We start from the raw sequence: 54,223 nt of genomic DNA, 5'->3' as shown, positions 1-54,223 counted from the left end.
GACGATAGCCAAGTGGTCACACCCGTTCCCATGCCGAACACGGAAGTTAAGCACTTGAACGCCGAAAGTAGTTGGGGGCTTCCCCCTGTGAGGATAGGACGTTGCCAGGCAAGTAAGAGACTGATCTGCATTTTGCAGGTCGGTCTTTTTGTGTACCCAAAATAAAAGCTAAATGTTTGCATTTCACTTTTAAGATGATTACTATTAAATCAAACAATAGTCAAAGATGGTCAGAGAGGTGGTGCCCATGCAAAACATCACAGATATCATCGAAGCCTATTTAAAGCAGATTTTACATGATGAGAAAAAAATTGAAATCAAACGCCAGGAAATTGCAGAACGTTTTGATTGTGTACCCTCACAAATCAATTATGTCATCAACACGCGTTTCACGATTGAGAAAGGTTACTTTGTTGAGAGTAAACGTGGTGGCGGTGGGTATATCCGCATTCAAAAGATTGTTATTTTAGATAGTCACGATCTGTTAGATGAAATGAGTCGGTGGGTTGGAAACGATTTGACCGAACAAGCTGCAGAAGACTATCTGGTTCGCTTAATCAATGAACAGCTTTTAACACGACGGGAAGCGATTTTGATTCAATCATTGTTGCAGAAGGAAAGTTTACCAATGGCACTTGAAGATCAACGTCGGATGCGGGCTCATTTGATGCAAACCGTCTTGCAAACCATTAAACGATTGTGACACGGGAGGAATTTGTATGCGTTGTCAGCGGTGTGGTGAACGAGAAGCTGTCGTCCGTGTCAAACTTCCACAAGATCAAGAAGGAACCGAACAAATTCTATGTTCGGTTTGTGTAAAAGAATTGGCAAAAGCCTATCAGGAAACCGCTTGTCCTTCATGTGGGATGACACGTCAACAACTTTTACATTTACGAAAAGTTGGTTGTGCAACATGCTATTCGTTTTTCAAAGAAGAAGTCGACGGGATGATTCGTCAATTTCAACACGGTCATACGAAACATTATGGTTCACGTCCTGAAGAAGAGTCGGTTGAAAAACGTTTGGCTCAACAGTTGAGTCGACTCAAGGAACAGTTGAACCGGAAAATCTTATCGGAAGACTATGAAGAAGCAGAAATCATCAAACAACAAATTGTAAATGTGGAGGAGGATTTGCGCCATGTTTGAAGAACTCTTGACGCAACCTCTCAGTCAAAAAATGGATCAGCAAGCACCTTACGACGATATTGTCGTTTCAACCAGAATTCGATTAGCACGTAATGTGGCACACTATCCATTTTCGACAAAAATGACAGAAGATCAGGCAAATGCGTTAATCAATGAAACCGAGCGTCAATTATCGGGATTAAAAGGTTTTCAATTTGGGCGTGTTGATCAAGTCGATGCTTTAACCCGGACTGCTTTAGTAGAAAAACATTTAATCAGTCCTGCACTGGCGACACATCCACGAACCGGACTTTTTATAAGTGAAGATGAACAGATCAGTGTCATGGTCAATGAAGAAGATCATTTTCGTATTCAAACGCTTTTACCGGGGTTACAGCTGGAGGAAGCATTTCGGGTTGCGAAGCAGGTCGATCGTTTAATCAGTGAACGCTTTAAGATTGCTTTTGATGATACGCTTGGTTATTTGACGACCTGTCCGAGCAACGTCGGTACAGGTCTACGGGCTTCCGTTATGTTGCATTTACCGGGACTCGTCCTGACGAATCAAATCCAAGGGTATATTAAACACCTGCGGCAGCTCGGTTTTGCGATTCGCGGGCGTTACGGTGAAGGGAGCGATGCTTCCGGCAGGATGTTCCAATTGTCGAATCAACGGACGCTTGGTGCCAGTGAAGATATGTTGATTACGGATTATCAATTTGCCGTTGAAGCATTAATTGAAGCAGAACAAGCAGCAAGAAAAGGATTATTGGAGACGTATCAAGAAGAACTAGAAGACCGGCTTTACCGGTCATCCGGAATTTTACGATCTGCCCGACTGATTACGGCCCGGGAAGCAACGGAACGTTTATCCGATGTCCGGTTAGCGGACAGTCTCGGTTTGGAGGTCGAACTTCCACCGAACTTGTTCCATCATTTGCTTGTATCGCTACAAACAGGTTTTCTACAAAAGCATTTCGGGAAACAATTAACATCAAGAGAACGGGACATCGAGCGAGCGAGCATCATTCGTCAGATGTTAACCGAACAGGCAAACAGGGATCACACACAAGGAGGTTTTGCGTAATGATGTTTGGACGATTCACAGAACGTGCTCAACGCGTACTCGCACTTGCTCAAGAAGAAGCGGTACGTCTTGGTCACCATAATATCGGGACAGAACACATTTTACTCGGACTTGTACGTGAAGGAGACGGGATTGCGGCGAAAGCCTTAACAGCACTCGGACTCAGTTCAGATAAGATTCAAATGGAAGTTGAAGCTTTAATCGGTCGCGGCCAAGACGGTGCGACAACGATTCACTATACACCACGCGCCAAAAAAGTCATCGAGCTTTCGATGGATGAGGCCCGTAAGCTCGGTCATTCGTATGTCGGAACAGAACACCTTCTACTTGGTTTGATTCGTGAAGGAGAAGGCGTGGCAGCACGTGTCTTAAACAACCTTGGCATCAGCCTCTCGAAAGCACGTCAGCAAGTACTTCAATTGCTCGGCAACAGCGAAACGACAGCGAATGCGTCACAAGCAGGCTCTGGTGTCGCTACACCGACACTTGACGGTCTGGCACGCGATTTAACGCAACAAGCACGGGAAACACGTCTTGATCCGGTCATCGGCCGTTCAAAAGAAATCCAACGTGTCATTGAAGTCTTAAGCCGCCGGACGAAAAACAACCCAGTCTTAATCGGGGAACCCGGTGTTGGTAAAACAGCCGTCGTCGAAGGTCTTGCCCAACAAATCATCAATAATGAAGTGCCGGAGACGTTACGGAATAAACGTGTCATGGTTCTCGATATGGGGACACTTGTCGCCGGAACAAAATACCGTGGTGAGTTCGAAGACCGTTTGAAAAAAGTCATGGATGAGATTCGTCAGGCCGGAAACATCATTCTCTTCATCGATGAATTGCACACATTGATTGGTGCCGGTGGAGCAGAAGGTGCAATCGATGCTTCGAATATCTTGAAGCCGTCACTTGCCCGCGGTGAACTCCAGTGTATCGGAGCAACAACACTCGATGAGTACCGGAAGTACATCGAAAAAGATGCGGCACTCGAACGTCGTTTTCAACCGATTCAAGTAGCTGAACCGACAACGGATGAAGCGACACAAATCTTGTTTGGTCTGCGTGACCGTTATGAAGCGCACCACCGTGTGACAATCACGGATGAAGCGATCCAGGAAGCCGTTACACTCTCGGACCGTTACATTTCAGATCGTTTCCTACCGGATAAAGCAATCGACTTGATTGACGAAGCGGCTTCAAAAGTCCGTTTACGTTCTTATACAGCACCACCGAACTTAAAAGAAGTCGAAGCGAAGCTTGAAGGTATTCGTAAAGACAAAGACGAAGCTGTTCAAAGTCAGGAATTCGAAAAAGCAGCCAGTCTCCGTGATACGGAACAAAAATTACGGGATGAATTGGAACGCTTAAAAGAAGAATGGCAGAACAAGCAAGGCAACGAAAAATTAGAAGTGACGAAAGACGATATTGCACAAGTCGTCGCCAACTGGACAGGTGTTCCGGTTACGAAGATTGCAGAAGAAGAGACGGATCGTCTGCTTCGCCTCGAAGAAATTCTTCATGGACGTGTCATCGGTCAAAACGAAGCCGTAAAATCGATTTCAAAAGCCATCCGTCGTGCACGTGCCGGCTTAAAAGATCCAAAACGTCCGATTGGTTCATTCATCTTCCTCGGACCAACAGGTGTCGGTAAAACGGAACTTGCCCGGGCTGTCGCGGAAGCGATGTTCGGTGACGAAGATGCGATCATCCGGATCGATATGTCCGAGTACATGGAGAAACATGCGACAAGTCGTCTTGTCGGTTCTCCTCCGGGATATGTCGGATATGAAGAAGGCGGTCAGTTAACAGAGAAAGTACGCCGGAAACCATACTCCGTCATCCTGCTTGATGAAATCGAGAAAGCACACCCTGAAGTCTTCAACATCTTACTTCAAGTGCTTGACGACGGTCGCTTAACGGATTCAAAAGGTCGGACTGTCGACTTCCGTAATACGATCATCGTCATGACGTCAAACGTCGGAGCAAGCGCTCTTAAACGCAATAAATATGTTGGTTTTGCGGTCTCCGATGATACGGATCGTGAGTATAAAGACATGAAAGGTAAAGTCATGGAAGAGTTGAAACGTGCCTTCCGTCCTGAATTCTTGAACCGGATTGACGAAACAATCGTCTTCCACTCACTTGAGAAGAAACACATCGAAGAAATCGTAAAACTCATGGCGAAAACGCTTGAGAAACGCCTTGCAGAACAACAGGTTCATTTCGAGTTGACGCCGGCTGCGCTCTCGAAAATCGCGGATATCGGATATGATCCGGAATACGGAGCCCGTCCAATCCGTCGTGCCCTTCAACGGGAAGCAGAAGACCGCTTGTCAGAAGCATTGCTCGCAGGCGATATTCAAAAAGGTGAGCGGGTGGCACTTGATGTCGAAGATGGTGAATTCATCGTCCGCCGCCATCAAGCTGAACCAGCAACGACCGAATAATTGATCAACAGGGTCCAGCTTTCGCAAGTATGTGGCGAAAGCTGGATTTTTTTCTTGATAAAAAGAAAGGATGAATCGCTTGGCTAAAATAAAGACGAAATTTGTCTGCCAGAGTTGTGGTACGGAATCTCCCAAATGGATGGGACGCTGTTCCGGCTGTGGCGAATGGAACACGATGATCGAAGAAGTCGTTGAAGAGAAAAAAGCACGGCGCGGTTCTGCCTTCGTGCATACGACAACCAAACAATTAAAACCGGAACGCTTATCAAATATCTTGTCACAGGAAGAAAGCCGTGTCTTTACAGGCAGCGGTGAATTTGACCGGGTCCTCGGTGGTGGAATCGTACCGGGCTCGATGGTTCTTGTCGGCGGCGATCCCGGAATCGGGAAGTCGACGATCTTGCTTCAAACCAGTGCGCGTCTTGCGGCGCGTGGAGAAAAAGTTTTGTACATTTCAGGGGAAGAATCGCTGAAACAAACGAAACTGCGGGCGGAACGCCTCGGATTGCCGACACAGGACCTGTTTGTCTTGAGTGAGACAGACATGAACATGATCGAACGGGTCGTCGATGAAGAAAATCCTGGATTTTTGATCATTGACTCCATTCAAACCGTGTATATCGATGAAATTCAATCGGCTCCGGGCAGCGTCACGCAAGTCCGGGAATGTACAGCGATGCTGATGAAAATCGCGAAGAGTCGCGGAATTGCCATCTTTATCGTCGGTCACGTAACCAAACAAGGATCGATTGCCGGACCACGTTTACTTGAGCATATGGTAGATGCTGTCCTGTACTTTGAAGGGGAACGCCACCACACGTTCCGGATTTTACGGGCGGTTAAAAACCGGTTCGGTTCGACGAATGAAATCGGTATTTTTGAAATGCGTGAATCAGGTCTTGAGGAAGTCTTGAATCCATCGGAGATTTTTCTCGAAGAACGGACATCCGGTGTATCCGGTTCGACCATCGTCGCCTCGATGGAGGGAACTCGGACAGTTCTTGTAGAACTGCAAGCATTGATTTCTCCGACATCGTTCGGTAATCCACGCCGTATGGCGACTGGGATTGATCAGAATAAAGTCGCTTTGCTGATGGCTGTTTTAGAAAAACGGTCGGGCTTGTTGCTCCAGACGCAAGATGCGTATCTCAAGGCAGCGGGTGGAGTCAAACTCGATGAACCGGCCATCGATTTAGCAATTTGTGTCGCGGTCGCATCCAGTTTCCGTGATAAGCCGACCCGACCGACAGATGTCGTCATTGGCGAAGTCGGTTTGACGGGCGAAGTCAGACGGGTGTCACGGATTGAACAACGTGTCGCGGAAGCAGCAAAGCTTGGTTTCACCCGTGCCATCATTCCGAAGAACAATCTCGGGGGCTGGACGTATCCGCCCGGCATCACGGTAATCGGAGTCGAAAGCGTGGATGAAGCATTACGCGAAACAATTCCGTTTTAAGCGGTTTCAACTACGGCAAAAGATGGGGAAGATGTAAAAGACCTGTAAACAGTTTCCCCATCCTAAGGCGTAGGTGATTCAAATAAACACATGTTACAATGAACTTAAAATAATAAAAGGAGGTGGGAAGATTGAAAATCGTCATCAGGATCTTTTTTGCGTTACTAGGTCTTGCGCTCGGTATCTTGTTGCTTCCTCAATTGTTTCAGCTGATTGAAGCAGCGACGAAGATGGCTTTCCCGGAATGGTTGATGACCACATACGTAACAGGAACGATTGGTGCACTCATATTTTTATTAATTGGATTATTCATTACGGATTCTGTGATTCGACTTCTCCGGTTTTTAGAAGAAAAGTTAGTGAAAGCACCTGTCGCCGATCTATTTTTCGGCACATTCGGCTTATTGGTCGGTCTCGTCATGGCTTTTCTTGTCAGCATGCTGATTGAACTTGTCGGTATTCCTTTACTCAGTAATGTGTTAACCATGATTGTCGCAGTGCTGTTCGGTTACCTCGGATTTACGGTCGGCTACCGGAAGCGTCACGAACTGACGAAAGTCTTCTTGCGCAACAGTAACAATCAGACTGAGAAAAAAGCGGCTGAGCCTGTTGTTGTCGCAAAATCAAACAGTAAAGTCCTCGATACGAGCGTCATCATCGATGGACGGATTACGGATATCGCAAAAACAGGATTTGTCGAAGGCAAACTGATTGTTCCACAATTTGTCATCGGCGAGTTGCAGTATATTGCGGATTCATCAGATACACTGAAGCGAAACCGCGGACGTCGCGGGCTCGATGTGTTGAAGGAATTGCAATCGATTCCCGGCATGGAAGTTGAAATTTACGATGGAGACTTTGAGGATGTTCCGGAAGTCGACATCAAGTTGATTAAGTTGGCCGAACTGATCAAAGGGATTGTCGTCACAAACGACTACAACTTAAATAAGGTCTGTGAAGTGCGGAACGTACCGGTCCTGAACATTAATGATTTGGCGAATGCCGTCAAACAAGTGGTGATTCCCGGCGAAGAGATGACGGTCCTTGTCATCAAAGAAGGAAAAGAGCAGAAACAGGGAATTGCCTATCTCGAGGACGGAACGATGGTCGTCGTGGAAGAGGGAAAACATTTGATTTCAAAAACGATTGGTGTTGTCGTGACCAGTGTTCTGCAGACGTCTGCCGGACGGATGATTTTTGCGAAACCCCAGGAAAAATAAACAGCAGACTGCCAAATCTCTTTTGGCAGTCTTTACTTATGGGAAAAGAGGGAACTAGATGAAAGAGCACACATACCGGATTGTCATTCCGGCCGCCGGAGCAGGGAAACGGATGGGAGCGGATCGAAACAAATTAATGCTGACGTTACGAGACCGGTCCATCATCGAATGGACACTTGATGTCTTTGAGCAGGACCCGGCTTGTCTTGAAATCATTTTGGCGATCAATCCGACGGAGCAACCGTGGTTTGAACGTATCACGGCACCATACAAGACGTCGATCCGTCTCGTCCCGGGTGGGCGTGAACGTCAGGAAAGCGTCCAGCGTGGATTAGAAGCGGTGACAGCACCGGGGATCGTCCTGATTCATGACGGAGCCCGACCATTCGTGACCATCGAATCGATTCAGCAGGTCGTCCAAGCAGCTGAAAAGACCGGAGCTGCGATATTAGGTGTGCCGATTAAGGATACCGTCAAACGGATTGACGGCGACGCGATTGTCGAGACGGTCCCCCGGGATCAGCTGATGGCAGCACAAACGCCGCAAGCCTTTGAATTAGAGCGGATTCGAACTGTTCATGCGAAGGCAGCGACGGAATTTTTAGGTACGGATGACGCAAGTTTGATAGAATGGGACGGAGGAACGGTGACTTGGGTCACCGGACAATACGAGAACATTAAAGTGACGACACCGGACGATTTATTGTTCGGAGAAGCCATTCTAACGAAACGGGGGAAATGATGATGATTCGAATTGGACAAGGATTTGATGTACATGCCTTTGCAGAGGATCGCAAACTGATTTTAGGTGGAATCGAGATTCCGCATACGAAAGGGTTACTTGGTCACTCGGATGCTGACGTCCTGTTACATACGATTGCTGACGCAGCACTCGGTGCGATTGCGGCGGGCGATATCGGGAAACACTTCCCGGATACGGATCCGGATTTTAAAGATGCTGACTCAGCAAAATTGTTGCAGCACGTGTATGCACTGGTCAAAGCACAAGGCTATGAACTGGGTAATTTAGACGCGACCGTCATTGCGCAAGCGCCGAAGTTACGTCCATACATCGATACGATGCGGGCGCGAATCGCGGAACTGCTTGAAGCGGATATCGAACAAATCAACGTCAAGGCGACGACGACGGAATGGCTCGGTTTTACGGGGCGTGAAGAAGGAATCGCATGTCAGGCTGTGATTTTGCTGAAACGAATCGAAGAATAAGGTATACTAGGTAAGCGAATTTTAGACTAAAGGAGTGGATCGGTAATGGCAGAAGTACGTGTACGTTATGCACCAAGTCCAACGGGACACCTTCATATTGGAAATGCACGAACAGCATTGTTTAACTACCTGTTTGCACGACACGCAGGCGGTAAGATGATTTTACGGATTGAGGATACGGATCAGAAACGAAACATCGATGGTGGTGTGGAAAGTCAGATGAAGTACCTCGAATGGCTCGGCATCGACTGGGATGAAGGTCCGGGTCGCGGCGGCGACTATGGTCCTTACTTCCAAATGGAGCGACTCGATCTGTACAAAAAATACACAGACGAGTTACTTGAAAAAGGACTGGCTTACCGCTGTTACATGACATCGGAAGAGCTCGAAGCGGAACGGGAAGCGCAAATCGCACGTGGGGAAGCACCCCGTTATTCAGGTGCACACCGTAATCTGACGCAAGAACAAGAAGATGCATTTGTGGCAGAAGGCCGGACACCGTCGATTCGGATCCGTGTTCCGGAAAGCGTTACCTACACATGGAACGATATCGTTAAAGAAGATGTCTCGTTCGAATCAAAAGATTTCGGCGATTGGGTCATCGTCAAAAAAGACGGGATTCCGACGTACAACTTCGCTGTTGTTGTCGATGATCACTTGATGGCGATCAGCCACGTCCTGCGCGGGGACGACCATATCTCGAATACACCAAAGCAGATGATGATTTACGATGCGTTCGGTTGGGAGTATCCGACATTCGGACATATGACATTAATCGTCAACGAAGAACACAAAAAACTGTCAAAACGTGATCAGTCGATCATCCAATACATCGAGCAGTATAAAAATCTCGGTTACTTGCCGGAAGCGTTACTGAACTTCGTGACGTTACTCGGATGGTCGCCGGTCGGTGAACAGGAAATCTTCACGAAAGAAGAGTTCATCGAAATCTTTGATGCATCTCGTTTGTCGAAGAGTCCGGCTGTCTTTGATCAGCAAAAATTGGCTTGGATCAACGGTCAATACATGAAACACCAATCGTTCGAAGAAGTATTCGAAGCGAGTCTGCCATTCCTGCAGGACGCGGGACGTGTTGCAAGCGAACCGACGGAAGAAGAGCTTGTCTGGGCACAAAATCTGGTCGGATTATACCGGGAACAGATGACACACGGCGCAGAAATCGTCGAGCTTTCAGAGATGTTTTTTGAGGATGAACTGGTGTATGATGAAGAAGCAAACACTGTCTTAGCAGGAGAAACCGTTCCTGCAGTCTTGAGTGAATTCGCAAACCAGTTGCGGACGCTTGAAGAATGGACACCGGAAGCGATCAAAGGCGCAATCAAAGCGACTCAAAAAGCGACCGGACAAAAAGGGAAAAATCTGTTCATGCCAATCCGTGTCGCAACGACCGGACAGACACACGGACCGGAGCTCCCGAACACGATTCAACTATTAGGAAAAGACCGCGTACTTGCGCGTCTGGACGCATAAAATAAAGCGTAGATGAGGAAAGTAGGAACGATGTCCGTTGTACAGAGACGAGCTTGAGTGGTGAGAAAGCTTGAACGGCCGCGCTCTCGAAATGCCCCTCTGAGTGCTACCCGAAATCAGTGAGAGTAGGCGTAGACGTATCTCCGGCGTTAACGGACCGGAGAGGGATGATTCGTTCATCCAAACAGAGTGGGACCGCGCTGATTGGCGTCTCTGTGCAGCGATGCACGGAGGCGCTTTTTCTTATGGAGAGGAGAACAAACATGACACGGATGCGTGAAGATATCCGCAATGTATTTAAACAGGATCCGGCAGCCCGGAGTACGATAGAAGTCGTCTTAACTTACCCGGGGTTACACGCTGTCTGGATGCACCGGTTAGCCCACCGTATGTGGAAAATGAATCTGCATCTCGCCGCCCGGATGCTGTCGCAATTCAGTCGGTTCCTGACAGGAATCGAAATTCATCCCGGTGCGACGATCGGACGTCGTTTCTTCATCGATCACGGTATGGGCGTCGTCATTGGCGAAACAGCGATTATCGGCGACGATGTCACGTTGTTCCAAGGTGTGACACTCGGGGGAACAGGGAAAGAAACGGGCAAACGGCATCCGACACTCGGAAATGGTGTCCTCGTATCCGCCGGAGCACGCGTACTCGGTGATATCACGATTGGTGATTCGTCGAAGATTGGCGCAAGCTCCGTCGTTTTAAAAGACGTACCGTCCAATGCGACCGTTGTCGGTATTCCCGGACGTGTCGTGATACAGGACGGTATCAAGGTCGATGCACCGCTTGATCATCAATTACCCGATCCGGTTCGTGAATGCCAGGAACGGGTTGAACTGGAACTTGAACAATTAAAATATGAGATTGAACGAATAAAAGGAGGACACCGCCATGATACAACTGTACAACAGCATGACCGGAAAAAAGGAACCGTTTAAACCGCTTGAAGAAGGAAAGGTTAAGATGTACGTCTGTGGACCGACTGTCTATAACTACATCCATATCGGAAATGCCCGTCCGGCCATCGTCTTCGATACAGTCCGCCGCTACTTTACGTACCGGGGCTACGACGTCAAGTATGTCTCGAACTTCACGGATGTCGACGATAAAATCATCCGGACAGCAAATGAGCTCGGAGAAGATTACCACGCGTTGACGAAACGATTCATCGAAGCCTATCACGCGGATACAGGGGCGTTAAATGTCCAAAAAGCGGATATTCATCCGCTCGTCACAGAAACGATGGACGATATCATCGCCTTCATCGAAGTACTCGTTGAAAAAGGAAATGCTTACGCATCAAGCGGAGATGTGTACTTCCGGACACGCAGCTTTAAAGATTATGGTCAATTAAGCCAACAGTCGATTGACGAACTCCGTTCGGGTGCCCGGATCGAGGTTGGTGAGAAAAAAGAAGATCCGCTTGATTTCGTCTTATGGAAAGCGGCAAAACCGGGTGAACCGGCATGGACGAGTCCATGGGGAGAAGGACGTCCTGGCTGGCACATCGAGTGCTCGGCGATGGCGAAAAAGTATCTTGGCGATACAATCGATATTCATGCCGGCGGACAAGACCTTAAATTCCCGCACCATGAAAATGAGATTGCCCAATCGGAAGCCTGCAATTCGCAAAAGTTTGCGAACTACTGGATGCATAACGGATTCCTCAATATCGAAAATGAGAAGATGTCCAAATCCCTCGGTAACTTCCTGACGGTCCACGAAGCGATTCAAGCGGTCGATCCGATGGTCTTGCGGTTCTTCATGCTGTCGGTCCAGTACCGTCATCCGATCAACTACAGCCGTGACCTGATTGATCAGGCGGCAAACGGGTTGGCACGAATCCGCGAATCGGTCGCAAACGTTGAACATCGTTTGACGATGACAGCTGACCTCGGAACGGCAACAGAAAAATGGTTGAACCGGATTGAAGAAATCAAACAGCATTTCGTCACATCGATGGATGATGATTTCAATACGGCAAATGCCGTGACTGATCTGTTTGACCTGTCGAAGGAAGCGAACCTCTATCTTGGGGAAGATCAAGTTGCAAAAGAAGTTCTGGAACGTTTCTTGGCAGTCTTCCAGGAATTGTCGACGGTTCTCGGTGTGACCTTGACGATTGAAAAAGGGTTGCTCGACGAAGAAGTGGAACAGCTGATCCGTGATCGTGACACAGCACGAAAAGAACGCGACTTCGCCCGGGCGGATGCAATCCGTGATCAATTGCGCGACCAAGGTATCTTGCTTGAGGATACAGCACAAGGGATGCGGTGGAAGCGCGGATGAAGAACTACAAACAATTAAATGCACTGGCACTCGCTTACATGGGCGATGTCGTCTACGAAATGCGTGTCCGGGAACGGTTGCTTGAAAAGGGGTTCGTCAAACCGGGTGAGCTGCATCAGGCAGCCATCCGGTATGTCCGTGCCCAGGCCCAAGCATTCGTCGTGACCCACTGGTTAAATGAAAATATGTTAACAGAAGAAGAGCAAGCCGTCGTCCGGCGCGGGAAGAACGCCAAATCCGGTTCTGTCCCGAAAAGTACGGACGTTCATACGTACCGTTATGCTACGGCGTTTGAGGCATTGCTTGGATATATCTATCTTGCAGAAGGAGGGGATCGTCTTGAAGAACTCATCGGACAAGCGTTCGAATTACTCGAAGCCGAAGCAACGGACGGAAAATAAATCGTTCCAACCGGCACGAAAACAAAAAGACAAGCCGAATAGCGAAAAGCCGAAACAGAAGAAGGTTGAAGCCAAACAGGAAGAGGTCGTGATTGAACCGCTCGCGGAAGGACAAGACTTCCTGTACGGACGGAACCCTGTTCTCGAAGCATTGCGGTCAGGTCGGGAGATGAACAAGCTCTTCATTCAGGAAGGACAGCAGAAAGGACCACTTGCTGTCATCCATGCGATGGCTAAAGAGGCCGGAGTCCAGACACAGATCGTTCCACGTTCGAAATTACATGGTCTGACGGGAAGTGACAACCATCAGGGTGTCGTCGCGGCCGTCGCAGCATACGAGTATGCAGAACTCGATGATATTTTTGCTCTTGCAGAAAAGAAAGACGAGACGCCGTTGATGATTTTACTCGATGAACTCGAAGACCCGCATAATCTCGGATCGATTCTCCGGACGGCAGATGCTGTCGGTGCCCACGGAATCATCATTCCGAAACGCCGGTCCGTCGGATTGACGCAAGTCGTCGCGAAAGCTTCGACAGGGGCTATCGAGCACATCCCGGTCGTGCGTGTCACGAACCTGACGCGGACGATGGAAGATTTAAAGAAAAAAGGAATCTGGTTCGTCGGAACGGATGCCCGCGAGAGTGATGACTACCGGACGCTCGACGGAACGATGCCGCTTGGAATCGTCATCGGCAGTGAAGGAAAAGGCATGAGCCGGCTCGTCCGCGAAAAATGCGATTTCCTCGTTCATCTCCCGATGGCAGGACACGTCACGTCACTCAACGCATCCGTTGCCGCCTCGTTGTTGTTATATGAGGTCTACCGGACAAGAAAGCCGTATTCGCGATGAAATACGACCGTCTGATCGTTGATGGCTACAATATCATTGGCGCATGGCCGGAGTTCCGGACATTGCGGGAGCAGGATTTTGAATTAGCACGGGAACGATTGGTCGATGCGATGGCCGAGTACCAAGCCGTGACGGGAATCAGTGTGACGATCGTCTTTGATGCCTATCTGCAACCGGGACGGGAATCCCGAATCAAGAAAAGCGGTATTGAAGTCATTTATACACGGGAAAACGAAACGGCGGATGAATGGATTGAAAAAACAGCGGCGGAATGGCTACAGGATATCCGGGTCAAACTGACGGTCGCAACAAACGATTTCACCGAACAGTGGGTCATCTTCACACTCGGTGCCCTACGAATTTCAGCGCAGGAACTGCGCCGGGACTGGAAGGCGGCGGTCGCCGTGATCCGCGGACAGACCATTACGTCAAAAACGAGTCAAAAACCACGTTCGACAATCGATATGCCGGCCGATGTCATTGAACGGCTCGAAGAAATCCGGCGTCGCAAAAATTCAGATTCATAATGAAAACGGAAAAGCGGATTCACGATGCAGTCGTGGAATCCGTTTTTTTTTTGATTCGGGTGCGTGAGTCGTCCCGATCATTCCCGAAACAAAAAAGAGGTCATGCCAATTTTCATTGTCGTAAGACAGGAAATTATTGTATAATTAGAAACAATCGATTAGTTTGTTAGAGAAGCTTGGAGGGATGACGGATGAGTTTGGTTTCGTTCGACCAGTTTGAGTGCATGACCGATGAGGCGCTTGTGGAACAGGCGAAGGTATTTGACAACAGTGATGCGCTCGAATTTCTGATCGAGCGGTATCGGAACTTTGTGCGTGCAAAAGCACGGTCTTACTTTTTGATCGGAGCGGACCGCGAAGATATCATCCAAGAAGGCATGATCGGTCTGTATAAGGCAGTCCGGGATTATCGGACGGATAAGCTGGCTTCCTTCAAAGGGTTTGCCGAACTGTGTATTACCCGGCAGATGATTACGGCGATTAAAACCGCGACACGTCAAAAACATATCCCGCTTAATTCGTACATTTCGCTTGATAAACCGATTTACGATGATGAGTCGGAACGGACGTTGCTCGATATCATTACATCGACCGCCCCGTCGGATCCGCAAGTGCTGATCGTCAACCGGGAAGAGTATGCGGATATCGAAAGCAAGATGGATGAGATTCTCAGTGATCTAGAACGCAAGGTGCTTGCGCTTTATCTCGACGGAAGAACCTATCAAGAAATTTCCGACGATCTCGATCGTCATGTCAAGTCAATCGATAATGCCCTTCAACGTGTAAAGAAAAAGCTGGAACGGTATCTCGAAGCGCGAAAACTGACGGTCTGATCGAGAGGTGGATTGACCCCGGTATCCGGGTGTGCTACTGTATAAATAGCGCCTTACTAGCGAGACGCCGCTCATAGGCGTTTTTTTTTACGCTCTTTTTTGGAGAGAGGGTTCTCTTCTTGAAGAGAAGGAGTGGCAAAGAAGGAGGTCGTTTGAGATGGCGAAGAAAGTAGGCCTTGCTTGTGATATTTGCGGTGCCCGCGACTACACGACGATGAAAAAAGAGGATGTCAGCATCCGCTTGGAACTGAAAAAGTTCTGTCGCCGCTGTAACGCGCATACGATTCATAAAGAAGCGAAATAAGGCTTCATCTGTCCCCATTTACTACATCCTGGAGGGAAAGTACGATGAAATTTTTGCGTGACGTATGGAATGAACTGAAAAAGACGAGCTGGCCAAAACGAAAAGAACTGACGAAGTATACACTGACCGTAATCGGTATGGTCATTTTTATGGGTGTCTTCATCTTCGGTGTCGATTCAGGGCTCAGCGCATTCATGAGTTGGTTGATTAAGTAAAAAGAAGAGGTGACGTACCATGGATAAGCAGTGGTTTGTTGTCCAGACGTACTCTGGATTCGAAAATAACGTCAAGGCAAATCTTGAACGTCGGATTGAATCTATGAACATGGACGAGAAAATCTTCCGTGTACTCGTTCCAATCGAAACGGTACAGGAAGAAGTAACAAACAAAAAAGGTGAAACGAAAATCAAGGAACGTGAAATCAAGATCTTCCCGGGGTATGTCCTCGTCGAGATGGTCATGACGGATGATTCTTGGTATGTCGTCCGTAACACACCGAACGTCACGGGATTCCTCGGTTCGGTCGGCGGCGGTTCGAAACCGACACCACTTCTTCCTGAAGAAGCAGAAAACATTCTCGGATCAATGGGACTTGTCGACATGAAGAGTCGTTATGACTTTACAATGGGACAAATCGTACGGATCAAAGAAGGCGTCTTTGCGAACCTGGAAGGTACGATCGAAGAGCTTGAAACAGAAGCTGAAAAAATGAAAGTTTCTGTCGATATGTTCGGTCGTGAAACGAAAGTAGAGCTCGATTTCTCACAAGTTGAGAAGATTGACTAAGTTTCCTATTGCGAAACTTTTATTTTAATGGTACAATTTTTCCTGTTTGATGTTGTGCTTATTTCGGTAAATTACTCGTCGAATAGAATGAGTGGGAGGACGCGCAACGTCCAATTAAACCACATTAAAGAATTAAGGAGGTGTGTCTCGTGGCGAAGAAGGTTATGAAACTAGTTAAACTTCAAATTCCTGCGGGCAAAGCAAACCCAGCTCCACCAGTTGGACCGGCACTCGGTCAAGCAGGTGTGAACATCATGGGCTTCTGTAAAGAGTTCAACGCTCGTACACAAGACCAAGCCGGCTTGATTATTCCTGTAGTCATCACGGTTTTTGAAGATCGTTCATTTACGTTTATTACTAAAACTCCACCAGCAGCAGTTCTCTTGAAGAAAGCAGCTGGAATCGAGAGCGGTTCAGGCGAGCCTAACCGTAAGAAAGTAGCGACTGTCAAACGTGACAAAGTTCGCGAAATCGCTGAAACGAAAATGCCAGACCTCAACGCAGCATCTGTTGAAACAGCGATGTTGATGGTTGAAGGTACTGCACGTTCTATGGGTATCGTAATCGAAGACTGAGTCTTTTGATTGCAATGAACAACGATGAGGGTCGCAGGCGGATAGTTACTTGAAGCCTTGCTACCCTTTCATTATGTGGGAGGATTTTCCGCACAACCACAAAGGAGGAACCTAAAATGGGTAAGAAGTATAAAGAAGCTGCTAAACTTATCGATCGTACGGTTTCATACGAACTCGCTGAAGCTGTAGATTTGACTAAAAAGTCTGCAACTGCGAAATTCGATGAAACAATCGAACTTGCTGTTCGTCTCGGAGTCGATCCGAAGAAAGCAGATCAACAAATCCGTGGAGCAGTCGTATTGCCACACGGTACTGGTAAAACACAAAAAGTTCTCGTCTTTGCTAAAGGTGAGAAATTAAAAGAAGCGGAAGCTGCTGGAGCAGATTTCGCTGGTGATTCTGAGTACATCACTAAAATCCAACAAGGATGGTTCGACTTCGATGTTATCGTTGCGACACCTGACATGATGGGTGAAGTTGGTAAACTCGGCCGTGTTCTCGGACCTAAAGGCCTCATGCCTAACCCGAAAACAGGAACAGTTACATTTGACGTCACTAAAGCAATCAACGATATCAAAGCTGGTAAAGTTGAGTACCGTGTCGACAAATCTGGTAACATCCACGTTCCAGTCGGTAAAAAATCATTTGATGACGCTAAATTGGTTGAGAACATCAACACAGTCATCGAAACTCTCGTTAAAGTTAAACCAGCTACTGCTAAAGGTGTTTACCTTAAGAACATCGCGATCGCTTCTACAATGGGTCCTGGTGTAAAAGTATCTGCAGTTGACTTCGCGAAATAATTTCGTCTAAAACGAACTTGACAACGTTCTAAGAACGCTGTTACAGTATAAAACGTTGATATATTCGACATACCGTAGACAGAAGGTGCTCATCGATTGAGCATAAACCCTTCCGAGGTGTTCTTGCTCAGAGAGCCTGTTTGTTCAGGTATCCTTTTTGACGATTACGCCTCCTCTGCCTGGCAGACGGAGGCTTTTTATTTGAAATCGAGCAGCCCCTCGCGCCGGTACATTCCATTTACCAGGAGGTGCAACAGAAATGGCAAACGAAAAAGTTATCGCTGTCAAAGCGGATCTCGTATCTGAGATCGCTGAGAAAATGCAAGCGAGCGCTGGAACAATCGTCGTCGACTACCGTGGTCTCACAGTAGACGAAGTAACAGAACTTCGTAAACAACTCCGCGAAGCGGGTGTTGAATTCAAAGTTTACAAAAACGGTCTCCTCCGCCGTGCTGCAGTTCAAAGCAATCTTGAAGGTCTTGACGAAGTATTTACAGGTCCTACTGCGATCGCCTTCAGCAATGAAGACGTTATCGCTCCAGCTAAGATCTTAAACAACTTCTCGAAAGACCACAAAGCTCTTGAGCTTAAAGGTGGTATCATCGAAGGCAAAGTCACTTCAGTAGAAGATGTCAAAGCCCTTGCGGAACTTCCATCACGCGAAGGTCTCCTTTCGATGCTTCTCAGCGTGCTTCAAGCGCCAATCCGTGGTCTTGCGGTGGCAACGAACGCAATTGCAGAGCAAAAAGAAGAACAATCTGCTTAATGTCCGCTTAGCGGGATAGGCAAAAACACAATTTTTCACACCCCAACGTGGGTTAAATCAAAGGAGGAAAACCATAATGGCTTTCAACAAAGAGCAATTTATCGAAGACCTCAAGGGCATGACTGTTCTTGAACTTAACGAACTCGTAAAAACAATCGAAGAAGAATTCGGCGTATCAGCAGCAGCTCCAGTAGCAGCAGCAGGTGCAGGCGCAGCAGCAGCTGAAGAGCAAACTGAATTCGACGTAATCCTTACTAGCGCAGGTTCTGGTAAAATCAACGTCATCAAAGCAGTTCGCGAATTGACAGGCCTCGGTCTTAAAGAAGCGAAAGCACTCGTTGACGGAACTCCAGCTCCAGTTAAAGAAGGCGTTTCGAAAGAAGACGCTGACGCAATCAAAGCTAAGCTTGAAGAAGCTGGCGCAAGCGTAGAAGTTAAGTAATTTTCTTCTTCACGTAAAACAAAAGAAGCTCGCTTTGCGGGCTTCTTTTGTTTTCAACTTTAATATAGAGAGGGGAAGGAAACATGGCAGATCATTATTACACAAATGATCCCTCCTCGAAACGGGATCCAAAGTCGTGGGAATTCGTTTTACGTGGTGAAACGTTCCGCTTCACTTCGGATCATGGAGTGTTTTCAAAAGGCGGCGTTGATTTCGGTTCGCGTCTACTGATTGAAGCCTTCACAGAGCCGGATGTACCGGGTGCTATCCTGGATGTCGGATGCGGATACGGTCCGATGGGAATTTCGCTTGCGAAAACGACCGGACGGGAAGCAGTTTTAGTAGATGTAAACGAGCGGGCGCTTGAGCTTGCGGCTGACAATGCACGTGCGAATGGTGTTTCCGTGACGACCGGTGTAAGTGACGGATATGCTGGCGTGGTTGGACAGACGTTTGCAGCGATCGTGACGAATCCACCGATTCGGGCAGGGAAGACGGTTGTTCACCGGATTTTACGGGAAGCATATGATCATCTTGAAGTGGGCGGCGCTTTATGGGTCGTCATTCAAAAGAAACAAGGCGGACCATCCGCAAAGAAGTTGATGGAAGAAGTATTCGGTTCATGTGAAACTGTTACCCGCGATAAAGGGTATTCAATATTTAAATCAATTCGGTCTTGACAAATCGAGTGATTTGTCGTTGACCTTGTCTAATGTCTATGATAGTATTATAAAATGCCATTGGAGTGATTTTTGGATAAGCAGTTTGAAGCAGCTGGCGTTCTCGACTACAGATGATTGAGTAGACAAGACGTCGCTTTTTTGCGCTTATCGGTCAAAAAATGGCTTCAATGTTCGATATTACACCCGTCCTTCTCAAGAAGAAGAACTGGGTCTGAGAGGTGAATCAGTTGACTGGTCAACTTGTTCAGTACGGTCGTCACCGTCAGAGAAGAAGCTATGCACGTATCAGCGAAGTTCTAGAACTTCCAAACCTTATTGAGATTCAAACGAATTCATACGAATGGTTCCTACGGGAAGGTCTTCGTGAGATGTTTCATGATATCTCGCCGATTTCTGACTTTACGGGAAATCTCGTATTAGAATTCATCGACTACTCGCTCGGAGAGCCGAAGTATTCGATTGATGAATCAAAAGAGCGCGATGTGACCTATTCGGCACCACTACGCGTAAAAGTCCGTCTTCAAAACAAAGAGACGGGTGAATTGAAGGAACAAGAAGTATTTATGGGTGACTTCCCGCTTATGACGGAGTCGGGAACATTCATTATTAATGGTGCGGAACGAGTCATCGTTTCCCAGCTTGTTCGTTCGCCAAGTGTGTATTACAACAATAAGTTAGATAAAAACGGTAAACGTGGATTTTCGGCAACGGTCATCCCGAACCGTGGAGCATGGCTCGAACTTGAGACAGATGCGAAAGATATCGTATACGTCCGAATCGACCGCACGCGTAAGATTCCAGTAACGGTTCTTTTACGTGCTCTTGGTTTCGGTACGGATCAGGAAATCATCGATCTCCTTGGAGATGATGAGTACCTCCGTAACTCCCTTGAAAAAGATAATACAGAAACAACGGAAAAAGCCCTCATCGAGATTTATGAGCGTCTGCGTCCGGGAGAGCCACCGACTGTCGAAAATGCGAAAGCACTTCTCGTGTCACGGTTCTTTGACCCGAAACGCTATGATTTGGCAAACGTTGGTCGTTATAAAATCAATAAGAAGCTTCATCTGAAGAATCGTCTGTTCGGGCAAAAACTTGCGGAAACGCTTGTCGATCCGGAAACAGGCGAAGTAATCGCAGAAGAAGGAACAGTTCTTGACCGTCGTATGCTCGACAAAGTCTTGCCATTCCTTGAAGGATCTGTCGGTTACATCGAAGCGACGCCAACTGGCGGCGTAACGCAAGGCGAAGCCTTCAACTTACAATCGATCAAGGTGTTCGCACCGGACGATGCTGAAGGTGAACGCATCATCAATATCATCGGTAACGGTAACATCGATCGTGACATCAAGCACATCACGCCTGCTGACATGATTGCTGCCATCAACTATTTCTTCAACTTGTTGCATGAAGTAGGAACGACAGACGATATCGACCACCTCGGTAACCGTCGTCTCCGTTCAGTCGGTGAATTGCTCCAAAACCAGTTCCGGATCGGGCTTTCCCGTATGGAGCGTGTCGTCAAGGAGCGGATGTCGATTCAAGACCAGAATGCGATCACGCCACAGGCATTGATCAACATTCGTCCTGTTATCGCATCGATTAAAGAGTTCTTCGGTAGCTCGCAGTTATCACAGTTCATGGACCAAACGAACCCGCTTGCTGAGTTGACGCACAAACGTCGTCTCTCTGCACTTGGACCCGGTGGTCTCACACGTGAGCGTGCCGGCTTTGAAGTCCGAGATGTTCACTACTCGCACTATTCCCGTATGTGTCCGATCGAAACGCCGGAGGGTCCGAACATCGGGCTGATCAACTCACTGTCTTCGTTCGCGAAAGTCAATGAGTATGGTTTCATCGAAGCACCATACCGTCGTGTCGATCCGGAAACGGGTGTCGTCACAAATGAAATTCACTACATGACGGCCGACGAAGAAGATCTCTACGTCGTCGCACAGGCAAACATGTTGTTGACGGAAGAGAAGACGTTCCAGGATACACACGTCTTGTCACGTTTCCGTGGACAAAACTTGTCTGTCGAACCACCTCGTGTCGACTACATGGACGTTTCACCGAAACAGGTTGTTTCGGCAGCGACGGCATGTATCCCGTTCCTAGAGAACGATGACTCGAACCGTGCCCTCATGGGAGCGAACATGCAACGTCAGGCCGTACCTCTTCTTGATCCGGAATCACCGATTGTCGGTACCGGGATGGAGTACGTGTCTGCAAAAGACTCAGGGGCTGCTGTTGTTGCAAAACATTCAGGTATCGCTGAGCGTGTAACGGCACGTGAAATCCTTGTCCGTCGTACGACGGAAGTCGATGGCAACATCGTTCAAGGTGAGCTTGACCGTTACAAGATCCAAAAATTCATCCGTTCTAACCAAGGAACGTGCTATAACCAAAAACCAATCATCAAAGTAGGAGATCCTGTCGATAAAGGCGAGATTCTTGCAGATGGTCCATCGATGGACGGTGGGGAACTTGCGCTTGGTCGTAACGTACTCGTCGGTTTCATGACATGGGATGGTTACAACTACGAGGATGCTGTCATCATGAGCGAACGTCTCGTGAAAGACGACGTCTACACATCGATCCACATTGAAGAGTATGAGTGTGAATCACGTGATACAAAACTCGGACCGGAAGAGATCACTCGTGACATTCCGAACGTCGGCGACGACGCCCTGAAAAACCTCGACGACCGCGGAATCATCCGTGTCGGTGCTGAAGTAAAAGATGGGGATATCCTAGTCGGTAAAGTTACACCTAAGGGCGTAACGGAATTGACGGCTGAAGAACGCCTGCTTCACGCAATCTTCGGTGAAAAAGCACGTGAAGTCCGTGATACGTCACTTCGTGTTCCACACGGCGGCGACGGCATCATCCTTGACGTGAAAATCTTCGATCGTGATAACGGCGACGAACTGTCACCTGGTGTCAACCAGTTGATCCGTGCGTACATCGTTCAGAAGCGTAAGATTCACGAAGGAGATAAAATGGCGGGACGTCACGGTAACAAAGGTGTTATCTCACGTATCCTGCCAGAAGAAGACATGCCGTACATGCCAGACGGCACACCAATCGACATCATGTTGAACCCACTTGGTGTACCATCGCGGATGAACATCGGGCAGTTGCTCGAGCTTCACCTTGGTATGGCTGCACGCCAACTCGGAATCAAAGTCGCATCACCGGTATTCGATGGTGCACGTGAGGAAGATGTTTGGGCAACGATTGAAGAAGCCGGTATGGACCGCGACGCTAAAACGATCCTGTATGATGGACGTTCTGGTGAAGCCTTCGATAACCGCATCTCGGTTGGTGTCATGTATATGATCAAACTCGCCCACATGGTCGATGATAAACTTCACGCACGTTCGACGGGTCCTTACTCGCTCGTTACGCAACAGCCGCTCGGTGGTAAAGCCCAGTTCGGTGGACAGCGTTTCGGTGAGATGGAAGTATGGGCACTTGAAGCATACGGTGCCGCTTATACGCTCCAAGAGATCCTGACAATTAAATCCGATGATACAATCGGTCGTGTTAAAGCATATGAAGCGATCGTTAAAGGCGAAAATGTACCACAACCGGGCGTGCCGGAATCGTTCCGAGTCCTCATTAAAGAGCTTCAATCCCTTGGTATGGATGTTAAGATGATGTCTGCCGAAGATGAAGAAATCGAAATGAAAGACGACGACGAGGACAACATCCCGAACGCGACTCCAGCACTCGAAGAAGTTCAAGCGCCTGTCGCACCAGTTGTTACTGAAGAGGAATAAGCGAAAGGGAGGTCCACCCCTTGGTAGATGTTAATAGATTTGAATATATGAAAATCGGCCTCGCTTCCCCTGAAAAGATCCGTTCGTGGTCTTTCGGGGAAGTGAAGAAGCCGGAAACGATCAACTATCGTACGCTCAAGCCAGAAAAAGACGGCTTGTTCTGTGAACGGATTTTTGGTCCAACCAAAGACTGGGAATGTTACTGCGGAAAATACAAACGGATCCGTTATAAAGGAATCATTTGTGACCGTTGTGGCGTTGAAGTAACGAAGTCGAAAGTCCGTCGTGAGCGCATGGGTCACATTGAACTTGCAGCACCGGTTTCGCACATCTGGTACTTTAAAGGAATCCCAAGTCGTATGGGTCTCGTCCTTGATATGTCACCACGTGCACTCGAAGAGATCATTTACTTCGCGTCGTACGTCGTTACAGATCCGGGCGAATCGACACTCGAGAAAAAACAACTTCTTTCAGAAAAAGAGTACCGCGCATACCGCGAGAAATTCGGTAGTTCGTTTACCGCTGAAATGGGTGCGGAAGCTGTTCGTAAATTGCTCCGTGACGTTGAACTCGATAAAGAAGTAGCCGGTTTACGTGAAGATCTTCGAATGATTCAAGGCCAACGTCGTACACGTGCGATCAAACGCCTTGAAGTCCTCGATGCTTTCCGCAACTCGGGCAACAATCCGGAGTGGATGGTTCTTGAAGTACTTCCTGTCATCCCGCCGGAACTCCGTCCGATGGTCCAGCTTGATGGTGGACGTTTCGCGACATCTGACTTAAACGACTTGTATCGTCGTGTCATCAACCGTAACAACCGTCTCAAGCGTCTTCTTGACCTTGGCGCTCCGAACATCATCGTTCAGAACGAAAAACGGATGTTGCAAGAAGCGGTCGATGCCTTGATTGATAACGGTCGCCGCGGTCGTCCGGTTACTGGACCGGGTAACCGTCCATTAAAATCTCTTTCACATATGCTGAAAGGGAAACAAGGACGTTTCCGTCAAAACTTACTCGGTAAACGAGTCGACTATTCTGGTCGTTCGGTTATCGTCGTTGGTCCAAACCTGAAGATGTATCAATGTGGTCTTCCGAAAGAAATGGCCCTTGAACTCTTCAAACCGTTTGTCATGAAAGAGCTTGTCTCACGTGGCATCGCACCGAACATCAAGAGTGCAAAACGGAAAATTGAACGTGTTCAACCTGAAATCTGGGATGTGTTAGAAGAAGTCATCCGTGAGCACCCGGTTCTCTTGAACCGTGCCCCGACGCTTCACCGTCTCGGTATCCAGGCGTTCGAACCGACACTCGTCGAAGGTCGCGCGATTCGTCTTCACCCGCTCGTATGTACGGCTTACAACGCCGATTTCGATGGTGACCAAATGGCGGTTCACGTACCACTTTCAGCAGAAGCACAAGCAGAAGCACGTCTTCTCATGCTCGCTGCACAAAACATCTTGAACCCGAAAGACGGTAAGCCTGTTGTTACACCATCGCAGGATATGGTCCTCGGTAACTACTACCTAACGCTTGAGCGTGAAAACGCAATCGGCGAAGGTAAAATCTTCTCGACGGTGAACGAAGCGTTGATTGCCTACCAAAATGGGTATGTCCACTTCCACACACGTGTTGCGATTCCAGCCGGCGTTCTGAAGAACCCGACATTCACGGAAGCACAAAACGAGAAATTATTGGTTACGACGGTCGGTAAGTTGATCTTTAACGAGATCCTCCCAACGACGTTCCCATACTTGAATGAACCATCGATGAACAATCTGCAGGAAGCAACGCCTGATCAGTACTTCCTTGAAAAAGGAACGGACATCGCGGCTGAAATCAAGAGCCGTCCGATCATCGAGCCATTCAAAAAAGGATTCCTCGGAAATGTCATCGCGGAAGTCTTCAAGCGTTTTGAAACGACTGAAACAAGCCGCATGCTTGACCGAATGAAAAACCTTGGTTTCAAACACTCGACACGTGCTGGTATTACGGTTGGTATCGCTGATATCATCGTACTTCCGGATAAACAGGAAATCCTGGTCGAGGCACAAGATAATGTTGACCGCGTTATGAAATCGTACCGTCGTGGTCTCATCACGGAAGAAGAGCGCTATGAGCGTGTCGTTAAATCGTGGAATGACGCGAAGGATGAAATTCAGTCTCGTCTGATGAAATCCCTCAACCGTTTGAACCCGATCTTCATGATGAGTGACTCCGGTGCCCGTGGTAACGCGTCAAACTTTACGCAGCTTGCAGGGATGCGTGGACTCATGGCCGCTCCAAGTGGACGGATCATCGAGCTCCCGATCAAATCTTCGTTCCGTGAGGGTCTGACGGTTCAGGAATACTTCATCTCGACGCACGGTGCCCGTAAAGGTCTTGCCGATACAGCCTTGAAGACTGCCGATTCAGGTTACCTGACTCGTCGTCTCGTTGACGTCGCGCAAGATGTTATCATTCGTGAAGATGATTGTGGTACGGATCGTGGTATCCGCGTCACAGCACTCCGCGAAGGAACGGAAGAAATCGAAAACCTCTACGACCGCCTTGTCGGCCGTACGGCGTTCGAAAAAGTCGTTCACCCGGAAACAGGAGCAGTCCTCGTTTCAACAAACGAACTCATCGACGAAGATATCGCGCGTGCCATTACCGACGCAGGCATCGACAACGTTGAGATTCGTACAGCCTTCACTTGTAATACAAGTCACGGCGTCTGTAAGAAATGTTACGGACGTAACCTTGCGACTGGTAACGACGTCGAAGTCGGCGAAGCAGTCGGAATCATCGCGGCACAATCAATCGGTGAGCCAGGAACGCAGCTTACAATGCGTACCTTCCACACAGGTGGGGTTGCCGGAGACGATATCACACAAGGTCTCCCGCGTATCCAGGAGTTGTTCGAGGCCCGTAACCCGAAAGGTCAAGCGGTCATCTCGGAAATCGATGGACAAGTCATCGACTTTACGGAGTCGCGTGATAAGCGTGAGTTGACGATTCAAGGTCTGAGCGAAACACGGACATACACGATTCCTTTCGGATCACGTCTTCGTGTTCAACTCGGTGAAGAAGTCAAAGCCGGACAAGTGTTCACGGAAGGTTCAATCGACCCGAAAGAACTCTTGAACGTCAAAGGTGTATCAGGCGTACAGAACTATCTTCTTCAAGAAGTTCAAAAAGTATACCGGATGCAAGGGGTTGAGATCGGTGACAAGCACGTCGAGGTCATGGTACGTCAGATGATCCGTCGCGTCCGCGTCATCGAGTCTGGTGAGACATCACTCTTACCAGGTTCGCTAGTTGATATCAGCACATTCAAAGAAGCATGTAAAGAAGCGCTCCGTGCCGGTAAAGCACTCGCTTCGGCTAAACCAGTTCTCCTCGGTATTACAAAAGCGTCGCTTGAGACGGATTCGTTCCTATCAGCTGCTTCGTTCCAGGAAACTACTCGTGTCCTTACGGATGCGGCGATTAAAGGGAAGAGCGACTACCTTCGCGGCTTGAAAGAGAACGTTATTATCGGTAAACTTGTTCCAGCTGGTACAGGAATGACACGTTACCGTCAAATCGGTCTCGAGATCGCAGGCGAAGCACCTGTAGAAGCAGATTCTCCTGTAGAATAAAACGCCTTGACACGCCGGTATGGCGGTGCTACTATGATATAGTGTTGCCAACCGGCTGTGTTATTTTGGAGGATATCTTCATGTCTTACAAAAAAGTAGTCGGCGCAGATTTGAAGTTTGTCGGTCAAAAGCAAACGCTCAAAGCATTGCGATCTGGCAAGGCGTCGGAAGTGATCATCGCAGATGACGCAGATGAACACGTAAAGCAAGCATTGCTCGATGCGGCGAAACAAGCAAACGTTCCAGTCGTGAACGTTCCTTCTAAGCTTGAGCTTGGTAAGGCTTGTGGAATCGACGTTGCAGCAACTGCTGTTGCTATTAAGAAAGTTTGATAATACGTTTTGTGTGGCGATGGAATGCCTGAGCCACGCAAAACGTTTCATTATGACTTTCGATGAACCACCCGGCTCGGTGGTTTTGAAACTTGTCATGAATTCAGGAAGGGAGGATCTCAAAGATGCCTACTATCAACCAATTAGTCCGTAAAGGACGTCAATCAAAAGTTGTGAAATCAGATTCGCCAGCGCTGAACAAAGGGTACAACAGCTTTATCAAAGCTCGTACTGACATCAGCTCACCACAAAAACGTGGTGTTTGTACTCGTGTAGGTACAATGACTCCGAAGAAACCGAACTCGGCTCTTCGTAAGTACGCACGTGTGCGTTTAACGAACACAATGGAAGTAACAGCTTACATCCCAGGTATCGGCCACAACTTGCAAGAACACAGTGTTGTTCTTATTCGCGGCGGTCGCGTAAAAGACTTACCAGGGGTACGTTACCACATCGTTCGTGGTGCACTCGATACAGCTGGAGTTGACGGCCGTATGCAAGGTCGTTCGAAATATGGTACTAAACGTCCAAAAGCAGCAAAAAAATAATCTAGATATCAGAAGATATCACCTCACTATATGAAAGGAGGGACTCGGAATGCCACGTAAAGGTCAAGTAGAACGCCGTGATGTAATGGCTGATCCGATCTACAACTCTAAACTCGTTACCCGCCTTATCAACCGTCTTATGTTAGATGGTAAAAAAGGTACTGCTCAACAAATCTTATACAAAGCTTTTGAAGCTATCGCTGAACGTTCAGGTCGCGATGCAATGGAAGTTTTTGAAGAGGCGATGAACAACATCATGCCAGTTCTTGAAGTTAAAGCACGCCGCGTAGGTGGAGCTAACTATCAAGTTCCTGTCGAAGTCCGCCCTGAGCGCCGTACGACACTTGCACTTCGTTACCTCGTGAACTACTCACGTCTCCGTAACGAAAAAACAATGGATGCTCGTCTTGCTAACGAAATCATGGACGCTGCAAACAACACTGGTGCTTCAGTTAAGAAGCGCGAAGATATGCACAAAATGGCGGAAGCGAACAAAGCGTTTGCTCACTACCGCTGGTAAAACCGGAATTAACCACCTCATCTATGCCATTTTGTATGGAAATATGAGGTGGCTTTCGGGTATAGTCATGACGTGTGGCAACGCACGGACACTAAACTAAAATGCGAAAGGAGAATGTTTAAAGATGGCAAGAGAATTCTCCCTTAAGAACACCCGTAATATCGGGATCATGGCCCACATCGATGCTGGTAAAACAACAACGACTGAGCGTATCCTCTATTACACGGGTCGTATCCACAAGATTGGTGAAACGCACGAAGGTGCTTCACAAATGGACTGGATGGAGCAAGAGCAAGAGCGTGGAATCACGATTACATCTGCAGCAACAACTGCACAATGGAAAGGTAACCGCGTAAACATCATCGATACACCTGGACACGTAGACTTCACTGTTGAAGTTGAACGTTCACTCCGTGTACTTGATGGTGCGGTAGCAGTACTTGATGCTCAGTCTGGTGTTGAGCCACAAACTGAGACAGTATGGCGCCAAGCTACAACTTACGGCGTACCACGTATCGTTTTCGTTAACAAAATGGATAAAATCGGTGCAGACTTCCTGTACTCGGTTGGAACGCTTCGCGACCGCCTTCAAGCTAACGCACACGCAATCCAAATCCCAATCGGCGCAGAAGATGAATTCAAAGGAATCATCGACCTCGTTGAAAAGAAAACATACATGTACGGTAACGACCTCGGTACTGATATCGAAGAAACTGAAGGTTTCCCTGCAGAATTCGCAGAAGAAGCTGAAGAACTTCGTGCATCATTAATCGAAGCAGTTGCAGATTACGAAGAAGAAATGATGATGAAATACCTCGAGGGCGAGGAAATCACGATTGAAGAGCTTAAAGCGGGTATCCGTAAAGCGACTCTTACAGTTGATTTCTACCCAGTTCTCGTTGGTTCGGCATTCAAGAACAAAGGTGTTCAGCTTATGCTTGACGCAGTCCTTGACTACCTCCCATCACCAGTCGACGTAAAAGCAATCACAGGGATTAACATGGATACAGAAGAAGAGATCGTTCGTGAGTCAACTGACGAAGCGCCATTCTCTGCACTTGCATTCAAAGTTATGACTGACCCGTATGTTGGTAAATTGACGTTCTTCCGTGTGTACTCTGGTACAGCTTCGGCAGGATCTTACGTCAAGAACTCAACAAAAGGGAAACGTGAGCGTCTCGGACGTATCCTTCAAATGCACGCGAACAGCCGTGAGGAGATCCCAATGGTCTTCGCTGGTGACATCGCAGCAGCTGTAGGTCTTAAAGATACTACTACTGGAGATACGCTTTGTGCAGAGAAAGACAACGTCGTTCTCGAATCAATGACATTCCCAGAACCAGTTATCTCGGTCGCAATCGAACCAAAAACGAAAGCTGACCAAGATAAAATGGGTCAAGCACTCGCTAAGCTTGCTGAAGAGGATCCAACATTCCGCACTGAAACTAACCCAGAGACTGGTCAAACGATCATCTCAGGTATGGGTGAGCTTCACCTCGACATCATCGTTGACCGTATGCGTCGCGAGTTCAAAGTCGAAGCAAACGTTGGTGCTCCACAAGTAGCTTACCGTGAAACGATTCGCCAATCGGCGAAAATCGATTCTAAGTTTGCTCGTCAATCAGGTGGTCGTGGTCAATATGGTCACGTCGTCGTAGAATTCGAGCCAAACGAAGAAGGTGCTGGCTTTGAGTTCAACAACAAAATCGTCGGTGGTGTTGTTCCACGTGAATACATCCCAGCGGTTGAACACGGAATCGAAGAAGCGCTTCAAAACGGTATCCTTGCTGGTTATCCAGTAGTTGACGTTAAAGCGGCACTCGTTTTCGGATCGTACCACGATGTCGACTCAAACGAGATGGCATTTAAAATCGCGGCTTCAATGGCCGTCAAACAACTTAAAGATAAGAGCGGCGCTGTTATCCTTGAGCCAATGATGAAAGTTGAAATCGTTATCCCAGATGAATACATGGGAGACATCATGGGTGATGTTACATCACGCCGTGGACGCGTTGAAGGTATGGAAGCTCGCGGGAACGCTCAAGTCGTTCGTTCGATGATTCCACTTTCAGAGATGTTCGGTTACGCTACTGGTCTTCGTTCACGCACACAAGGTCGCGGAACGTACTCGATGCACTTCGATCACTACGAAGAAGTACCGAAATCAGTTGCTGAAGAAATCATCAAAAAAGCAAACGGCTAATCCTTCACAGGTTGTCACGCTTTTATGATTAGTGTAAGCTAAGGAAGGTGTACGTTATTCGACGATTCACCTTCCTAGTTATAAAATATTATTAGACACATAGAGGAGGAATTCAGAATGGGTAAAGAAAAATTCGACCGTTCTAAACCGCACGTTAACGTTGGTACAATTGGCCACGTCGACCACGGTAAAACAACTTTAACAGCAGCTATTTCAGCTGTACTTGCAAAAGCACAAGGTAAAGCTGCAACTAAGTTTGACCAAATCGATGGTGCTCCAGAAGAGCGCGAGCGCGGTATCACTATCGCAACAGCTCACATCGAGTACGAAACAGAAAAACGCCACTATGCACACGTTGACTGCCCAGGTCACGCTGACTATGTTAAAAACATGATCACTGGTGCTGCACAAATGGACGGCGCGATCCTCGTTGTTTCTGCAACTGATGGTCCAATGCCACAAACACGTGAGCACATCTTGCTTTCACGTCAAGTAGGTGTTCCTTTCATCGTAGTATTCATGAACAAAGTCGACATGGTTGACGACGAAGAGCTTCTTGAACTCGTTGAAATGGAAATCCGCGAACTTCTTTCTGAGTACGACTTCCCAGGCGATGACCTCCCAGTTATCCAAGGATCTGCTCTCGGCGCGCTTAACGGCGAAGCTAAATGGGAAGAAAAAATCATGGAACTCATGACAGCTGTTGATGAGTACATCCCTGAGCCAACTCGTGACACTGAAAAAGACTTCATGATGCCAGTTGAGGATGTTTTCTCAATCACTGGTCGTGGTACAGTAGCTACTGGCCGCGTTGAGCGTGGAGTTCTTAAAGTCAACGACGAAGTTGAAATCGTTGGTCTTCACGAAGAAACTAAAAAATCAGTATGTACTGGTGTAGAGATGTTCCGTAAGCTTCTTGACTATGCTGAAGCTGGCGACAACATCGGAGCACTTCTCCGTGGTGTATCACGTGACGACATCGAGCGTGGACAAGTTCTCGCGAAACCAAACACAATCACACCGCACAAAACTTTCAAAGCGCAAGTTTACATCCTTTCAAAAGAAGAGGGTGGCCGTCACACGCCATTCTTCGGTAACTACCGTCCACAGTTCTACTTCCGTACAACTGACGTAACTGGTATGTGCCAACTTCCTGAAGGAACTGAAATGGTAATGCCTGGGGACAACATCGAATTGACTGTTGAACTCATCGCGCCAATCGCTCTTGAAAAAGAAACTCGTTTCTCAATCCGTGAAGGTGGCCGTACAGTAGGCGCTGGATCAGTTACAGAAATCGTTGAGTAATTTTTAAGATTTAAAGGTCTTCCGTCTCCCGTGACGGAAGGCCTTTTTTCATTTCTTTGAAAACAGTCTTGCAACATGGTCAGACATCTTATATACTGAGGAAAGTGTTTGTGCGAGTGGTGAGAGACTTGAAAACAAATTCTATTTTTATTTTACTTGCATTCCTGCTTGGAATTAAGTAAACTAGGATATGTTGGTCACAAACACAACGCGATGAAGCGGGAGGTTATGACACACCAGGCGGCATTGCCATGGCTAGTGTGGAAATTTCCGCGGAGAATGTCTATTTACAAAATAGGCGAAAAGGAGGGAAACAACATGGCAAATGAAAAAATTCGGATCCGTTTGAAAGCATACGATCACCGCGTGCTTGATCAATCGGCTGAGAAAATTGTCGAAACAGCAAAACGTTCTGGTGCTACTGTATCTGGTCCGATCCCACTCCCAACGGAGAAAGCGATCTACACAGTACTTCGTGCCGTTCACAAGTACAAAGATGCTCGTGAGCAGTTCGAAATGCGTACACACAAACGTTTGATCGACATCGTTAACCCAACACCGAAAACAGTTGATGCGCTTATGCGTCTTGAACTTCCATCGGGCGTTGACATCGAAATCAAACTTTAATTTTTCTTCTATAAATAGTTGATACTAGCCAGAAGATCAAAATCATTCAATATTAGGAGGTGTATCTCATGGCTAAAGGAATCTTAGGAACTAAACTCGGTATGACACAAATCTTCAACGAGTCAGGCGAAGTAGTACCAGTTACTGTCGTTTCAGTAGAAGGTAACGTTGTTCTTCAATTGAAGACAATGGAAGTGGACGGTTACGAAGCAGTCCAACTCGGCTTTGGTGATATCAAAGAAGGTCGTCAAAACAAACCGCAAAAAGGTCACGCAGCGAAAGCTAGTGCGACACCTAAGCGCTTCATTAAAGAAATCCGTACATCTGTAACAGATTTCGAAATCGGTCAAGAGATTAAAGCAGATACTTTCGCTGCAGGCGAAATGGTTGATGTAACAGGTACGTCGAAAGGTAAAGGTTTCGCTGGAGCAATCAAGCGTCACAACCAATCACGTGGTCCAATGGCTCACGGTTCGCGTTACCACCGTCGCCCAGGTTCAATGGGTCCTGTCGCTCCAAACCGTGTATTCAAAGGGAAATTGCTCCCAGGACGCATGGGTGGAGAGCAAGTCACTGTTCAAAACCTTGAAATCGTAAAAGTTGATGTAGAACGCGGCTTACTCCTCGTCAAGGGTGCTATCCCAGGCGCACGTAAGAGCCAAGTTGTCGTCAAAACTGCGGTAAAAGGCAACTAATTTGTTTGCAAGGAAAGGAGGAATAACGAATGCCTAAAGTAGCTTTGCTTAACCAAACAGGTACACAAGTTGGAGACATCGAGTTGGCAGATGCCGTTTTCGGAATCGAGCCAAACGAAGCAGTCGTATACGATGCAATCGTCATGCAACAAGCTTCACGTCGCCAAGGTACACATGATACAAAAGGTCGCTCGGAAGTTCGCGGTGGCGGCCGTAAACCATGGAAACAAAAAGGTACTGGTCGTGCACGCCAAGGTTCGATCCGTTCGCCACAATGGGTTGGCGGTGGAACAGTCTTCGGTCCAACACCACGTTCGTACGCTTATAAACTTCCTAAAAAGGTTCGTCGTCTCGCATTACGTTCAGCACTTTCTTCGAAAGTCGCTAACAACGAGTTCATCGTTCTTGAAGGATTGACAATCGATGCTCCGAAAACAAAAGACATGATTTCGGTCTTCGCTGCTCTTTCAATCGAACGTAAAGTCCTCGTCGTTACTGCTGATTACAACGAGACAGTCGTTCTTTCAACACGCAACATTCCTGGTGTCACAGTCGTTGACGCTGCTGGAGTAAACGTCCTTGATCTTGTCGCACACGACAAAGTCATCTTCACGAAGGATGCTGTTGCGAGAGTAGAGGAGGTGCTTGCATAATGGCAAACGCACACGACATTATCAAACGTCCTGTAATTACTGAACGCTCAGTGAACCAAATGGCTGAGAAAAAGTACACGTTCGAAGTAGACGTAAAGGCATCTAAGACGCAAATCAAAGATGCAGTTGAAGCGATCTTCGGCGTTAAAGTTGAAAAAATCAACACACTTATCTCAAAACCAAAAGCAAAACGCGTAGGTCGTCACGCTGGTTACACAGCACGCCGCAAAAAAGCGGTCGTCACGCTTACTGCAGATAGCAAAGAACTCGATTACCTCGGTTAATCGGTACTCTGTAGAAAAGGAGGGAACTCTCGATGGGAATTAAAAAGTTTAAACCGACCACTAACGGTCGTCGTAATATGACTGCGCTTGACTTTGCTGAGATTACGGCTTCACGTCCTGAAAAATCGTTAACTGAAAAGCTTTCGAAAAAGGGCGGACGTAACAACCAAGGTCGCTTGACAGTACGTCACCAAGGTGGCGGACACAAACGTAAATACCGTATCATCGACTTCAAACGGAACAAGGATGGCATCGCTGGCCGTATCGCTACAATCGAGTACGATCCGAACCGCTCTGCAAACATCGCTCTTGTCCACTACATCGATGGTGAAAAACGCTACATCCTCGCACCTAAAGGATTGAAAGTTGACATGCAAGTCATGTCAGGAGTTGAGGCTGACATTAAAGTCGGTAACGCTCTTCCACTTTCAAACATCCCAGTTGGTACATTGATCCACAACATCGAACTTAAGCCAGGTAAAGGTGGTCAGCTCGTTCGTTCAGCTGGTACTTCTGCTCAGCTTCTCGGTAAAGATGGTAAATACGCGATCGTTCGTCTCCAATCAGGCGAAACACGTATGATCCTTGCTACTTGCCGTGCAACAGTCGGCGCTGTCGGTAATGAAGAGCACGAGCTCGTCAATATCGGTAAAGCTGGTCGTTCACGCTGGCTCGGAAAACGTCCTACAGTTCGTGGTTCTGTAATGAACCCAGTTGATCACCCACACGGTGGTGGTGAAGGACGTGCTCCAATCGGTCGTTCGGGCCCACTTACTCCTTGGGGTAAACCGGCACTCGGATACAAAACTCGTAAGAAAAACAAAGCGAGCGATAAATATATCGTCCGTCGTTCTAAAAAATAATTACGTGATTTCTGAACGGTTCGCAGGAACCGTTCCTGAATCATGCCAAAGGGAGGTACAACTATGGGTCGCAGCTTGAAAAAAGGTCCATTTGCAGATCACCATTTGCTCGCTAAGGTTGACAAAGCCAACGAAGCTGGTGACAAGCATGTTATCAAAACTTGGTCACGCCGTTCTACAATCTTCCCAGAGTTCATCGGTCACACGATCGCTGTCTACGATGGTCGTAAACACGTACCGGTTTACGTGACAGAAGATATGGTCGGTCACAAACTTGGTGAATTCGCGCCAACACGTTCTTACAAAGGACATGCTGGAAACGATAAGAAGACTAAACGTTAATCTGAGGGGAGGTACTCATTATGCAATCAAAAGCATCGGCTAATATGGTTCGCATTGCTCCTCGTAAGGCACGTCTAGTAGTAGACTTAATCCGCGGGAAGCAAATCGGTGAAGCACTTTCGATTCTTGCTTACACGAACAAGGCAGCAACGCCAATCGTTGAGAAAGTATTGAAATCGGCAATCGCGAACGCTGAGCACAACTTCGACATGAACATCGAAAACCTCGTAGTAACAGAGGCTTACGTCAACGAAGGTCCAACGCTCAAACGTTTCCGCCCACGTGCAATGGGTCGCGCAAGCCGCATCAACAAACGTACGAGCCACGTTCACATCGTGGTATCTGAAAAATAAGGAGGGATTACCGTGGGTCAGAAGATTAACCCAACTGGTCTTCGCGTAGGTATCATCAAAGACTGGGAATCACGTTGGTTCGCAGATAAAGACTATGCTGATCTCCTTCATGAAGACTACGTAGTTCGTGAATATATCGAAAAACGTCTTAAAGACGCTAGTGTCTCTAAAGTTGAAATCGAGCGCGCAGCAAACCGCTTGAACATTTCACTTCACACTGCTAAACCTGGTATGGTTATCGGTAAAGGCGGTTCTGAAATCGAAACGCTTCGTACAGACATCACTAACCTTGCAAAAGGCAAACGCGTTCACGTTAACGTCGTTGAAGTGAAAAACCCGGATGCAGTTGCTAAACTTGTCGCTGAGAACATCGCACGCCAACTTGAAGGCCGTGTATCGTTCCGTCGTGCAATGAAGCAATCAATCCAACGCTCTATGCGTTCAGGTATCAAAGGAATCAAGACTGAAGTTTCTGGTCGTCTTGGCGGCGCTGATATCGCTCGTTCAGAGAAGTATTCAGAAGGAACAGTTCCACTTCATACACTCCGTGCAGACATCGATTACGGTACTGCTGAAGCTGATACAACTTACGGCAAAATTGGCGTAAAAGTATGGCTCCACCACGGTGAAGTGCTTCCTACGAAAAAAGCAGCATCTAACGAACAATAATCCACATCCGTCTAGGGAAGGAGGCAACACAACATGTTGTTACCAAAACGTGTAAAATATCGTCGTGTTCACCGCGGCAACATGCGTGGTAAAGCGAAACGTGGTACTACAGTACACTTCGGCGAGTTCGGTATCCAAGCTCAAGAAGCTAGCTGGATCACTAGCCGTCAAATCGAATCAGCGCGTATCGCGATGACTCGTTATATGAAACGTGGTGGTAAAGTGTGGATCAAGATTTTCCCACATAAACCATACACTAAAAAACCTCTTGAAGTCCGAATGGGTTCAGGTAAAGGTGCTCCGGAGGGCTGGGTTGCAGTCGTCAAACCGGGGAAAGTAATGTTTGAAATCGCAGGAGTATCGGAAGAGATCGCACGCGAAGCTCTCCGTCTTGCATCACACAAACTTCCAGTAAAATGTAAGTTCGTAAAACGTGAAGAAAATGGTGGTGATACGAATGAAAGCAACTGATCTCCGTCAGCAAACTACAGAAGAGCTCAACGGTAAAGTCGGTTCGTGGAAAGAAGAGTTGTTCAACCTTCGTTTCCAACTTGCGACTGGTCAGCTTGAGAACCCTGCTCGTATCCGTGAAGTGCGCAAGTCGATTGCACGCGCGAAAACCGTTCTTCGTGAACGCGAACTCGGCATCAACAACGCATAATTCACTCGGATTCTGAGAGGAGGAACACTCAATGGAACGCACTAACAACCGCAAAGTGTTAACTGGACGCGTCGTATCTGACAAAATGGATAAAACGATCGTAGTTACAGTTGAGACTAAAGTAAAGCACAAGCTCTACGGCAAACGCGTAAACTACTCTAAGAAGTACAAAACGCATGATGAAAACAACACAGCTAAAATCGGTGACGTCGTACGCATTCAAGAAACACGTCCACTTTCTAAAGACAAACGTTTCCGTCTCGTAGAAGTCGTCGAAAAAGCAGTAATCATCTAAACTCTAATTAGTTCGGATGAATAAACATCCGGAGGGAGGTACAATCGTATGATTCAACAAGAATCTCGCTTGAAAGTAGCAGACAACTCAGGAGCTCGTGAAGTCTTGACGATCAAAGTCCTCGGTGGATCTGGTCGCAAAACTGCTAACATCGGTGACGTAATTGTTTGCACAGTTAAACAAGCAACACCAGGTGGCGTTGTCAAAAAAGGTGAAGTTGTACGCGCAGTAGTCGTTCGTACTAAACGTGGCGTTCGTCGTAAAGACGGTTCGTACATCCGTTTTGACGAAAATGCAGCAGTCATCATCAAAGATGATAAAAGCCCACGTGGCACACGTATCTTCGGACCAGTCGCACGCGAACTTCGTGAAAAAGACTTCATGAAGATCGTCTCGTTGGCACCGGAAGTACTTTAATTCCAAAGAATTCCTACAAGGAGGTGCTCTAACGATGCATGTCAAAAAAGGTGATAAAGTTCAGGTTATGACTGGTAAAGATAAAGGCAAACAAGGTGTTGTCCTTACTGCTATGCCTAAAAAAGATCGCGTTATCGTCGAAGGCGTTAACATGATCAAAAAACACTCAAAACCTTCTCAACTCAACCCGCAAGGCGGAATTGTCGAGAAAGAAGCACCGATTCACGTATCGAACGTTATGCTCATCGACCCTAAGACAGGAAACCCAACACGCGTTGGTTTCACTGTGGTTGACGGCAAGAAAGTACGTATCGCTAAAAAATCGGGCGAAGCTTTAGATAAATAAGAAGATTTAAAGAAAGGAGGTCCACTTTCTGATGAACCGTTTAAAAGCTAAATACCAAGACGAAATCGTCAAAGTAATGATGGAGAAATTCAACTATACTTCTGTAATGCAAGCGCCGAAAGTCGATAAGATCGTAATCAACATGGGTGTTGGTGACGCTGTTACGAACACGAAAGCACTTGACATGGCAGTCGAAGAGCTTCAGCTCCTCACTGGTCAGAAGCCACTCATCACGAAAGCTAAGAAATCAATCGCTGGTTTCAAACTTCGTGAAGGTATGCCAATCGGCGCGAAGGTAACACTTCGTGGAGAGCGCATGTATGAGTTCCTCGACAAGTTGATCAACGTGTCACTTCCACGTGTACGTGACTTCCGTGGTGTATCGAAGAAATCATTCGATGGCCGTGGTAACTACACGCTAGGCGTGAAGGAACAATTGATCTTCCCAGAGATCGACTACGATCGCGTATCTAAAGTCCGTGGTATGGACATCGTTATCGTTACAACTGCTAATACGGATGAAGAGTCACGTGAGCTTCTCACAGCACTCGGCATGCCATTCCAAAAATAAGGGAGGCCGCACACATGGCTAAGAAATCAATGATCGCACGTGAAGTAAAACGCCAAGCACTCGTCGAGCGCTACGCTGAACAACGCGCAGAATTGAAAGCACAAGGCGACTACATCGGCTTGAGCAAACTCCCACGTAACTCTTCAGCGGTTCGTTTACACAACCGTTGCAGTATCACTGGCCGTCCACACGGTTACATTGGTAAATTCGGTATCAGCCGTATTAAGTTCCGTGATCTTGCTCATAAAGGTCAAATCCCTGGTGTTAAAAAAGCAAGCTGGTAATTCATTAAAGTTGTGAAAGGAGGTACATCGCATGGTTATGACAGATCCGATTGCAGATATGCTTACACGCATTCGTAATGCAAACATGGTTCGCCATGAGAAGTTGGAAATGCCAGCTTCTACAATCAAACGTGAAGTCGCTGAAATCCTCAAACGTGAAGGTTTCATCCGCGATGTTGAATATCTCGAGGACAGCAAACAAGGTACGCTCCGCGTATTCCTTAAGTACGGCGCAAGCAACGAACGCGTCATCACTGGACTCAAACGTATCTCGAAACCAGGTCTTCGCGTTTACGCGAAAGCTGATGAAATCCCGAAAGTACTCGGTGGTCTCGGAATCGCTATCGTTTCAACATCTAAAGGTGTTATGACAGACAAAGAAGCTCGCCAACAAAAAGTCGGCGGCGAAGTGATCGCATACATCTGGTAATTCACGCATAAAAAGAACGGAGGTGTCTTAAATGTCACGTATTGGTAAAAAGCCAGTCGTTATCCCAGCAGGCGTTACAGTAACAGTTGAAAACAGCACAGTTACGGTAAAAGGTCCTAAAGGTGAACTCACTCGTGAGTTCAACCCGACTATGGCTATCAACGTAGAAGGTAATGAATTGACTGTCACTCGTCCAAACGACGAGAAAGCTAACCGTACAATCCACGGAACGACTCGTGCGCTTATCGCGAACATGGTCGAAGGTGTAAACAACGGTTTCGCTAAGACACTCGATATCCAAGGTGTTGGTTACCGTGCTCAAAAGCAAGGTAACAAAATCGTACTCAACCTCGGTTATTCACACCCAATCGAGTACACTCCGGAACAAGGCATTGAAGTCGAAGTTCCTACGAATACGCAAATCATCGTCCGCGGAATCAGCAAGGAGCGTGTTGGACACGTTGCTGCATTGATCCGTTCGTACCGTCAGCCTGAGCCGTACAAAGGTAAAGGAATTCGTTACAGTGATGAAGTCGTCCGTCGTAAAGAAGGTAAAACAGGTAAGTAATTCGTTAAGACGAATTGACCGGAAAGGAGTGGCATAAATGATCTCAAAGGCAAACAAAAATGCTACGCGTAAAAAGCGTCATGGTCGTGTACGTCGTACAATCATCGGGACTGCAGCTCGTCCACGTTTGAATGTATTCCGTTCGAACAAGAACATTTACGTACAAGTCATTGACGATGCAACACATGCAACACTCGCATCTGCATCATCACTCGACCTTGAAAAAGGCAACACGACTGACGCTGCATCAGCAGTTGGTAAGCTTGCAGCTGAACGCGCTCTTGAAAAAGGTATTGAAACAGTCGTTTTCGACCGTGGAGGATACCTCTATCATGGACGTATTAAAGCAGTAGCTGAAGCAGCTCGTGAAGCTGGTCTCAAATTCTAATAGAAAAGGAGGGAACCTCTACATGCGCCAGTTAGAAATTAACATGGATCAACTCGAAGAACGCGTTGTTACTGTAAACCGCGTCGCGAAAGTAGTAAAAGGTGGCCGTCGCTTCCGTTTTGCTGCACTCGTCGTCGTAGGTGACAAGAATGGTCACGTAGGTTTCGGTACGGGTAAAGCTCAGGAAGTGCCTGAAGCGATCCGTAAAGCAATCGAAGATGCAAAGAAAAACATGGTTAACGTTCCAATCGTTAACACTACAATTCCACACGAAATCAACGGAATTTTCGGTGCAGGTCACGTCTTCTTGAAACCTGCTTCTGAAGGTACTGGAGTCATCGCTGGTGGCCCAGTTCGTGCGGTTCTCGAATTAGCGGGAATCAACGACATTCTTTCGAAATCACTTGGATCAAGCACTCCAATCAACATGGTTCGTGCGACTGTTAAAGGTCTCACTTCACTTAAACGTGCTGAAGACGTTGCGAAACTCCGCGGTAAAACCGTCGAAGAACTTCGCGGTTAAGAAAGGGAGGGAATACAGATGGCGAAACTCGCAGTTACCCTCACACGCAGCATGATCGGTCGTCCGGAGAACCAACGCGTTACTACTCGTACGCTTGGTCTCCGTAAGATGCACCAAACTGTTGTCGTACCTGACAACGCTGCTATGCGTGGGATGATTAACCACGTGTCACACTTATTGACAGTTAAAGAAATTCAAGAGTAATACGTTTGATATAATTTTATGAGGAGGTGCCCCACTATGAAACTCCATGAATTGAAACCAGCTGCTGGTTCACGTTCAGAACGCAACCGTGTAGGTCGCGGTATGTCTTCTGGTAACGGTAAGACTTCTGGCCGTGGTCACAAAGGTCAAAAAGCTCGTTCAGGCGGTGGTGTTCGTCCAGGTTTCGAAGGTGGACAAAACCCACTTTTCCGTCGTTTACCAAAACGCGGCTTCAACAACCCGACTCGTAAAGAGTTCGCGGTTATCAACCTTGACACACTTAACCGTTTTGAAGATGGAACGGAAGTAACACCAGAACTTCTTATCGAGACTCGCGCAGTCAAAGGTATGAAGGATGGCGTGAAGATCCTTTCTAACGGTAAGATTGAAAAGAAACTGACAGTAAAAGCTCACAAGTTCTCCGAAGCTGCGAAGCAAGCGATCGAAGCTGCCGGCGGTACGGTTGAGGTGATCTAATGTTTCAAGCGATCTCCAATATGTGGCGCGTAGCCGACATTCGTCGGCGCATTCTCTTTACCTTGGCTCTGATTATCGTGTTCCGTATCGGAGCACATATCCCGGTGCCGATGGTAAACACTGAAGTATTCAAGATCGACCAGAATGGTATTCTTGGTTTCTTGAATTCCTTCGGCGGGAATGCTTTGCAGAATTTCTCACTCTTTGCGATGGGAATCATGCCGTATATCACGGCCTCGATCGTTGTCCAACTCTTACAGATGGACGTTGTTCCAAAGTTTGCCGAATGGGCAAAACAAGGAGAGGCGGGCCGTAAGAAGTTAGCAACGGTAACGCGCTATGGAACGATCGTACTCGGCTTAGTCCAAGCGTTTGGAATCGCGCTTGGATTTAACCGTATCTACCCAGGTCTTGTCGATGAGCAATACGGCACCTGGACGTACGTTATGATTGCACTTGTTTTGACGGCGGGTACCGCATTCTTGATGTTCCTCGGTGAACTCATCACGGAGAAGGGCATTGGTAACGGGATATCAATGATCATCTTCGCTGGGATTGTCGCAGGCTTCCCGAACGCGTTCCGTCAGATCTACGAAACAAAGCTCCAAAATGCAGGGGATGCTTTGTTTGTCAATGTGCTTTATATCGTACTGTTGCTTTTAATCATCATTGCGGTCATCGTCGGAGTCATCTATGTGCAGCAAGCTGCCCGTAAGATTCCGATTCAGTACGCTAAGCGTACGGTGAACCGTGCACCAGTAGGCGGTCAATCGACACACTTGCCGATTAAACTGAATGCTGCTGGTGTTATCCCAGTTATCTTCGCTGTATCGTTCATGGTGACGCCACCAACGGTTGCAAGTTTCTTTGCAAGTCCGGAAAATGCGACGAAGATCCGTGACATTTTCGACTATACGAGTCCAATCGGTATGTCGATCTATGTGGCACTGATCATTGCATTTTCTTACTTCTATACATTTGTTCAGGTTAACCCGGAACAAATGGCAGAGAACCTTCAAAAGCAAGGCGGATACATTCCTGGTATTCGTCCTGGTAAGCAAACGGAACAGTACATCACGAAGATCCTGTACCGTCTGACATTCTTCGGCTCACTCTTCCTCGCTGTCATCGCGGTGACGCCAACGTTCTTTATTAAGTTCGCTGGTTTACCGAACTCGGTGCAGATTGGTGGAACAAGCCTGTTGATTGTCATCGGTGTAGGTCTTGAGACGATGAAACAGATTGAAAGTCAACTGGTTAAACGACACTACAAAGGCTTTATCCGATAAGGCGGGAGGAAGGGGACCATCCCTTTCCTTTCTGTTGTGTCTATAGAGTCTATAGAAGTGGAGGCTACCGACATGAATCTTGTATTGATGGGCTTGCCGGGTGCTGGAAAAGGGACGCAGGCTGCGAAAATTATCGAAGACTACGCCATTCCACACATCTCGACAGGCGACATGTTCCGCGCGGCGATCAAAGATCAAACACCGCTCGGGCAGGAAGCGAAATCGTACATGGATAAAGGGGAACTCGTTCCGGATGAAGTCACAATCGGCATCGTACGTGAACGTCTCGCCAAAGAAGACTGTGCAAATGGTTTTCTTCTTGACGGTTTCCCACGCACAGTGAAACAAGCGGATGCTCTTGAAGTATTGCTTGCGGATCTAAATAAACAAATCGATCACGTCGTTCACATCGGTGTGAACCCGGAGAAACTTGTCCCTCGTTTGACAGGCCGCCGGATTTGCCCGACATGTGGAGCAACGTATCACGTCATCTATAACCCGCCAAAAGTGGAGGGTGTCTGTGATATCGACGGATCAGCACTTGTTCAACGTGAAGATGATCAAGAAGAAACGGTTCGCCGTCGTCTTGAAGTCAACGTCGCTCAAGCGCAACCTTTGATTGACTTTTACGCTGAAAAAGGGTATCTTCGTAATTTGGACGGTGATCGTCCGATTAATGAAGTTTATTCCGATGTTCAAGCACTTCTTGGTGATCAGTAATGATCATTACGAAAGCGCCGCGTGAAATCGACATCATGCGTCAGGCAGGACAAATCGTCGCCCGGACGCATAAGGAGCTCAAAGCTCATATTCGTCCAGGGATCACAACGGGGCAACTCGATGCGATTGCTGAACGCTATATTCGAAGTCAAGGGGCAACACCATCGTTTAAAGGTTATAATGGGTTTACTGGCAGCATTTGTGCTTCAGTAAATGAAGAACTTGTCCATGGTATTCCGGGTGACCGCGTACTCCACGATGGAGACATCATCTCGATTGATATCGGGGCGGAGTATAACGGATATCACGGAGATTCAGCCTGGACATATCCGGTAGGTACAATCTCTGAAGAGACGAAGCGGTTACTTGACGTAACTGAAGAATCTCTGTATAAAGGATTGGAGCGCGCCAAAGCCGGCGTGCACCTGACAGATATTTCGCATGCGATTCAGTCACATGTTGAAGCAGCGAATTTTTCTGTAGTCCGCGAATATGTGGGCCACGGCGTGGGACAAAATTTGCATGAAGATCCGCAAATTCCACATTATGGACCACCGGGGAAAGGGCCGCGCCTGAAAACTGGCATGACCTTGGCGATTGAGCCAATGGTTAATGTCGGAAAACGCTATGTTCGCACGCTATCCGACAATTGGACGGTAGTGACAGTGGACGGTAGCATGTGCGCCCACTTTGAGCACACCATCGCCATCACAGACGAAGGCTACGAGATCTTAACGGTCGATGCAGAGTGAGCTGTGCGCGTTATTGGTGTCACCTTTCTATAAGCCGCTATCCACTCGTGTTTGTGACCGATGATTCTCTCACGGCTACTGTAGAAAGCCCCTAAGCGCTACAAATCGTCTGGGCTCCCAATCAACTTTATAGAGAAAGGGGTATAATTGATGGCGAAACAAGATGTAATCGAAGTGGAAGGTACGGTTATCGAACCGCTTCCAAACGCGATGTTTAAGGTGGAGTTAGAAAACGGCCACACGGTCCTCGCGCACGTCTCAGGAAAAATTCGGATGCACTTCATTCGGATCCTACCAGGAGATAAAGTAACGGTTGAGTTGTCACCATACGACTTGACTCGCGGACGGATCACATACCGTTTCAAATAAAAACTCCGATTTTTTCAGGAGGAGGTATTCACAATGAAAGTAAGACCTTCGGTTAAACCGATCTGTGAAAAATGTAAAGTTATCCGCCGTAAAGGCAAAGTAATGGTTATTTGCGAAAACCCTAAGCATAAACAAAAACAAGGGTAATTAAACAAGGAGGTGCACACATGGCACGTATTGCTGGTGTAGATATTCCACGTGAGAAACGCATCGTTATCTCACTCACTTACATCTATGGTGTTGGTAAAACAACTGCTCAGAAAGTCTTGAAAGAAGCTGGTATCTCTGAAGATACTCGTACTCGTGAATTGACTGAAGAACAACTCAACCAACTCCGTGATGGATTAGATAAAGTAAAAGTTGAGGGTGACCTTCGTCGTGAAATCTCACTCAACATCAAACGTTTGATCGAAATCGGTTGCTACCGTGGTGTTCGTCACCGTCGTGGTCTTCCAGTTCGTGGTCAAAACACTAAAAACAACTCGCGTACTCGTAAAGGCCCACGCCGCACAGTAGCGAACAAGAAGAAGTAAGGGAGGGTAAACTAAGATGGCAAAACGTAAACAGAATGTTCGTAGTAAACGTAAAGTCAAAAAGAATATTGAATCTGGTATCGTGCATATCCGTTCAACATTCAACAACACAATCGTTACGATCACTGACATGCAAGGGAATGCAATCTCTTGGGCAACTGCAGGTAACATGGGCTTCAAAGGCTCACGTAAATCTACTCCATTTGCTGCGCAACTCGCTTCAGAAACTGCTGCGAAAACAGCAATGGACAACGGTATGCGTACTGTAGAAGTTAACGTTAAAGGTCCTGGTGCAGGTCGTGAAGCTGCAATCCGTGCGCTTCAAGCAATCGGTCTTGAAGTAACAGCGATCCGTGACGTAACTCCAGTTCCGCACAACGGTTGCCGCCCTCCAAAACGTCGTCGCGTGTAACCCGTCTTGTACTGCAAAGCGGGAATTCGAGTAGACTTTTGTTGATCGTTTGACCAAGCAAGGCAGTAGAAACGTGCACAAGACGGTTGGCGATTGAACGCGATGGCCAACATGACGATATTCAAGGAGGGGTTCAGATGATCGAAATCGAAAAGCCGAAGATTGAAACGGTCGAATTAAGCGACAACGCTACGTTTGGTAAATTCGTGGTAGAACCGCTTGAGCGTGGATTCGGTACAACGCTTGGTAACTCATTGCGTCGTATCCTATTATCTTCACTTCCGGGTGCTGCAGTCACTGCAGTCCAAATCGATGGCGTTCTTCATGAGTTCTCGACGATTGATGGCGTTGTAGAAGACGTTACCCAAATCATCTTGAACCTCAAGAAACTCGCCCTCAAAGTTTACTCGGAAGAAGAGAAAACACTTGAGATCGATATTCAAGGCGCCGGCGTTGTTACTGCAGCGAACATTACGCATGACAGCGACGTCGAAATCCTCAACCCAGAACTCCACATTGCAACACTTGCAGAAGGTGCATCACTTCATATGCGTCTGACAGCTCGTCGCGGCCGTGGTTACGTTCAGGCTGAAGATAACAAACGGGACGATATGCCAATCGGCGTCATTCCAATTGATTCGATTTACACGCCAATTCAACGTGTAAACTATCAAGTTGAAAAAACACGTGTTGGTCAAGATGCGAGCTTCGATAAGTTGACGCTTGATGTTTGGACGGACGGTTCAATCCGCCCTGAAGAAGCAGTGTCACTCGGTGCAAAAATCATGACAGAACACTTAAACATCTTTGTTGGTCTTACGGACGAAGCGCTCCATGCCGAAATCATGGTCGAAAAGGAAGAAGATCAAAAAGAAAAAGTACTTGAAATGACGATCGAAGAACTCGATCTTTCAGTTCGTTCGTACAACTGTTTGAAACGTGCCGGCATCAATACGGTTCAAGAACTCGCGAACAAGAGCGAAGACGAGATGATGAAAGTTCGTAACCTCGGACGTAAATCTCTCGAAGAAGTTCAAGCGAAGCTCGATGAACTCGGACTGGGCCTACGTAAAGAAGACTAAAACTATTAATTGCACGAAGGAGGGAATCCATCCATGGCATACTCGAAATTAGGCCGTACAAGCTCACAACGTAAGGCACTTTTGCGTGACCTTGCGACTGATCTCATCATCAATGAGCGTATCCAAACTACAGAACAAAAAGCGAAGGAACTTCGTCCAGTCGTTGAGAAACTCATCACTTTAGGTAAACGCGGTGATCTCCACGCTCGTCGTCAAGTTGCATCGTTCGTTCGTCGCGAAGCTGCTGGTCAAAACGAAGCTGGTAAAACACAAGATGCAATCCAAAAATTGTTTGCAGATGTGGCACCACGTTTTGCTGAGCGTCAAGGTGGTTACACACGTATCATGAAAATGGGACCACGTCGTGGTGACGGCGCAGAAATGGTCATCATCGAACTCGTTTAATTTTTAAATGATTCGAATAAAAGGGCAGTGCGTAACTCGCTTCTGCCCTTTTGTTACAAATGAAATTATTTTTGATTTGATGAAGGAGGAGCAGACATGACAAAGCTGATTGAGTTGGAACAGGTGACATACCGTTACCCGGAACAAGAACAACCAGCCTTACGGAATGTCTCTCTTTCGATTCATTCGCAGGAATGGGTCGCGATCGTTGGACACAACGGCTCCGGAAAATCAACGCTGACGAAGCTGTTTAACGGATTGTTGCTTCCTGAAGAAGGAACGGTTACTGTCAATGAGACATTCTCAAGTGCAGTACCGGAGCAACTGTGGGAGATGCGCCGCGCAATCGGTATCGTCTTTCAAAATCCGGATAATCAATTCGTTGGCACGACCGTGCGCGACGACGTGGCATTTGCCCTGGAAAACTGGGGTGTGCCACGCGAGGAAATGGTTCGTCGTATCGACGACAGTCTAGCGCGCGTTGGCCTTACGGATTTTGTTGATCGGGAACCCCATCAACTATCCGGCGGACAGAAGCAGCGTGTCGCAATCGCCTCGGCGCTTGCGATGCGCCCTGATGTTCTCGTGCTCGATGAAGCGACATCGATGCTTGATCCGATTGCACGAACTGAGGTTATGTCGACCGTTCAGGAATTATATGAGCAACACCCGATGGCCGTCGTTGCCATTACACATGAACTCGATGAGGTCTTACGGGCCAGTCGTGTCATTGTCATGGATGCGGGGCAAATCGTTTTAGAAGGGACACCGCAAGAGGTGTTTGCACAATCCGCGTTTCTTGAGCAGATTGGACTAGATGTTCCATTTGTCGTCCGGGTGCAGGAGCAACTTTCAGCACGTGGTCTTACTTATGAGGACACGATACTAGATGAAAGAGACTTGGTGAACCGCTTATGCCAATCTTAATCCAGGAATTAAACTATACGTACCAACTCAATAGTCCGTTTGAACGAGTCGCGCTGCGTGATGTGAATCTTGAGATTCCGTCAGGGGCGCTTGTTGCGTTTGTAGGGCATACCGGTTCCGGGAAGTCGACACTCGTCCAACACATCAACGGCTTGTTAAAACCGACAGCAGGGAAGGTACAGGTCGATGACATCATCATCGAACCGAAACGAAAACAAGATTTGAAAGCACTCCGGAAACGGGTCGGTCTTGTCTTTCAGTATCCGGAATATCAATTGTTTGAAGAAACCGTCTTGAAAGATGTCATGTTTGGTCCGATGAACTTCGGTCACGCACCGGCAGAGGCAGAACGGTTAGCGAAAGATGCCTTACGTACCGTTGGACTCGATGAAGTCTTTTGGTCACGTTCTCCGTTTGACCTGTCTGGTGGGCAAATGAGGCGTGTTGCGATTGCGGGCGTACTCGCTAGTCAACCAGACGTGTTGATCGTCGATGAACCGACAGCAGGCCTCGATCCGCAAGGACGGAAGCAGATGCTTTCTCTCTTTGCCGAGTTGCATGCACAGTCAGGAATGACATTGCTGTTGATTACGCATGACATGGACCAGGTGCTGGAATATACGAACCGCGTCGTCGTCATGGAAGAGGGCCAGGTTGCGTATGACGGAGAACCAATGGGTCTATTCCGTCAAGAAACGTTACTGCGTCAATTCCATCTCGATTTACCCCACGTCCTGGCCTTTGCCTGGCAGATGGCCGATCAATTGAACCAACCGCGTCCATCGCTTCAGACGGAAGCGGAATTGATTGAATGGATTTTACGTGTACGGGGGGACGGACGATGATCGTAGGACAACATATACCAGGAACGTCGTATTTACATCGTTCGTCGGCCGTCGCGAAAATCATTTTTGCCTTTTGTTTCATTCCCCTTGTCTTTTTAGCCAATAATGCGGCAACGAATATTTTTTTACTGCTGTTTACGTTTTTTGCGTTAGCGAGTAGTAAATTACCGATTCGTTACGTCTTAAAGGGGCTGCGACCAATCTTATTCTTAATCGTCTTTACGTTTATCATTCAACTGTTGTTTACGCGTGAAGGGGCCATTCTGTTTGAATTTGGATGGTTCAGGATTTATGAAGAAGGATTGCGTCTTGCCATCATCGTTTCGCTCCGGTTTTTTTATCTTGTGTCGATTACGACACTCGTCACGTTGACGACGTCGCCGATCGAACTGACGGATGCGATTGAGTTATTATTGAAACCGTTTAAAGTCGTCCGTGTCCCGACGCACGAGATTGCCTTGATGTTGTCGATTTCCCTTCGTTTCCTGCCGACCCTGGCAGAAGAGACGGAAAAAATCATGAAGGCGCAGCAGGCACGGGGTGTCGATTTATCGGCGGGTCCGATCAAAGAGCGCTTGCGGGCCATCATTCCTTTGCTGATTCCACTCTTCATCTCGGCGTTTAAACGGGCAGAAGATCTGGCAACGGCGATGGAAGCCCGCGGATACCGCGGCGGTGAAGGACGGACCCGGCTCCGTGAGTCCAAGTGGACAACACGCGATACGGGATTGATCCTGCTTCTGGTCGTCCTCGGACTGTTGCTGGTGTATTTACGGGGAGGATTTTGATGCGACGCTTTAAATGTACGATTCAGTATGACGGAACGGACTATTCCGGATATCAAGTGCAACCGAACGGTCTGACGATTCAGGAAGTCCTCGAGAAGACGCTTGACCGGATGCATAAGCACCCGGTCAAGGTCATCGGTTCCGGACGGACGGATGCGCGTGTACACGCGCAGGGGCAGGTCATTCATTTTGATACGGAGCTTTTGATCGCCCCTGCAAGCATGGTGAAGGCCTTAAATACGTTATTACCGGACGATATTCGCGTTCGTGACTGTAAAGAGGTCGCTTCTGACTTCGAAGCAAGGTATGATGTAGTAGGGAAAGAGTATCGGTACTTCGTGCGCCGGACGGAAGATGCGTTTCGGCGTCATCAATCCGTCTTGATTCCGTATTCACTCGATGTTGCGCAAATTCGTCTGGGATTAGCGTATTTAGTCGGGACTCATGACTTTAGTTCGTTCTGTGTCGCGAAGACAGAGACGGACAATCGTGTTCGGACGATTTATGAAGCGGAACTGATCGAACAAGGGGAAGAACTGATTTTTCGTTTTCAAGGAAGCGGTTTTCTCTACAATCAGATCCGGATCATGGTCGGCACGTTGCTTGATGTCGGACGCGGTCGATTTGCCCCGGATGACATCAAACGGATGCTCGAAGCGAAGGATCGAAACGTCGCTGGTGTGACGGCACCACCGCACGGGTTATACCTTTGGGAAGTTTTCTACCCAGAGTCTAAAAAAGGCATTTGACATTAGCCGCTAAAAAACATACAATGTTTATTGGCATTTCATTTATTATGAAACCACAATCTTAGCCCCGTACACCTAAGATTCTGATAGATTCAAACAGTGAATAAATGAAAAATCAAAAAAGAAATTTTTAAATTCCTTAGGAGGTATTTTACATGCGCACAACTTTCATGGCGAAAGCTACTGATGTAGAACGCAAATGGCTCCTTATCGACGCAGAAGGCAAAACACTCGGTCGTCTTTCGAGCGAAGTTGCTTCACTTCTCCGCGGTAAGCACAAACCTACGTTCACACCACACGTTGACTGTGGGGATCACGTTATCCTCATCAACGTTGAGAAAATCGTTTTAACTGGTAACAAACTCGACAAAAAGGTCTACTACCGTCACTCTGGTCATCCAGGCGGCTTGAAGCAGACTGTCGCACGCGACTTACTCGCTAACAAACCTGAGCGTATGCTTGAACTCGCGATCAAAGGGATGCTTCCAAAAGGTAGCCTCGGTCGTCAAATGTTCAACAAACTCCACGTTTACGCTGGAGATACTCATAAGCAAGAAGCACAACAACCAGAAGTTTACGAACTTCGCGGTTAATTAATACGAATTTAGGAGGAACTACACGATGGCAGATGTACGTTACTACGGCACTGGTCGCCGTAAACACGCGGCAGCTCGCGTTTTCCTCGTTGCTGGAGACGGTAAAGTCACAGTTAACGGGCGCGATATCAGCGAATACTTCGGTTATGAAACATTAATCATGACTGCAAAAGAACCACTTGTACTCACAGAAACAGAAGGCAAATACGATATCATGGTAACGGTCAAAGGCGGCGGCTTCACTGGTCAAGCAGGCGCAATCCGTCACGGTATCTCACGTGCTCTTCTTCAAGCGGATCCAGACTTCCGTGGAACACTTAAAGCTAAAGGTTTCCTCACACGCGATGCTCGTATGAAAGAACGTAAAAAATACGGTCTTAAAGCAGCACGTCGTGCACCTCAGTTCTCAAAACGTTAATCGTTTTATCTCTCATCCTTACGGGTGGGAGATTTTTTTTGGATCAATCGCCTATGTGAGCGGAAATGCTCTGGTACTTGAAAGGCAACGGAATAAACCTATTGTGTATACCGGATTCGGTTTTCGGGAACAGTCTACAAAGGAGTGTGGTGAACGATGACCGTATCAGTCAGTTGGTTAATAGAACGGGCCAACCGGAAACTGAATGTTCCGGGACTTTCACCTGAAGTTGCCCGAAAGACGCGACAAGTCATCCGTGAACTTCATGTCAAAGGCATTTATGTCGGGGTGGCGCAAGGATTCCGGTCCTACGCCGAGCAGGAAAAGTTGTATGCACAAGGACGGACAACTCCAGGTGCAATCGTGACGAACGCCCGTGGGGGACAATCGAATCATAACCGGGGGATTGCCGTTGATCTGTTTCAATACTCCATGGACGGGACGGAAGCCATCTTTAATACCGATGCCAACTTTCAGCAAATCGTCCAGGCGATGAAGCGGCACGGTTTCTCCTGGGGCGGAGACTGGAGTGGATTTAAAGACTATCCGCACTTTGAACTGAACAAAACGACGACGGATGTCTTAGTGCCTTATCCGGGACAACCGCTCTATAAAGGAGCGGTCAATATGAACAGCCGGGACATCGAGCGGATTCAGCGGGCAGTCAAGGCGACTGTCACGAAACGATTTGATGCGGAGACCGTCGATAAGGTACGTGCCTATCAAGCACGTCAAGGATTAGCAGTCGACGGTGTCGTCGGACCGGCGACATGGAATCGGATGTTTTAACTGTGTAGAGGTTCCCTTTTTGCAGTTGTGAAGAGGAGAATCTCTTTTTTGAATCCTTCTTGGCGATTCCTTTGGCGTCGTCAAGGAAATGTCATGCTTTCCGAGTCGAAATGTGCAAGCGCTATCTTATTTTTGTTATACTGAAATGGATTAAATCGAACGTTCTCAGGGGGAAGGCACTATGTTGAATGAACAAGAAATTCGCGAGGTGGTCGGGCAATTGATCGATCCGACGATTGAACGCTCGCTTACAGATACGAACGGGATTCGCGATGTCCGCATCAAAGGAGACTATGTCAGTCTCAAAATCGCGCTGGCACAAGCAGGTTCGGGCGAACAGCTCGCATTACAACAACAGATCGTTAAAGAGTTGAAAGAAAAAGGATTCAAGACGGTTGGCTTACGTTTTGAGGCACTCGGCGACCATGGCATTCAAGCAGCGACGACACCGTCGATTCTCAAACCCGACTCAGGCACGACCTTCATCGCGATTGCTTCCGGTAAAGGCGGCGTCGGAAAATCGACGGTTTCCGTCAACTTGGCAGTTGCCCTCGCACGAGCTGGTAAAAAAGTTGGTTTGATTGACGCGGATATCTATGGATTTAGTGTACCGGACATGATGGGGATCGAAACTCGTCCGACGGTCGTCAACGACCGGATTGTTCCACCTGAACGATTTGGCGTGAAAGTCATCTCGATGGGCTTCTTCGTCGAAGACAATGCACCTGTCATCTGGCGTGGTCCGATGCTTGGGAAGATGTTGAACAACTTCTTCTCTGACGTCGAGTGGGGCGACCTCGATTACTTACTGCTTGATTTACCGCCGGGCACAGGCGACGTGGCACTCGATATTCATTCGATGTTGCCGAGCTGTCAGGAACTGATCGTCACGACACCGCATGCAACTGCGGCATTCGTTGCTGCACGTGCAGGGGCGATGGCAATCAAAACAAACCACCGTTTGCTCGGAATCATTGAGAATATGGCCTATTTCGAGAGCAAGATAACGGGCGAAAAAGAGTATGTGTTTGGTTCAGGCGGCGGAGAGAAGTTGTCAGAAGCGTTAAAAACAGATATTCTAGCTAAGATTCCACTTGGACAGCCGTATGCAAATGACACGGACTTTGCACCGTCGATTTACCGTGACGACCATCCATTTGAAACACACTATAATGAACTCGCAGCGCGTGTCATCGAAAAAGTAGAGGGATAATGAATGAAGACTAGAGGATTTTTGAAGCTGTTTTGGATGACGCTCCTGATCGGGACGCTCGCCGGCTTCGTGTTTAACCTTGTCGCTGAACCGGGTTATGTCCGCAATCAATCGATCAGCGGATATGTTACAGCCCTGGCTTACAGCAGTACATGGACAGCCATCAGTTTGATGGGATTCTTTTCGTATCTGATCCTTCACCGGGTCGGACTCGATATTTTTCGGGGAGCTAAGTTGTGGGACCGGGTTCAAATCGTCTTAATCGCATTTGCGTTATTCGACGGAATCTACCTTCGCGGTCTTGCTTTCGGATTTGAAAAAACAAACCTGTATATCGGAGAGATGGTTGTCTTATTGCTCATTGCGTTTTTTGTCGCTCGGACGAAAGCCCGCGAGACAAACTTCACAGCGTTCGTGCCGACACTCTTTTTGATGACAGTCATCACATTGATTGAATGGGTTCCGGCTCTTCAGGCGACTCAAGACAAGCGGATGTTATGGGCGGCACTTGCCACATTACTTGTTTGTAATGCGTATCAGATTCTGATGTTGCACCGGTTGCAGGAAAAACCGAATTCAGCGAATGCTGCGTCGGGGAAAAGAGCATAAAAGAAAAGGGCGCCGTGCTACCGTTTTATCCGGTCAGAGCGGCGTCCATCTTTTTTTAATGTTTTTTTAGAAAAACAGTTGACGTAAAAAACAAGAGTTGATATATTAATACATGTCGCTGAGGCACACGCCACACAGACACGTCGAAAACGAAAAAAACTTACGAAAAAAGTTATTGACACCAGTTAATAGTTTACTGTAAGATTTAAAAGTCGTCAAACGACATATCGGACTTTGAAAACTGAACGATGAGGCAAAAAACGTATCTTCGGATACAAACAATGAATGAAGCGCAAGCTTCGTCAACGTGACATCTAGTCACAAAAACGAGCAAGTCAAACACTTTATGGAGAGTTTGATCCTGGCTCAGGACGAACGCTGGCGGCGTGCCTAATACATGCAAGTCGAGCGCAGGAAGCTCACGGAACTCTTCGGAGG

At 47.6% G+C, this 54,223-nt stretch carries 69 protein-coding genes, 2 rRNA genes and 2 other annotated features; all 71 genes read left to right on the top strand.

Features of this window, described 5'->3' with window-relative positions:
- Positions 1-110 (top strand): 5S ribosomal RNA (gene rrf, locus R7V76_RS14750); the annotation flags it as partial.
- 137 nt (positions 111-247) lie between these two features.
- On the top strand, positions 248-703 hold the full coding sequence (locus R7V76_RS14745; protein ID WP_290827021.1) for a CtsR family transcriptional regulator: 456 nt from the start codon (positions 248-250) through the stop codon (positions 701-703).
- Positions 704-719: 16 nt separating this feature from the next.
- Entirely contained in the window at positions 720-1,148 is a 429-nt protein-coding gene (locus R7V76_RS14740) for a hypothetical protein (RefSeq protein WP_290827019.1), read from the top strand.
- The gene (locus R7V76_RS14735; protein ID WP_318093927.1) at positions 1,141-2,214 is read left to right on the top strand and encodes a protein arginine kinase; all 1,074 of its coding nucleotides are present in this window, start codon (positions 1,141-1,143) and stop codon (positions 2,212-2,214) included. Before R7V76_RS14740 ends, R7V76_RS14735 begins: the two co-directional genes overlap by 8 nt.
- Positions 2,214-4,661: an ATP-dependent protease ATP-binding subunit ClpC gene (gene clpC, locus R7V76_RS14730; protein ID WP_012368981.1), complete on the top strand. Its 2,448-nt coding sequence runs from the start codon at positions 2,214-2,216 to the stop codon at positions 4,659-4,661. Before R7V76_RS14735 ends, clpC begins: the two co-directional genes overlap by 1 nt.
- Before the next feature lie 79 nt (positions 4,662-4,740).
- Entirely contained in the window at positions 4,741-6,117 is a 1,377-nt protein-coding gene (gene radA, locus R7V76_RS14725; protein WP_233494618.1) for a DNA repair protein RadA, read from the top strand.
- Between the two features lie 131 nt (positions 6,118-6,248).
- Complete coding sequence (locus tag R7V76_RS14720) at positions 6,249-7,337, top strand: PIN/TRAM domain-containing protein (RefSeq protein ID WP_114597357.1); 1,089 nt, start codon at positions 6,249-6,251, stop codon at positions 7,335-7,337.
- Positions 7,338-7,395: 58 nt separating this feature from the next.
- Positions 7,396-8,079: a 2-C-methyl-D-erythritol 4-phosphate cytidylyltransferase gene (ispD, locus tag R7V76_RS14715; RefSeq protein ID WP_318093924.1), complete on the top strand. Its 684-nt coding sequence runs from the start codon at positions 7,396-7,398 to the stop codon at positions 8,077-8,079.
- A 2-nt stretch (positions 8,080-8,081) separates the two neighbouring features.
- Positions 8,082-8,564 carry a 2-C-methyl-D-erythritol 2,4-cyclodiphosphate synthase gene (gene ispF, locus R7V76_RS14710; RefSeq protein WP_188004982.1) on the top strand — a complete coding sequence of 161 codons (483 nt, stop codon included), beginning with the start codon at positions 8,082-8,084 and terminating at the stop codon, positions 8,562-8,564.
- A 45-nt stretch (positions 8,565-8,609) separates the two neighbouring features.
- A complete protein-coding gene (gene gltX / locus R7V76_RS14705; RefSeq protein WP_318093921.1) occupies positions 8,610-10,055 on the top strand; it encodes a glutamate--tRNA ligase in 1,446 nt (481 codons plus the stop codon).
- Positions 10,056-10,273 (top strand) — a binding site (T-box leader).
- A 45-nt stretch (positions 10,274-10,318) separates the two neighbouring features.
- Entirely contained in the window at positions 10,319-11,002 is a 684-nt protein-coding gene (gene cysE, locus R7V76_RS14700; protein ID WP_318093919.1) for a serine O-acetyltransferase, read from the top strand.
- On the top strand, positions 10,956-12,353 hold the full coding sequence (cysS, locus tag R7V76_RS14695; protein WP_290827005.1) for a cysteine--tRNA ligase: 1,398 nt from the start codon (positions 10,956-10,958) through the stop codon (positions 12,351-12,353). Before cysE ends, cysS begins: the two co-directional genes overlap by 47 nt.
- The gene (locus R7V76_RS14690) at positions 12,350-12,754 is read left to right on the top strand and encodes a Mini-ribonuclease 3 (protein ID WP_318093917.1); all 405 of its coding nucleotides are present in this window, start codon (positions 12,350-12,352) and stop codon (positions 12,752-12,754) included. The genes cysS and R7V76_RS14690 overlap by 4 nt, the downstream gene beginning before the upstream one ends.
- A gap of 88 nt (positions 12,755-12,842) precedes the next feature.
- Complete coding sequence (rlmB, locus tag R7V76_RS14685; RefSeq protein WP_012368990.1) at positions 12,843-13,607, top strand: 23S rRNA (guanosine(2251)-2'-O)-methyltransferase RlmB; 765 nt, start codon at positions 12,843-12,845, stop codon at positions 13,605-13,607.
- Positions 13,604-14,134: an NYN domain-containing protein gene (locus R7V76_RS14680; RefSeq protein WP_318093915.1), complete on the top strand. Its 531-nt coding sequence runs from the start codon at positions 13,604-13,606 to the stop codon at positions 14,132-14,134. Before rlmB ends, R7V76_RS14680 begins: the two co-directional genes overlap by 4 nt.
- Before the next feature lie 191 nt (positions 14,135-14,325).
- On the top strand, positions 14,326-14,967 hold the full coding sequence (gene sigH, locus R7V76_RS14675) for an RNA polymerase sporulation sigma factor SigH (RefSeq protein ID WP_012368992.1): 642 nt from the start codon (positions 14,326-14,328) through the stop codon (positions 14,965-14,967).
- Positions 14,968-15,124: 157 nt separating this feature from the next.
- A complete protein-coding gene (gene rpmG / locus R7V76_RS14670) occupies positions 15,125-15,271 on the top strand; it encodes a 50S ribosomal protein L33 (RefSeq protein WP_012368993.1) in 147 nt (48 codons plus the stop codon).
- 44 nt (positions 15,272-15,315) lie between these two features.
- A complete protein-coding gene (gene secE, locus R7V76_RS14665; protein ID WP_012368994.1) occupies positions 15,316-15,486 on the top strand; it encodes a preprotein translocase subunit SecE in 171 nt (56 codons plus the stop codon).
- Positions 15,487-15,505: 19 nt separating this feature from the next.
- The gene (nusG, locus tag R7V76_RS14660; RefSeq protein ID WP_012368995.1) at positions 15,506-16,057 is read left to right on the top strand and encodes a transcription termination/antitermination protein NusG; all 552 of its coding nucleotides are present in this window, start codon (positions 15,506-15,508) and stop codon (positions 16,055-16,057) included.
- A 149-nt stretch (positions 16,058-16,206) separates the two neighbouring features.
- Entirely contained in the window at positions 16,207-16,632 is a 426-nt protein-coding gene (rplK, locus tag R7V76_RS14655) for a 50S ribosomal protein L11 (protein ID WP_012368996.1), read from the top strand.
- A gap of 116 nt (positions 16,633-16,748) precedes the next feature.
- On the top strand, positions 16,749-17,435 hold the full coding sequence (gene rplA, locus R7V76_RS14650; RefSeq protein WP_012368997.1) for a 50S ribosomal protein L1: 687 nt from the start codon (positions 16,749-16,751) through the stop codon (positions 17,433-17,435).
- 54 nt (positions 17,436-17,489) lie between these two features.
- Positions 17,490-17,644, top strand: a sequence feature (ribosomal protein L10 leader region).
- A 50-nt stretch (positions 17,645-17,694) separates the two neighbouring features.
- The gene (rplJ, locus tag R7V76_RS14645; protein ID WP_012368998.1) at positions 17,695-18,201 is read left to right on the top strand and encodes a 50S ribosomal protein L10; all 507 of its coding nucleotides are present in this window, start codon (positions 17,695-17,697) and stop codon (positions 18,199-18,201) included.
- A 76-nt stretch (positions 18,202-18,277) separates the two neighbouring features.
- Positions 18,278-18,643 carry a 50S ribosomal protein L7/L12 gene (gene rplL, locus R7V76_RS14640; RefSeq protein WP_012368999.1) on the top strand — a complete coding sequence of 122 codons (366 nt, stop codon included), beginning with the start codon at positions 18,278-18,280 and terminating at the stop codon, positions 18,641-18,643.
- Between the two features lie 83 nt (positions 18,644-18,726).
- Entirely contained in the window at positions 18,727-19,323 is a 597-nt protein-coding gene (locus R7V76_RS14635; RefSeq protein WP_290826995.1) for a class I SAM-dependent methyltransferase, read from the top strand.
- 230 nt (positions 19,324-19,553) lie between these two features.
- Positions 19,554-23,111 (top strand): DNA-directed RNA polymerase subunit beta, encoded by a 3,558-nt coding sequence (gene rpoB / locus R7V76_RS14630; protein ID WP_147512552.1) that lies wholly within the window; start codon positions 19,554-19,556, stop codon positions 23,109-23,111.
- A gap of 20 nt (positions 23,112-23,131) precedes the next feature.
- Complete coding sequence (gene rpoC, locus R7V76_RS14625) at positions 23,132-26,731, top strand: DNA-directed RNA polymerase subunit beta' (RefSeq protein WP_290826993.1); 3,600 nt, start codon at positions 23,132-23,134, stop codon at positions 26,729-26,731.
- An 80-nt stretch (positions 26,732-26,811) separates the two neighbouring features.
- The gene (locus tag R7V76_RS14620; RefSeq protein ID WP_012369003.1) at positions 26,812-27,063 is read left to right on the top strand and encodes a ribosomal L7Ae/L30e/S12e/Gadd45 family protein; all 252 of its coding nucleotides are present in this window, start codon (positions 26,812-26,814) and stop codon (positions 27,061-27,063) included.
- 125 nt (positions 27,064-27,188) lie between these two features.
- Entirely contained in the window at positions 27,189-27,611 is a 423-nt protein-coding gene (rpsL, locus tag R7V76_RS14615) for a 30S ribosomal protein S12 (RefSeq protein ID WP_012369004.1), read from the top strand.
- Positions 27,612-27,660: 49 nt separating this feature from the next.
- Complete coding sequence (gene rpsG, locus R7V76_RS14610; protein WP_012369005.1) at positions 27,661-28,131, top strand: 30S ribosomal protein S7; 471 nt, start codon at positions 27,661-27,663, stop codon at positions 28,129-28,131.
- 124 nt (positions 28,132-28,255) lie between these two features.
- On the top strand, positions 28,256-30,334 hold the full coding sequence (gene fusA, locus R7V76_RS14605) for an elongation factor G (RefSeq protein ID WP_290826989.1): 2,079 nt from the start codon (positions 28,256-28,258) through the stop codon (positions 30,332-30,334).
- Positions 30,335-30,451: 117 nt separating this feature from the next.
- Positions 30,452-31,639, top strand: a complete 1,188-nt coding sequence (tuf, locus tag R7V76_RS14600; RefSeq protein WP_026834301.1) for an elongation factor Tu — start codon at positions 30,452-30,454, stop codon at positions 31,637-31,639.
- Between the two features lie 318 nt (positions 31,640-31,957).
- On the top strand, positions 31,958-32,266 hold the full coding sequence (gene rpsJ / locus R7V76_RS14595) for a 30S ribosomal protein S10 (protein WP_012369008.1): 309 nt from the start codon (positions 31,958-31,960) through the stop codon (positions 32,264-32,266).
- A gap of 68 nt (positions 32,267-32,334) precedes the next feature.
- The gene (gene rplC, locus R7V76_RS14590) at positions 32,335-32,961 is read left to right on the top strand and encodes a 50S ribosomal protein L3 (RefSeq protein ID WP_012369009.1); all 627 of its coding nucleotides are present in this window, start codon (positions 32,335-32,337) and stop codon (positions 32,959-32,961) included.
- A 29-nt stretch (positions 32,962-32,990) separates the two neighbouring features.
- The gene (rplD, locus tag R7V76_RS14585) at positions 32,991-33,614 is read left to right on the top strand and encodes a 50S ribosomal protein L4 (protein WP_012369010.1); all 624 of its coding nucleotides are present in this window, start codon (positions 32,991-32,993) and stop codon (positions 33,612-33,614) included.
- Positions 33,614-33,898: a 50S ribosomal protein L23 gene (gene rplW, locus R7V76_RS14580; RefSeq protein WP_012369011.1), complete on the top strand. Its 285-nt coding sequence runs from the start codon at positions 33,614-33,616 to the stop codon at positions 33,896-33,898. Before rplD ends, rplW begins: the two co-directional genes overlap by 1 nt.
- Before the next feature lie 32 nt (positions 33,899-33,930).
- Positions 33,931-34,761 (top strand): 50S ribosomal protein L2, encoded by an 831-nt coding sequence (rplB, locus tag R7V76_RS14575; RefSeq protein ID WP_012369012.1) that lies wholly within the window; start codon positions 33,931-33,933, stop codon positions 34,759-34,761.
- Positions 34,762-34,824: 63 nt separating this feature from the next.
- Positions 34,825-35,103, top strand: a complete 279-nt coding sequence (rpsS, locus tag R7V76_RS14570; RefSeq protein WP_012369013.1) for a 30S ribosomal protein S19 — start codon at positions 34,825-34,827, stop codon at positions 35,101-35,103.
- Between the two features lie 20 nt (positions 35,104-35,123).
- Positions 35,124-35,456, top strand: coding sequence for a 50S ribosomal protein L22 (gene rplV / locus R7V76_RS14565; protein ID WP_012369014.1), 333 nt, complete (start codon positions 35,124-35,126; stop codon positions 35,454-35,456).
- A gap of 12 nt (positions 35,457-35,468) precedes the next feature.
- Positions 35,469-36,125, top strand: coding sequence for a 30S ribosomal protein S3 (gene rpsC, locus R7V76_RS14560; RefSeq protein ID WP_012369015.1), 657 nt, complete (start codon positions 35,469-35,471; stop codon positions 36,123-36,125).
- A gap of 33 nt (positions 36,126-36,158) precedes the next feature.
- The gene (rplP, locus tag R7V76_RS14555) at positions 36,159-36,596 is read left to right on the top strand and encodes a 50S ribosomal protein L16 (RefSeq protein ID WP_012369016.1); all 438 of its coding nucleotides are present in this window, start codon (positions 36,159-36,161) and stop codon (positions 36,594-36,596) included.
- Positions 36,583-36,786, top strand: a complete 204-nt coding sequence (gene rpmC / locus R7V76_RS14550; RefSeq protein WP_012369017.1) for a 50S ribosomal protein L29 — start codon at positions 36,583-36,585, stop codon at positions 36,784-36,786. Before rplP ends, rpmC begins: the two co-directional genes overlap by 14 nt.
- Before the next feature lie 31 nt (positions 36,787-36,817).
- Complete coding sequence (gene rpsQ / locus R7V76_RS14545) at positions 36,818-37,081, top strand: 30S ribosomal protein S17 (RefSeq protein WP_012369018.1); 264 nt, start codon at positions 36,818-36,820, stop codon at positions 37,079-37,081.
- A 48-nt stretch (positions 37,082-37,129) separates the two neighbouring features.
- The gene (gene rplN, locus R7V76_RS14540) at positions 37,130-37,498 is read left to right on the top strand and encodes a 50S ribosomal protein L14 (protein ID WP_012369019.1); all 369 of its coding nucleotides are present in this window, start codon (positions 37,130-37,132) and stop codon (positions 37,496-37,498) included.
- A gap of 34 nt (positions 37,499-37,532) precedes the next feature.
- Positions 37,533-37,844 (top strand): 50S ribosomal protein L24, encoded by a 312-nt coding sequence (gene rplX, locus R7V76_RS14535; RefSeq protein ID WP_012369020.1) that lies wholly within the window; start codon positions 37,533-37,535, stop codon positions 37,842-37,844.
- A 31-nt stretch (positions 37,845-37,875) separates the two neighbouring features.
- On the top strand, positions 37,876-38,415 hold the full coding sequence (gene rplE, locus R7V76_RS14530) for a 50S ribosomal protein L5 (protein ID WP_012369021.1): 540 nt from the start codon (positions 37,876-37,878) through the stop codon (positions 38,413-38,415).
- 14 nt (positions 38,416-38,429) lie between these two features.
- Positions 38,430-38,699, top strand: a complete 270-nt coding sequence (gene rpsN / locus R7V76_RS14525; RefSeq protein ID WP_012369022.1) for a 30S ribosomal protein S14 — start codon at positions 38,430-38,432, stop codon at positions 38,697-38,699.
- A gap of 31 nt (positions 38,700-38,730) precedes the next feature.
- The gene (rpsH, locus tag R7V76_RS14520) at positions 38,731-39,129 is read left to right on the top strand and encodes a 30S ribosomal protein S8 (protein ID WP_012369023.1); all 399 of its coding nucleotides are present in this window, start codon (positions 38,731-38,733) and stop codon (positions 39,127-39,129) included.
- A gap of 31 nt (positions 39,130-39,160) precedes the next feature.
- Positions 39,161-39,697 carry a 50S ribosomal protein L6 gene (gene rplF / locus R7V76_RS14515; RefSeq protein ID WP_012369024.1) on the top strand — a complete coding sequence of 179 codons (537 nt, stop codon included), beginning with the start codon at positions 39,161-39,163 and terminating at the stop codon, positions 39,695-39,697.
- A 37-nt stretch (positions 39,698-39,734) separates the two neighbouring features.
- The gene (rplR, locus tag R7V76_RS14510) at positions 39,735-40,085 is read left to right on the top strand and encodes a 50S ribosomal protein L18 (RefSeq protein WP_012369025.1); all 351 of its coding nucleotides are present in this window, start codon (positions 39,735-39,737) and stop codon (positions 40,083-40,085) included.
- 22 nt (positions 40,086-40,107) lie between these two features.
- On the top strand, positions 40,108-40,608 hold the full coding sequence (gene rpsE / locus R7V76_RS14505; RefSeq protein ID WP_012369026.1) for a 30S ribosomal protein S5: 501 nt from the start codon (positions 40,108-40,110) through the stop codon (positions 40,606-40,608).
- An 18-nt stretch (positions 40,609-40,626) separates the two neighbouring features.
- The gene (rpmD, locus tag R7V76_RS14500) at positions 40,627-40,812 is read left to right on the top strand and encodes a 50S ribosomal protein L30 (protein WP_012369027.1); all 186 of its coding nucleotides are present in this window, start codon (positions 40,627-40,629) and stop codon (positions 40,810-40,812) included.
- A 36-nt stretch (positions 40,813-40,848) separates the two neighbouring features.
- The gene (gene rplO, locus R7V76_RS14495; protein ID WP_012369028.1) at positions 40,849-41,289 is read left to right on the top strand and encodes a 50S ribosomal protein L15; all 441 of its coding nucleotides are present in this window, start codon (positions 40,849-40,851) and stop codon (positions 41,287-41,289) included.
- Positions 41,289-42,578, top strand: a complete 1,290-nt coding sequence (gene secY / locus R7V76_RS14490; RefSeq protein ID WP_012369029.1) for a preprotein translocase subunit SecY — start codon at positions 41,289-41,291, stop codon at positions 42,576-42,578. The genes rplO and secY overlap by 1 nt, the downstream gene beginning before the upstream one ends.
- 72 nt (positions 42,579-42,650) lie before the next feature.
- Positions 42,651-43,298: an adenylate kinase gene (locus R7V76_RS14485; RefSeq protein WP_026826920.1), complete on the top strand. Its 648-nt coding sequence runs from the start codon at positions 42,651-42,653 to the stop codon at positions 43,296-43,298.
- Complete coding sequence (map, locus tag R7V76_RS14480; protein WP_012369031.1) at positions 43,298-44,050, top strand: type I methionyl aminopeptidase; 753 nt, start codon at positions 43,298-43,300, stop codon at positions 44,048-44,050. Before R7V76_RS14485 ends, map begins: the two co-directional genes overlap by 1 nt.
- Before the next feature lie 150 nt (positions 44,051-44,200).
- The gene (gene infA / locus R7V76_RS14475) at positions 44,201-44,419 is read left to right on the top strand and encodes a translation initiation factor IF-1 (RefSeq protein ID WP_012369032.1); all 219 of its coding nucleotides are present in this window, start codon (positions 44,201-44,203) and stop codon (positions 44,417-44,419) included.
- A gap of 33 nt (positions 44,420-44,452) precedes the next feature.
- Complete coding sequence (gene rpmJ / locus R7V76_RS14470; RefSeq protein WP_003156543.1) at positions 44,453-44,566, top strand: 50S ribosomal protein L36; 114 nt, start codon at positions 44,453-44,455, stop codon at positions 44,564-44,566.
- Positions 44,567-44,586: 20 nt separating this feature from the next.
- The gene (rpsM, locus tag R7V76_RS14465; RefSeq protein ID WP_012369033.1) at positions 44,587-44,952 is read left to right on the top strand and encodes a 30S ribosomal protein S13; all 366 of its coding nucleotides are present in this window, start codon (positions 44,587-44,589) and stop codon (positions 44,950-44,952) included.
- Positions 44,953-44,968: 16 nt separating this feature from the next.
- Positions 44,969-45,364, top strand: a complete 396-nt coding sequence (gene rpsK, locus R7V76_RS14460) for a 30S ribosomal protein S11 (protein ID WP_012369034.1) — start codon at positions 44,969-44,971, stop codon at positions 45,362-45,364.
- A gap of 137 nt (positions 45,365-45,501) precedes the next feature.
- Positions 45,502-46,446, top strand: coding sequence for a DNA-directed RNA polymerase subunit alpha (locus R7V76_RS14455; protein ID WP_012369035.1), 945 nt, complete (start codon positions 45,502-45,504; stop codon positions 46,444-46,446).
- A 33-nt stretch (positions 46,447-46,479) separates the two neighbouring features.
- The gene (rplQ, locus tag R7V76_RS14450) at positions 46,480-46,851 is read left to right on the top strand and encodes a 50S ribosomal protein L17 (protein WP_012369036.1); all 372 of its coding nucleotides are present in this window, start codon (positions 46,480-46,482) and stop codon (positions 46,849-46,851) included.
- A gap of 96 nt (positions 46,852-46,947) precedes the next feature.
- Complete coding sequence (locus R7V76_RS14445) at positions 46,948-47,778, top strand: energy-coupling factor ABC transporter ATP-binding protein (protein WP_026826922.1); 831 nt, start codon at positions 46,948-46,950, stop codon at positions 47,776-47,778.
- On the top strand, positions 47,766-48,623 hold the full coding sequence (locus R7V76_RS14440) for an energy-coupling factor transporter ATPase (RefSeq protein WP_318093456.1): 858 nt from the start codon (positions 47,766-47,768) through the stop codon (positions 48,621-48,623). Before R7V76_RS14445 ends, R7V76_RS14440 begins: the two co-directional genes overlap by 13 nt.
- Positions 48,620-49,411, top strand: a complete 792-nt coding sequence (locus R7V76_RS14435) for an energy-coupling factor transporter transmembrane component T family protein (protein WP_318093454.1) — start codon at positions 48,620-48,622, stop codon at positions 49,409-49,411. The genes R7V76_RS14440 and R7V76_RS14435 overlap by 4 nt, the downstream gene beginning before the upstream one ends.
- Complete coding sequence (truA, locus tag R7V76_RS14430) at positions 49,411-50,160, top strand: tRNA pseudouridine(38-40) synthase TruA (RefSeq protein ID WP_318093453.1); 750 nt, start codon at positions 49,411-49,413, stop codon at positions 50,158-50,160. The genes R7V76_RS14435 and truA overlap by 1 nt, the downstream gene beginning before the upstream one ends.
- Before the next feature lie 155 nt (positions 50,161-50,315).
- The gene (gene rplM / locus R7V76_RS14425; protein WP_012369041.1) at positions 50,316-50,753 is read left to right on the top strand and encodes a 50S ribosomal protein L13; all 438 of its coding nucleotides are present in this window, start codon (positions 50,316-50,318) and stop codon (positions 50,751-50,753) included.
- A 28-nt stretch (positions 50,754-50,781) separates the two neighbouring features.
- Positions 50,782-51,174 carry a 30S ribosomal protein S9 gene (rpsI, locus tag R7V76_RS14420; RefSeq protein ID WP_012369042.1) on the top strand — a complete coding sequence of 131 codons (393 nt, stop codon included), beginning with the start codon at positions 50,782-50,784 and terminating at the stop codon, positions 51,172-51,174.
- A 156-nt stretch (positions 51,175-51,330) separates the two neighbouring features.
- A complete protein-coding gene (locus R7V76_RS14415; RefSeq protein WP_290826972.1) occupies positions 51,331-51,963 on the top strand; it encodes a M15 family metallopeptidase in 633 nt (210 codons plus the stop codon).
- 181 nt (positions 51,964-52,144) lie between these two features.
- Positions 52,145-53,176: an Mrp/NBP35 family ATP-binding protein gene (locus R7V76_RS14410; protein WP_114597372.1), complete on the top strand. Its 1,032-nt coding sequence runs from the start codon at positions 52,145-52,147 to the stop codon at positions 53,174-53,176.
- Positions 53,177-53,179: 3 nt separating this feature from the next.
- Positions 53,180-53,785, top strand: coding sequence for a KinB-signaling pathway activation protein (locus R7V76_RS14405; protein WP_026826929.1), 606 nt, complete (start codon positions 53,180-53,182; stop codon positions 53,783-53,785).
- 343 nt (positions 53,786-54,128) lie between these two features.
- Positions 54,129-54,223 (top strand): 16S ribosomal RNA (locus R7V76_RS14400); the annotation flags it as partial.

It is taken from the genome of Exiguobacterium artemiae (assembly GCF_033342815.1).
GTDB classification, from domain to species: Bacteria; Bacillota; Bacilli; order Exiguobacteriales; family Exiguobacteriaceae; genus Exiguobacterium_A; species Exiguobacterium_A artemiae_A.
This window is presented reverse-complemented; position numbering and strand designations above follow the sequence as displayed.

Bases quoted from the DNA above. Each gene is read 5' to 3' on its own strand.
- R7V76_RS14435 (WP_318093454.1), top strand. From the start codon at position 48,620: ATGATCGTAGGACAACATATACCAGGAACGTCGTATTTACATCGTTCG.
- rpsL (WP_012369004.1), top strand. From the start codon at position 27,189: ATGCCTACTATCAACCAATTAGTCCGTAAAGGACGTCAATCAAAAGTT.
- rplW (WP_012369011.1), top strand. From the start codon at position 33,614: ATGGCAAACGCACACGACATTATCAAACGTCCTGTAATTACTGAACGC.
- R7V76_RS14455 (WP_012369035.1), top strand. From the start codon at position 45,502: ATGATCGAAATCGAAAAGCCGAAGATTGAAACGGTCGAATTAAGCGAC.
- rplJ (WP_012368998.1), top strand. From the start codon at position 17,695: ATGGCAAACGAAAAAGTTATCGCTGTCAAAGCGGATCTCGTATCTGAG.
- R7V76_RS14415 (WP_290826972.1), top strand. From the start codon at position 51,331: ATGACCGTATCAGTCAGTTGGTTAATAGAACGGGCCAACCGGAAACTG.
- clpC (WP_012368981.1), top strand. From the start codon at position 2,214: ATGATGTTTGGACGATTCACAGAACGTGCTCAACGCGTACTCGCACTT.
- sigH (WP_012368992.1), top strand. From the start codon at position 14,326: ATGAGTTTGGTTTCGTTCGACCAGTTTGAGTGCATGACCGATGAGGCG.
- rplL (WP_012368999.1), top strand. From the start codon at position 18,278: ATGGCTTTCAACAAAGAGCAATTTATCGAAGACCTCAAGGGCATGACT.
- tuf (WP_026834301.1), top strand. From the start codon at position 30,452: ATGGGTAAAGAAAAATTCGACCGTTCTAAACCGCACGTTAACGTTGGT.
- R7V76_RS14410 (WP_114597372.1), top strand. From the start codon at position 52,145: ATGTTGAATGAACAAGAAATTCGCGAGGTGGTCGGGCAATTGATCGAT.
- rplE (WP_012369021.1), top strand. From the start codon at position 37,876: ATGAACCGTTTAAAAGCTAAATACCAAGACGAAATCGTCAAAGTAATG.
- rplD (WP_012369010.1), top strand. From the start codon at position 32,991: ATGCCTAAAGTAGCTTTGCTTAACCAAACAGGTACACAAGTTGGAGAC.
- secE (WP_012368994.1), top strand. From the start codon at position 15,316: ATGAAATTTTTGCGTGACGTATGGAATGAACTGAAAAAGACGAGCTGG.
- rpsM (WP_012369033.1), top strand. From the start codon at position 44,587: ATGGCACGTATTGCTGGTGTAGATATTCCACGTGAGAAACGCATCGTT.
- rpsQ (WP_012369018.1), top strand. From the start codon at position 36,818: ATGGAACGCACTAACAACCGCAAAGTGTTAACTGGACGCGTCGTATCT.
- rplN (WP_012369019.1), top strand. From the start codon at position 37,130: ATGATTCAACAAGAATCTCGCTTGAAAGTAGCAGACAACTCAGGAGCT.
- R7V76_RS14445 (WP_026826922.1), top strand. From the start codon at position 46,948: ATGACAAAGCTGATTGAGTTGGAACAGGTGACATACCGTTACCCGGAA.
- fusA (WP_290826989.1), top strand. From the start codon at position 28,256: ATGGCAAGAGAATTCTCCCTTAAGAACACCCGTAATATCGGGATCATG.
- rplQ (WP_012369036.1), top strand. From the start codon at position 46,480: ATGGCATACTCGAAATTAGGCCGTACAAGCTCACAACGTAAGGCACTT.
- rpsG (WP_012369005.1), top strand. From the start codon at position 27,661: ATGCCACGTAAAGGTCAAGTAGAACGCCGTGATGTAATGGCTGATCCG.
- ispD (WP_318093924.1), top strand. From the start codon at position 7,396: ATGAAAGAGCACACATACCGGATTGTCATTCCGGCCGCCGGAGCAGGG.
- R7V76_RS14635 (WP_290826995.1), top strand. From the start codon at position 18,727: ATGGCAGATCATTATTACACAAATGATCCCTCCTCGAAACGGGATCCA.
- rplF (WP_012369024.1), top strand. From the start codon at position 39,161: ATGTCACGTATTGGTAAAAAGCCAGTCGTTATCCCAGCAGGCGTTACA.
- rpsK (WP_012369034.1), top strand. From the start codon at position 44,969: ATGGCAAAACGTAAACAGAATGTTCGTAGTAAACGTAAAGTCAAAAAG.
- rplP (WP_012369016.1), top strand. From the start codon at position 36,159: ATGTTGTTACCAAAACGTGTAAAATATCGTCGTGTTCACCGCGGCAAC.
- rpsE (WP_012369026.1), top strand. From the start codon at position 40,108: ATGCGCCAGTTAGAAATTAACATGGATCAACTCGAAGAACGCGTTGTT.
- rplA (WP_012368997.1), top strand. From the start codon at position 16,749: ATGGGTAAGAAGTATAAAGAAGCTGCTAAACTTATCGATCGTACGGTT.
- ispF (WP_188004982.1), top strand. From the start codon at position 8,082: ATGATTCGAATTGGACAAGGATTTGATGTACATGCCTTTGCAGAGGAT.
- rpmG (WP_012368993.1), top strand. From the start codon at position 15,125: ATGGCGAAGAAAGTAGGCCTTGCTTGTGATATTTGCGGTGCCCGCGAC.
- rplC (WP_012369009.1), top strand. From the start codon at position 32,335: ATGGCTAAAGGAATCTTAGGAACTAAACTCGGTATGACACAAATCTTC.
- rpsJ (WP_012369008.1), top strand. From the start codon at position 31,958: ATGGCAAATGAAAAAATTCGGATCCGTTTGAAAGCATACGATCACCGC.
- rpsH (WP_012369023.1), top strand. From the start codon at position 38,731: ATGGTTATGACAGATCCGATTGCAGATATGCTTACACGCATTCGTAAT.
- R7V76_RS14620 (WP_012369003.1), top strand. From the start codon at position 26,812: ATGTCTTACAAAAAAGTAGTCGGCGCAGATTTGAAGTTTGTCGGTCAA.
- rplM (WP_012369041.1), top strand. From the start codon at position 50,316: ATGCGCACAACTTTCATGGCGAAAGCTACTGATGTAGAACGCAAATGG.
- R7V76_RS14440 (WP_318093456.1), top strand. From the start codon at position 47,766: ATGCCAATCTTAATCCAGGAATTAAACTATACGTACCAACTCAATAGT.
- R7V76_RS14735 (WP_318093927.1), top strand. From the start codon at position 1,141: ATGTTTGAAGAACTCTTGACGCAACCTCTCAGTCAAAAAATGGATCAG.
- rpsN (WP_012369022.1), top strand. From the start codon at position 38,430: ATGGCTAAGAAATCAATGATCGCACGTGAAGTAAAACGCCAAGCACTC.
- rplR (WP_012369025.1), top strand. From the start codon at position 39,735: ATGATCTCAAAGGCAAACAAAAATGCTACGCGTAAAAAGCGTCATGGT.
- R7V76_RS14405 (WP_026826929.1), top strand. From the start codon at position 53,180: ATGAAGACTAGAGGATTTTTGAAGCTGTTTTGGATGACGCTCCTGATC.
- cysS (WP_290827005.1), top strand. From the start codon at position 10,956: ATGATACAACTGTACAACAGCATGACCGGAAAAAAGGAACCGTTTAAA.
- rpmD (WP_012369027.1), top strand. From the start codon at position 40,627: ATGGCGAAACTCGCAGTTACCCTCACACGCAGCATGATCGGTCGTCCG.
- truA (WP_318093453.1), top strand. From the start codon at position 49,411: ATGCGACGCTTTAAATGTACGATTCAGTATGACGGAACGGACTATTCC.
- rplB (WP_012369012.1), top strand. From the start codon at position 33,931: ATGGGAATTAAAAAGTTTAAACCGACCACTAACGGTCGTCGTAATATG.
- cysE (WP_318093919.1), top strand. From the start codon at position 10,319: ATGACACGGATGCGTGAAGATATCCGCAATGTATTTAAACAGGATCCG.
- map (WP_012369031.1), top strand. From the start codon at position 43,298: ATGATCATTACGAAAGCGCCGCGTGAAATCGACATCATGCGTCAGGCA.
- gltX (WP_318093921.1), top strand. From the start codon at position 8,610: ATGGCAGAAGTACGTGTACGTTATGCACCAAGTCCAACGGGACACCTT.
- rplX (WP_012369020.1), top strand. From the start codon at position 37,533: ATGCATGTCAAAAAAGGTGATAAAGTTCAGGTTATGACTGGTAAAGAT.
- rpmC (WP_012369017.1), top strand. From the start codon at position 36,583: ATGAAAGCAACTGATCTCCGTCAGCAAACTACAGAAGAGCTCAACGGT.
- R7V76_RS14690 (WP_318093917.1), top strand. From the start codon at position 12,350: ATGAAGAACTACAAACAATTAAATGCACTGGCACTCGCTTACATGGGC.
- rpmJ (WP_003156543.1), top strand. From the start codon at position 44,453: ATGAAAGTAAGACCTTCGGTTAAACCGATCTGTGAAAAATGTAAAGTT.
- infA (WP_012369032.1), top strand. From the start codon at position 44,201: ATGGCGAAACAAGATGTAATCGAAGTGGAAGGTACGGTTATCGAACCG.
- rpsS (WP_012369013.1), top strand. From the start codon at position 34,825: ATGGGTCGCAGCTTGAAAAAAGGTCCATTTGCAGATCACCATTTGCTC.
- rplO (WP_012369028.1), top strand. From the start codon at position 40,849: ATGAAACTCCATGAATTGAAACCAGCTGCTGGTTCACGTTCAGAACGC.
- R7V76_RS14740 (WP_290827019.1), top strand. From the start codon at position 720: ATGCGTTGTCAGCGGTGTGGTGAACGAGAAGCTGTCGTCCGTGTCAAA.
- R7V76_RS14745 (WP_290827021.1), top strand. From the start codon at position 248: ATGCAAAACATCACAGATATCATCGAAGCCTATTTAAAGCAGATTTTA.
- secY (WP_012369029.1), top strand. From the start codon at position 41,289: ATGTTTCAAGCGATCTCCAATATGTGGCGCGTAGCCGACATTCGTCGG.
- nusG (WP_012368995.1), top strand. From the start codon at position 15,506: ATGGATAAGCAGTGGTTTGTTGTCCAGACGTACTCTGGATTCGAAAAT.
- R7V76_RS14485 (WP_026826920.1), top strand. From the start codon at position 42,651: ATGAATCTTGTATTGATGGGCTTGCCGGGTGCTGGAAAAGGGACGCAG.
- rpsI (WP_012369042.1), top strand. From the start codon at position 50,782: ATGGCAGATGTACGTTACTACGGCACTGGTCGCCGTAAACACGCGGCA.
- R7V76_RS14680 (WP_318093915.1), top strand. From the start codon at position 13,604: ATGAAATACGACCGTCTGATCGTTGATGGCTACAATATCATTGGCGCA.
- rplV (WP_012369014.1), top strand. From the start codon at position 35,124: ATGCAATCAAAAGCATCGGCTAATATGGTTCGCATTGCTCCTCGTAAG.